Below are 56,843 nucleotides of genomic sequence, written 5' to 3'. Positions count from 1 at the left end.
CCCCTACACCCTTAACATTGCCAAATTCACCTAATGTAGTGGGTCGTAAATTGGCTAGGTCAATAAGTACTGTATCAGGGAAGATAAGATATGGTCGAAGCCCTGCCTCTTCGGCTAAGCGCTTACGATGTTGTCGTAAATGTTCAAATAAACCACCCGACCCAGAACTAGATTTTCCTCGTGCTGTGGTAGACGTAGACCGACTAGTTCGAGATGGTACAGACACATGTTGCCTAATTTCCTCCACCTCTTTATGCCCAGCGAGGACCTCCTCAGCACCAGCCGTCAAGGATAGCACAGGATACTTACCTGAAGAACTACGCAAATAACCAGAAGCTACAAATTGTTGGATGAGCCCTTTAATAGATTTCTCGTCTACATTACTTAGTAAACCAAATACAGGGAGTGCATCGTGGCCTGCCCGCATAATGCGATCAGTTCGCTCACCGCGTACGATAGAGGTAATCATAGAGGCACCATAGCGCTCATCAGTACCCATAATAGCACGGAAGATAGCCTTCGCCTCTTTTGTTACATTGACCTTATCACCGGAGCCTTTACAGGAACTACAATTATCGCAAGTAGTCCAAACGGTGCTTTCACCAAAATAGTTAAGCATATATTTACGTAAACAATTACTACAGAAACAGTAGTCAATCATAGACTGTAATTTACGGAGTTCCACCTCTTGTCGCTCAGGCGTCTCGATGGACTGTTCAATCAAATACTTATGAACCTGTACATCCTGCCCACTGTAGAGCAAGATACATTCTGCAGGAGCCCCATCGCGACCTGCACGCCCGGCCTCTTGATAGTAAGACTCCATGTTGCGCGGCATTTGGTAGTGCAACACATAGCGCACATTACTCTTGTCGATGCCCATCCCAAAGGCATTAGTAGCCACCATGACCTGCAGTTTATCATCTGCATAAGCGTTTTGCATCTCACGGCGTACTTCATCGCTGAGCCCCCCATGATAATGGCCCACCTTAATGCCTGCACGGGTTAGATTTTCATACACTCGATCTACATCCTTACGCGTCGCACAATAGATAATACCATTTTCGTTGACATGTTGGCGCACATAGTGAACCACATAATCCATGCGCTTTGGTGTACGGATGACAGAGAAGGATAAATTAGGACGATCAAAGCCCGTTACATACACATTAGCCTTGTCTAATCCTAATAATTTCTTGATATCATTTTCTACATATTTCGTAGCCGTCGCCGTGAAAGCCCCTACAATAGGTCTTTTAGGCAGTGAGTTGAGCCACTCACCGATAAGGCGATAGGACGGTCTAAAGTCATGGCCCCACTCAGAGATACAATGAGCCTCATCCACAATGACTTGAGCAATAGGCAACGCTCGCAATACATTACAGAAGAAATTAGAACCTAGTCGCTCCGGCGCAATATATAAGAGTTTAATCTTACCACTACGCACTTCGTACATCGTTTTATTAAACTCCGCTTGCGTAAGGGTACTATTGATGAGCGCCGCTGGTATATTCTGCACTAAAAGACCATCCACCTGATCTTTCATCAGAGAAATCAGTGGTGAGAATACAATCGTTAGCCCCGCCTTGCAGAGTGCAGGTATCTGAAAACAGATAGACTTACCAGCCCCCGTCGGCATGATACCGATTACATCTTCATTGCGTAATAAGGATGCAATAGGAGCCTCTTGAGCCGGTCTAAAGGAGGTGTACCCAAAGTAAGTTTCTAACATGCGTAGTGCTTGTTGTTTTGTCACAACTGGTTGTTTTAGATTTTCTTGTTTTCTTGCCCCCTGTTGATCCATGAGTACCTCCTTTCACGTGTCATTTTTCCATTCTATTATTTTATCATATTTCGAGTATTTTCGGTTTATTAGTGTATACGATTTATAGGTTACCCGTCTAATGCACAAGATGAAAGTATATACTTAAAATTCGTATAGAAATCAATACAATCTCATAAAATTTTTACACTCTAAAGTGCTAATATATGATACAATAAGAATTATTTATAATACTATAGAATGAAAATTTAACCTAAAATTTAACCTAAGGAGGTTTTATATAGTCATGACACAAGACAACTTAATGATTATTATCGCCTTTGCCTTATACCTAGGACTCATGATGTATATCGGGGTCTACTACTATCGCAAATCGAACAGCATCGGTGATTACATCCTCGGTGGCCGACAACTAGGTCCATGGATTACAGCGCTTAGCGCGGAGGCCTCTGATATGAGTGGTTGGATGCTTATGGGTGTTCCGGGCCTCGCGTATACAACGGGGATTTCAGGAGTATGGATTGCCGTAGGCCTTACGTTAGGGACTTGGGCAAACTGGAAATTCGTTTCTAGACGCTTGCGTAACCATACAGAGGTAGCTAGCGATAGCCTTACCTTACCGGATTATTTGAAAAATCGTTTCCACGATCAATCCCATTCGGTAGCGGTTATCTCAGCCCTATTCATCTTGATTTTCTTCTTGATTTATACATCATCGGGCTTTGTAGCAGGGGGCAAGTTATTCAACACCATCTTCGGTCTTGATTACACCGTATCCCTCTTCATTACCGCAGGCATCGTCGTATTTTACACCTTCCTCGGTGGTTTCCTCGCTGTATCTTGGACGGACTGTATTCAAGGGGCATTGATGTTCTTCGCCATCTTAGCAGTACCGATTACAGCAGCCATGTTCATGGGCGGCCCCATAGAAACATTCCAGCTCATCCAACAGGAGTTTCCACAAGGTCTTAACTTATTTGGTAATCCATCCGATTGGTTCACTTGGGCTATCAGCTTAATCTCCGCTCTCGGTTGGGGTCTAGGTTACTTTGGTCAACCCCATATTCTCGTAAGATTCATGGCCATCTCCGATGCTAAAGAGTTAAAAAAATCTACAAATATCGCCATGGTATGGGTTATCTTATCCCTTATGGCAGCTATCGCAGTAGGCCTCATCGGTCACGTATACATGTTGCCAGATAAACTGGTAGGTACTGATGCGGAAACAGTGTTCCTCATCATGACAGAACGTCTCTTTACTCCATTTGTAGCAGGTCTCATCTGGTCTGCAGTACTCGCAGCTATCATGAGTACTGCATCTGCACAATTGTTAGTAACAGCTTCCGCTATTGCTAATGACTTCTATGCGAATATCATTCATCCTAAAGCAGGCGATAAGGAGCTGGTACTAGTAAGCCGTATCGTAGTACTACTAGTTGCATTAATAGCCATCTATATGGCAATGGATCCAGATAGCTACATCTTAACAATGGTTGCCTATGCATGGGCAGGCTTTGGTGCTGCCTTTGGTCCAGCCATCTTGTTCTCCTTGTTCTGGAAACGCATGACACGTCATGGCTGTATCGCTGGTATCGTAGTTGGTGGTTTAACAGTACTGATTTGGAAACAATTTGAATTCCTTGGTCTATACGAAATCGTGCCAGGCTTCCTCTTCTCTTCCATCGCGATTTACGTGGTGAGTATCATGGATAAGTTACCGCCTCGTCCAGTACTTAAGGACTATAAAGAAGCAGAGAAAATGCACGTCCTATAAAATGAGTACTACACGTCTTATAAAATGATTACTGTACGTTTACTAAATAAGCGCTGTACTTTCTATAAAACAGAACACATAAAAATAGAGCTAGTTGATTCAACGATCAACTAGCTCTTTTATTATGAATATTGTTGTAAGCCTTCTTTTATAGCTTCCTTCACTTCAGTCACCAAGGATGCTGGTGAAAGTACTTTTACACTTTGCATATATTGGAGAGCCCAATATTTAAAAGCGTGATGATTTACACGTACGCGACATACCACATCATCAGGTGTTACATCACTAAATTCCACATTACCATCGAACCAATCTAAGATTTGATTTACGATAGAACGTTTTGCTTTAAAGCTCACCATAATGGATTCACCACCGAACATATAAATATGCTCTTTTACGTATTGAGACACATTAAAGGTGCGTTGCTGTTGGTATCCCTTTATCTCCCGTAAAGGTTTTCTCCGTTCGCTTAGCACCGTAATGTGTGCAATACGATCGACGCGCAATGTAGACATGTCGTCATAATTTTCGTGGTTCCCAACTAGGTAATAGTGTCCCCGATTCATTACTAGTTGGAATGGATTAAATACATATTTCCGTTCCTTGTTGTCTGGACCAAGATTGATATGTAAACGCTTATCCACGTCAGGTTGGCAATAGGCCAACGAAATTTTTCTCCCCTTTTGTATCGCTTCTTCTATGAGATCAATGTTAAGGAATAAGTCCTGACTTCTATGAAGGTAACCTGTAGCACTTTCAATATCAATACCATGTGGCTTGAAATGAGAGCTGCCCAGTTTAGCAACACGACTAATTAAATCCTTACGTTGAGATGCTGTAATATGGCGAGAAGCCAACACACCATCAATCAATAATCGCAATTCCGAATCTTCAAAAGTATGAATCATGTAGAAATCTGTACGGCGAATAGTGCCATCTGCTCCCACAGCAGACTCTTCACATTGAATACCAAAATCACCAGATTCATATAAATCATTTAAATGACGGCCTAAGGTCTTCCGATCCACGGACACCTCGTACCGCTCAGCTAATATACTGCGGATCTCCTCTTGAGATAAAGTATGATTAGCATCTGTTTCACTTTTCAGGATTTCTAGTATGTATACTAGAACTGCCTTCTTAGATGCCATAAAAGACTCCTTTTACAAATAATACAATTAGTACAACTAATACAATTTATATAATCATCCACAACACACCGGATGATGTTCACAAAAATACCCATACATAGTATACCATACTTTTCATATATGGTTCATTTATTTCTCATTAATTTTATCGATTTACTATACTTTTTTAGCAAGATTAAATAACTAAATGTAATAATTATTAAATAATTCTAAACTTAATTATATAAAACAAAACCCGTTAACACTTTTTACATATAAATGTTATAAGTATAACGGGTTTTAATTTTCACCATGAAGTTAATATGAATAATTTTTTTAAAGCTCAGAATCCTAATACATTGTCAGTCCCTATTAAGAAATACCATCTGTTTTCTTATTTCTAAGGAAACCTAGATCTCCCATGCGCTTTGTCAGCTCATTATAAAAGGCTTCTGCCATCGCATTTTGGTGCTTACCAGTTTGCGATTTATCGGCACTAAAAATGGTATCTTTAATTTTTTTAGTTAAAGTAGACTTAGATTTTGGTTTATTCAACAACTCCATGAACATTAAATCTTCTTCAGAAATATCTCCAATAGCATCATTAAATGAATTCCCACCGTAAATATACTCACCACCACCATCAGCTATGGCTTTCACTAAGTTTGTAAATCGTGCCGGTACATAGGATAGACCTTCCATGTACTCATGCTTTTCTGGGAATGTTTTATAGAAACGAATACCACCGCGTACCATATGCTCTACTACAGCTTTATATAGACTGCATACAGCAGGTTCCAATTCATCAGCAGATGCATTAGCCGCCTCATGAGCCGCTTTTAATATAGCTAATGCTTCAATCATGTTAAAGGTGCCACCATCCTTGATTAGAGCTTGAAATGTATCTTTTACTAAGGTATTTTCAAACATTTCCAAAGCCTCTTCATCAAATAGAATTTGGAAGGTAAAGTTATTTATGGCAGTACGCACAGGAATTGTATTTACTTCAGCAGGATTTGACACAGCATAACTAATATCTTTCGCAGTACTTGCTTTACAGATAATAGACTTACGGAATGTGGTATCAAGCATAAAATCTAAATATTGCTCTTGATCTGCTTGGCTGTTAGGCGCTAGTTGCTCAAGTTTGTCTGCAATGCTTTCATCATAAGTACGAACCATAGATAATGTAAGATCTGCATCACCTACATAAGCTAGATTATGTGTCTTAAGATGGTCGTTAAATTGATAGAGATAACATGGATCATTATGAGGTTCTAAATGGTCATGACCTACATAATAGTCGTCCTTTTGCATAACGGAGCGCAAGGCACCGAGGAATTTACTATTACGTTCTTTGAGATTATCGTAGTTAAGGATTTGGGCACCTACCAAGCTACCCACAGTCTTACCACGCAATACCTTTTCCTTATGCGTAGATTCATCATGGCCACGATTAGCAAATAACATGAGCTGACGAACCTCTTCCATGGTATGCCAGCCTGGATAGGTATTATAAGATACATAAGCAATACCATTATCAGCTAAATGATTGGAAATAATATCAAGCAATTTATCCTTCATTTCATCGCTGATCCAAGAGTAGAAACCGTGCGCAATAATATAGTCAAAGGTTCCCATGGATTCATCAAAATTCAAGATATCCCCTTGTACTAAAGATACATTATAAAGTTTTGCATCCTCGATAATTTTATTTCCCTTCTCTACTTGGTCTTGTGAAAGTTCAATCCCTACAAAGGTCGCTTCAGGATTGTGAGCTGCTTGGGAAATGATATTACCACCATAGGTAGCACCTAATTCAAGGACACGCGCCGTTTTAGCCGTTGGTGGCTTAAGACCTACAAGTGTACCATATGCCTCTAAATAGGCAGGTGTAGTAAAAGGAAATGGATAGGATTTATAGCCTAACTCTTTATATATCGTTTGTTGCATTTCTTCATTTGCCATTTGTGTATTATCCTTAGCCATATATACCTCTATATTTAATATTAGAATTATTCAAATATGTATTACTAACATTATGTATTGCTAGCATTATGCATAGCTACTTATCATTATACCAAATTCCAAATATATTACCTATGTTTCGAGCAGTTAATACGCAAATAATACAACAAAAAGAGGCACCCTCGAAAGGGTGCCTCATATAGTTATCAGTCGTTAAATAACGAATTATTTTACGTCTTCAAAACCTTTTTGTAAGCGAACATAGCTTAAGCGACGTTCTTTAGCGTCTTGTTCAGTTTTAGCGAACAATTCTTCTGCAACGTCTGGAGCTGCTTTAGCCAAGGAAGCGTAACGTACTTCACCTTTAAGGAAGTCTTGGAAGCTTTCAGTTGGTTCTTTGGAATCCAAGGAGAATGGATTTTTACCTTCTTCTTTAAGTTGAGGGTTGTATCTGTAAAGATCCCAGTAACCAGCTGCAACTGCTTTACGTTGTTCTTCTTGAGCTTTACCCATACCAGCTTTAATACCATGGTTGATACATGGGCTGTAAGCAATGATCAAGGATGGACCTGGATATGCTTCAGCTTCTGTAACAGCTTTCATCAATTGGTTTTTGTCTGCACCCATAGCTACTTGTGCTACGTATACATAACCATAAGACATAGCCATCATGCCAAGGTCTTTTTTCTTAGTACGTTTACCAGAAGCTGCGAATTGAGCAACTGCTGCTACGTTAGTGGATTTGGAAGCTTGACCACCAGTGTTGGAGTATACTTCAGTATCGAATACGAAGATGTTGATGTCTTCGCCAGAAGCTAATACATGGTCAACACCACCGAAACCGATATCGTATGCCCAGCCGTCACCACCGAAGATCCAGTGGGAACGTTTGATCAAGAATTGTTTTTTCTCAAGAAGTTCTTTCAACTCAGGAGTTGTAGCACCTTCAGCTTCGATAGCTGCTACTAAACGTTCGGAACGTTGACGAGTAGCCGCACCAAGGTTAGCGAATTCAAGCCATTGTTCTAAAGCTTCTTTCAATTCGCCAGTAGCAGTTTCAGCAGCTTTCGCAGCCACTTCTGCTAATTGTTGACGAACTTTCTTAACACCGATGTACATACCATAACCATACTCAGCATTGTCCTCGAACAAGGAGTTAGCCCAAGAAGGACCTTGACCTTGTTGGTTAGTTGTGTATGGAGATGCAGGCATGGAAGCACCCCAGATGGAGGAACAACCAGTTGCATTGGCAATCATCATGCGGTCGCCGAATAATTGAGTTAACAATTTAGCGTAAGGAGTTTCACCACAACCTGCGCAAGCACCGGAGAACTCGAACAATGGTTGTTCGAATTGAGAACCTTTAAGAGTCTCTTTATTCATAGGGTTTTCTTTTACAGGAAGGTTAACACCGTAATTCCAAGCTTCAGCTTGTTCAATTTCAGTGTCGATGGAAGTCATTACGATAGCTTTGCCTTTTGGAGATGGACAGATATCAACACAGTTACCGCAACCCAAGCAGTCTAATGGGGATACTGCGATACGGAATTGAAGATCTTTAGCGCCCATAGCAGGGATTGTATCGAAATGTTCTGGAGCCGCAGCCACTTCTGCTTCAGTTGCCAAAATTGGACGAATTGTAGCATGTGGACATACGAAGGAACATTGGTTACATTGGATACAGTTTTCTGGTAACCATTTTGGAACGAACAATGCAGGACCGCGTTTTTCGAATTTAGCAGTACCAGCAGGTAATGTACCGTCTTCGTAACCAGCAAATGTGGATACAGGAAGATCGTAACCAGCTTGAGCATTGATTGGTTGTGCAATGTTTTGAACGAAGGATGGGCAAGACTCACAACCAGGTTTTACTGTGTGGTTGCCTTCATCAACAGCGTTTTTCCAGTCAGCAGGAACATCTACTTTTACCAAAGCGCCAACGCCTTGATCGATAGCAGCATTGTTCATGTCAACGATGTTTTGACCTTTTTTACCGTAAGAAGTTACTACGGATTCTTTAAGGTATTTAACAGCATCTTCAACAGGGATGATTTCAGTCAATTTGAAGAATGCAGCTTGAGTTACCATGTTGATACGACCGCCCAAACCGATTTCGGAAGCGATTTTCGCAGCATTGATGATGTAGAAGTTCAATTCTTTTTCTGCGATTTGACGACGTAATTTAGCAGGTAAATGTTCGTTCAATTCTTCAGGAGACCAAGTACAGTTCAACAAGAATGTACCACCTTTTTTGATGCCGCGGATCAAGTCGTATTCATGTACGTAAGATTGACGGTGACATGCTACGAATTGAGGTTCAGTTACCAAGTAAGGTAAGTTGATTGGGTTTTTACCAAAACGAAGGTGAGACATTGTTACGCCACCAGATTTTTTGGAGTCGTAGTCGAAGTATGCTTGAGCATACATGTCAGTGTGGTCACCGATGATTTTGATAGCGGATTTATTCGCACCTACAGTACCGTCAGAACCGAAGCCCCAGAATTTACATTCAGTCAAACCAGGAGTTTCTACTTCTACGCCTTCAGCACGATCTAAGGACAAGAATGTAACATCGTCATTGATACCCAATGTGAAGAATTTCTTGCCATTTTCAGCAGCTAAGTTATCGAATACAGCCACGATGTCTGCAGGGATAACGTCTTTGGAGCTCAAACCATAACGACCAGCGATAACTTTTACGTTACGGCCGCCGTCAACTACAGCTGCTTGTACGTCCAAGAACAATGGTTCAGCCAAAGCGCCTGGTTCTTTAGTACGGTCAAGAACTGCAATGCGTTCTACAGTTTGAGGAAGAGCTTTCAACAAACGATCTGTTGCGAATGGACGGAACAAGTGAACGTTGATAAAGCCTACTTTACGACCCAATTTGTTGAGGTAATCAACAGTGGATTGTACTACTTGAGCGGAAGAACCCATAGTAACGATTACGTCAGTTGCATCAGGAGCACCATAGTAGTTGAACAATTGGTAGTTAGTACCAGCCAATTTGTTAACTTCGTTCATATAATGTTCTACAACGTCTGGAAGTTCCAAGTAGAATTTGTTGGATGCTTCACGATGTTGGAAGTATACGTCAGGGTTTTCTGCAGTACCACGAGTTACAGGAGCATCTGGGTTCAAAGCTTTTTTACGGAAAGCTTTAACAGCGTCCATGTCTACTAATGGTTTCAAATCTTCATAGTCCCAGATTTCGATTTTTTGAATTTCGTGGGATGTACGGAAACCGTCGAAGAAGTTGATGAAAGGTACGCGAGTTTTAATAGCTGTCAAGTGAGCTACTGCGGACAAGTCCATTACTTCTTGTACGGAGGATTCAGCTAGCATAGCGCAACCGGATGCACGAGCAGCCATAACGTCTTGATGGTCACCAAAGATAGACAAAGCATGTGCAGCCAATGCACGAGCAGCTACTTGGAATACACCTGGAAGTAATTCGCCTGCTACTTTGTATAAGTTAGGAAGCATCAATAACAAACCTTGGGAAGATGTGAAAGTTGTTGTTAATGCGCCAGCTTGTAAGGAACCGTGGAATGCAGCAGCAGCGCCTGCTTCAGATTGCATTTCTACAACTTGAACAGTGTTGCCGAAGATGTTTTTACGACCAGCAGCAGACCATTCGTCAATGTGTTCTGGCATTGGGGAAGATGGAGTGATTGGGTAAATCGCAGCAACTTCTGTAAAACCATAAGAAACGTGAGCAGCCGCTTGGTTGCCGTCCATAGTTTTAAATTTACGACTCATGTGATTATTGCCTCCTTAAGCGTTTAGCAAAAATAGAACACTTGCTTAATCTATCATTATGTTTAGGAATAACAACCATTACAAACTTGCGTACATGAAAAAATAATGCAATAATATATATGTTATATATAATACGGCATTATGTGTGAACATACTTTTTTGTAATGGGCACAACCATAATTCCTAATATCATAACTTGATATAGCCCTATAAACTAATTATAACGTGCTGGGCCCTATCAACGCAACACATACAGTGACTGTCGCTTTGCCAATATTGCTATTCATGCTTTACATAAAGTAATAGCTAGTTGCATTCTAGTAATAACTATTCTCATTTAGCCAGGTCACTTCCTATAACCAAGTTTTATTTTTAGGGGGTTAATTATGGATTTTCATCATTTGAAATACTTCGTTGAAGTAGCTGATCAAAAAAGCTTCAGTAAGGCTGCGAGGAATTTACACATCTCCCAATCTGCTATCAGCCGTACTATCAAAGCTTTAGAAGACGAACTTGGTGTTGTTCTCTTCATGCGTAATGCTAAATCTGTAGAACTTACTGATGGGGGTACCATCTTCTTAACCCACGCTAAACGCGTTGTGTTTATGTTTGAACATCTAAAAACTGATTTTGAAAATGAATTTCGTTTGGAGCAAGGTTCCATCCGAATTGGTATTCCACCAATTACAGATGCACCAATCTTTGCCCAATTATTAGGGGAGTTCAAAAAAGTATATCCGCAAATTGAATTAGAGCTATATGAACAAGGTTCTAAAAAGGTTGAAATCAGCGTTCAAGAAGGTTTAATTGATATTGGTATCATCTGTACTAAACCAAACCCTAAAGAATTTGAGTCCTTCTACCTTACTAGTGACCCACTTTCCGTTATCATTCCAAAATCCAGCCCTCTAGCGAAGGAAAAAGAAATTCGTTTAGAAATGTTAGCTGATGAATCCTTTGTATTGCACAAAGACGACTTCAACTTACATGACGAAATCATCAAAGCTTGTAAGCACACCGGTTTCCAACCGCATATCGTGTTTGAAACAAGTCAACGTGATCTTATGTTACAAACGGTTAGTGCAGACCTTGCCATCGCATTGTTACCATCTCGCCTCTGCCCTGAGGTAGGTGAAAACACTGAGGTTGGTTCCAAGGTTGTCGTAAGACCACTAGTGCCTGAAATCATTCATACCCTCTATGTTATTTGGAAAAAAGGTCATTACCTCTCTCACGCTTCTCGCTTGTGGTTAGACTTTGTAAATTCCAAATTACCATTACCTGGATTACAACTCGAGGATCGTCAATAATGAATAGAACATCTGGGCTCGCAGCTAAATTGCGGGCCCTTTTGAAAGCTAAAGAAGCTCCTATGTGGGGCGTGATTATTGTGCTGGTTATTGTTATAATCTTCCAGCAAATACAAATTTCAGAATTACAATGGCGCGTCGATGAAGACCATGATGGCTCCACCATCAATAGCGTAGCAGGTCGCCTATACATCCTAGAAGGGATGGCTAATAAACATAGCGATCAATTAGACGAAGTCTTTAAAAATATTCGCCAACTCCAAAATGATGGTGCTAAGTACGACTGGGAGCTAAAACAACTACAATGGTTACACCCAGAACTCAAAGTACAACCGCCAGAGGCCAATCCACACCAATTCAAATCGACAGATTTAAACCTCGATATGAACCCTGGGAAAGTGCCTGATGTAACAAAATAAAATATGCCAGACACAGTACTTGGACTCAAACGAGTAAAAATACTGTCTCTGGCTTTTTATAATAAAAGAGCTATACCTCATACATTCGCTACCATGTGAATGCATTAGAGATATAGCTCTTTTAATTTTGAAATTTGATTCAGGGCTACTTAGTCATCCTTATGTTCCATAGATTTTGGAAGTGTTAAAATCAATAGACCTGCAAGGAACATACATGCGCCCATTACGTAATAGCCTATTGTAAAGCTACCAGTATGACCATTGATAAAACCAAGCATATAAGGACCTACCCAGCCCCCTACGTTACCGGAAGAATTAATAAGTCCCATTGCACCTGCTGCAGCTGCACCAGATAAGAACGTGGTCGGCATAGTCCACCATACACCCATACCACCGTAAACACCAACAGCAGTTAAACAGATGAATAACAAGCTAATTTCTGGAGATGGACTATGTGGTGTAGCAATAAAACCAAAGGTACCAATAAATAAGGTTGTAGCAATATGCCAACGTTTTTCATTGCGCTTCTCAGAGGAGTGACCACAGTATACTTGAACAAGTAATGCAGCCGTCATTGGGATAGCAATAGACCAAGCTACCACACTTGGGGGCCAGCCAGATAAACTTTTAAGCACTTGAGGCATCCAGAAACTAAAGCCCCAGAAGCCAATAATCCATAAGAAGTAAATTAAAGATAAAAGTAATACTTTAGGATCTCTTAAGGCTTGCCAAGTTGTATATTTCTTAACCTCTTGTTTTTTAGCTTCCTCTTTAGCTAATTCTTCTTTCATGTAAGCTTTCTCTGCATCACTTACCCAAGAAGCTTGTTCTGGTTTTTCTTTCATCCAGAATGCAAAAATGAAAGCAAAGATTACAGCAGGTAATGCCTCTACGATGAAGAGTGTGCGCCATCCATGTAAGCCAAAGAACGTTGTATCAAGTAATACGCCAGCTAACGGACCACCAATAATATTAGAGAATAACAAAGACGTAAGCATTAAGGAAATGGCCTTTGCTCGCTCCTTCGGTAAGAACCAATTAGGAATCAACAAGGAATATACTACGGGATACAATGACGCTTCACATAAACCTAGTAGGAATCGATATAAGTAAAACTCCCATACAGTAGTCATGGTCGTCATTAGGACACACACTATGCCCCAACTAAACATAATGCGTGCAATCCAAAGCATAGCATTGCAACGTGCAGCAATCAAAGACGCAGGCACTTCAAAAAGAACATAGCCAATAAAGAATATACCGGCGCCCATGCCAAAGACCTCTGGCGTCAACCATGGTAAATTCTCCTTCATAGTCAAGCCTGCATAAGCAATGTTAACGCGATCCAGGAAGGCAATAATAGAAACAATAAACAATGGTAAGACTACGTGAAGCATACGACGTTTCGTAAAATCTCTGAAATTGATATCCCCACTTTGAGGCTCTAGTGTAGATGAGTTCATATAATTCCTTTCTACTTATTAAAATATTACATACTTTACCATCTTAAAAGAACAAACGTCCTCTGTCAATGGAATTTTATAGAGTATAGAAATAACAAATAGGAATAGTAAAACCAAAATAATGACATATAAAATAGAAAAGGTATATTCGCTAGAAATGACTGTATAAAATAAAAAAGCACTTTATAGTATGAATATATCTCTATCACAAGAGAAGAAAATACTATAAAGTGCTTTCATATTAATTAGTCTTAACAGGATCATAATCAGCAGGCACTGGAGCAACGATACTCACAAAGACAATATCTTCCGTTCCAGTATTTTTTGCACCATGACATTCACCCTTTTTAGATACTATAACTTGCCCCTTTGTAAAAGGCACCTCTGTATTAGGCGTTGGATAAAATACCCCCTTGCCTTGCAATATAACCCATATATCATCAGAGTTATGATGATAATGTTTTGGTAAGATTTGACCAGGTTTAATAACCCATACTGAACCACCTGTGGAATCAGTTTGATAAAATGGCGTCCTAACAGCGTTCTCCAAACTTTCAACTTTCACAAGTTCCATATCAAAAACACGTTGATCACTCATAATGCTCACACCTTTCATTGATTAACAACTACCGAGTTCCAGATGCGTATTCACCCATATTAATATCTAGAACCTCTCGAACGGGCTGGATTAAAGAATCCTCGTATTGAACCTTCCACTGAATATCCTGATTCATCTCGCCATTTTGTAACCCCGCAATGGTTTCCCCATCACCTATTATATTACCGTGTTCGAAAATATAATTCAACACATTATAAGCATGAAATACTACATGATTAGGATCTACACCGTGAAAGTGATACTGTAAATCAGGTAAAAATAATGTACTCATACCCACAGAATCTACCATCATATCATTGGTACCTTGAATGCTAAAGTAACGCACATTTACGGCATAATAAATAAAACGAGTTACCTCTTTATCTGGATGATTTTCAATGGTTTCACGACTTAAAAACTTACGAGATGGACCAAAGATAACGGCCTTGCAAGATGGATATAACTCCAACAGCGCATCTACATATTTTACGAGCATATCAGCTCGTTCGTTAGGCTCTAACCCTGAAGCTAACATATCGGTAGCAAATACTCTATATTGGCATTCATCTAATAACCCATCTACATTTGGACAATCCCACACCTGACTACGTTCAAAATCATCTAGTACAGGTTTATCGATTTTCTCACAATTCGTCACCATTAAGGTCGGTGGAATATCGGCATCATTATCTTCATAATGAACCTTATAATTTTGAGGTGCGAAACCAGCAGATTCAGCTCCATAACTAAAGCAATCAACAGGGCCTAAATGCTTTGTAAATACCTCTACCATTGTATCGCGACTAGGCATATCACACTGCTTAGGCATTAATAACTCAACGAAAAACAAACCGCCAGGACGAACAGAGTTATCTGTTAGATCTTGTTTAAATACTTGGCTCATATGCTCTCTCCTAATTTTTAACTATTTCTCTGATGAATGTATTAATTTATACCATTTTACAATACCCTCAGGGATTAAAAAGCTATTTTCCTCTATTTTTTCTTTCACCCAACTATAAAGTTGATCGGAAGAAATAATATGGATATTATCTATATGAGTATCCACTACAACCTGGTCCTCAGATGAAAATAAATATACCTCTTTATTCGGATTATCCTTAATTAGATCAATATATTTATTAGTATTTAATTTTTCATCCCCCTTTTTTACTTGAGGATATGCCAATTTACCATTAAGTGGGTTAACTAATACACATTCATATAACTCAGTAGCTATCTTATTAGTAGATGGAATTGCAATATAATTCGCCTTATCATATAAATACAAGCAAACCAAATCCTCACAATCTGATGGAGATAGGCAATTATAAAATAATTGTTTTAAAGATTCATTGGACTCAACATTTACCCCTACAGGTTTTCAATTATAAATAAAAGAAGCATACTCATACATATAAGCTTTTTTTACACGTTGAAGAGTTCTACCTCGAATAAATGCAGTGGCAATAACACCTGGAACTTGACTCTCATCACCAATTGGTTTCCACTCGACATCTTCTATTTGATTTGCTGCATCATGTTCTAGTGCGTCAATACTAGGATTATATACATACCTTAAATTATTTCCAACATAACCTAAGTAATATATACCATTATCACGCATCCAAATATAATCTCCCGGCTTCACTCGTTTTAAAGTCTCTACGGCAACTATCTTCTTGCCAGCTTTAATATTGAATAAATTATATTCTTCAAGGACCTTATAATAAATATCTTCGGATTTAATACTTGCTCTGATAGATTGAATTTTATCAAAAGCTTCTGCATTGTACTTTTTGATTTGATTATCATTAATACTCCACCCAACAGCAGCAATAGATTGTTCTCTACAATAAGTAGATATTTTTTTGCCATCTTTACTATCTGTTCTTGTTTGTAATCTCCATACCTTCCCCATTGTGTTAACCTCCTAATTAAATAATACAAACTTCACACAATAAATACATTACCTTCTAATTTATAGTATACAGGATGATATTCAGTACTACAAATCGCCATCCATCGTTTTACAAACTTCTCAAAATCAATGTTATAATTACAATTTAATAGAATTTGCATAGAGTTTTGTAATAGATATACTCGTTCAATTTCTAATCTATCTATTAAAGAATTGCTTATGAGTTCACCCTTTACAACTTGTTTAAATCTTGCATATAAATAATCAATACACTGATTTTTATATCCAAGTTTATAATTGCTAGCCACAAATAAACTACGATATGATAATTCACTCGGAAGAAAAGATTCCCATTCTAGTATTTCATGTCCATCTTCAACCATTCTAATATACATATCATTAATATCGATATAATCTCGAATCCAACATTCAACCATTAAGTAAATATTTAATTCTTGCTCCATTAAGTCATCTATATAAAAGTCCTTTAATCCATCTATATCAAATTCTACATTAGCCCTATATTGATACATAGATATCCCCCTAATATATAATCACATTCTTTTATATAGATATTATAACTTTATGAATGCCCAAATTTTCACCCATAGCATCATATTTAATATGTAAAAATCTCACATTATCCCCTCCCTATGGCCCTACAATTCATAAAAATACAAAGACCCGCTCCATGGTCCTCAGACTCATGGAGCGGGTCTTTGTATTAACTTACTAGCATGGGATGGTGAGTTGACAGCGAAACCCAAACGGACTCTACCGGACTCCAACCCCTACTCAATTATAGAGGTTTACGAACCACGTCAAGGATAGAACCATCGCGGTATTCTACGATTGCCACGATGTCTTCGTCTTTGTCGGATACAGGGATATCTTGTGGTTTACCTACCAAGTCGAATGCTAATTGTTGTAATTCTTCAATTGTGTAGATAGGCAAGTTGCTATCTTTGAAGCGTTCAATCAAATCAGTACGAGCTGGGTTGATTGCAATACCGTATTCAGTAACAAGTACATCAACGGAGGAGCCTGGTGTAATTACAGTTGCAACTTTGTCACGGATCATTGGCAAACGACCACGGATCAATGGACAAGTAATAACTGTACATTTAGCACCTGCTGCTGTATCGGAGTGACCGCCAGAAGCGCCCATCAATACACCGTTAGAGTCAGTCATTACGTTTACGTTGAAATCAAGGTCGATTTCAGTAGCACCAAGGAATACTACGTCTAGGTAGTTTGTAGTGCAGTCAGTCCATGGGTTAGCATACATGGAAGCGGACATTTCGATGTGTGCAGGGTTTTTATCTAAAGAAGCTGCTGCAGTTGTATCGAATGTTTGAGTATCGTAAATTGCACGAATCAAGCCTTCTTCAAGCATACCAGTCAAGATACCAGTAGCACCACCGATAGCAAAGCCAGCTACTTCACCGCGTTTGCGAAGTTTTTCACCGATGAATTTCGCCACAGTCAATGGAGCACCACCAGCGCCCAATTGGAATACGAAACCGTCTTTAATGATACCAGCTTGGTCAAGGAATTCACCAGCTAATTCAGCAATTTTGATTTGGATAGGGTTTTTAGTGAAACCTACCGCACCAGAAGCGATACCTTCTGGATCACCAATGCTTTCAACCTCAACAACATAATCTACGTCAGTTTGAGGAATTGCATAGTTGTGTACATAGTCAACTAAGTTATCAGTGATGATAACAGTTGTATCTGCATAGTGGGAGTCAACTTTAGCATAGCCAAGTGCGCCACATGCGGATTTTCCTGTACGACCAGTAGCATTACCACGTGGGTCAGCTGTAGGAGCGCCCATGAAAGCCACGTCGATATGAACTTCGCCACATTCGATAGCACGAGCACGGCCACCATGGGAACGAATGATTACAGGGCGTTTCAATACGCCTGGGTTTTGTGTTAAGAATTTACCAAGACGATCGCGCAAGCCAGATGTTTCGATAGCTGTTACAGTACCATCTTGAATCATTTCTACTAAGAACTCATGGCATGGGGATAAGGAGGAAGACGCAATTGTAATGTCTTTAATACCTTTCGCTTGAACGCGTTCCATAACCATTTTCATTACATAGTCGCCATTGCGCAAGTGATGGTGGAAAGACAATGTCATACCATCTTTTACGCCAGCTTTTTCGATTGCTTCGTCGATAGAAGCAAGAACTTTATTAGTACCCACACGACTCATGTGTACAGTTTTACCTGCGCGATGAGCATTTGGTTCGATTGCGAATTCACCTTGGTATACTTCGCGACCTTCTAGTGCTGGGATATTTGTTGGGATATCGCGACCTACTTTATTTAACATCGTATTCTGCTCCTTCCTCTAATTCAACTTTAATACCTGCTGCACGTGCTTTATCAACTACGCGTTGTGCACGAACTACGATAGGACCATCGATCATTTTGCCATCTACAGCGATTACGCCTTTATTGTTGCGCAATGCATCTGCATAGCTGTTCAATACCTTAACGGAATGAGCGATTTCTTTTTCGTCAGGAGTGAATACTTCGTGGATAATTTTAATTTGGCTTGGGTGGATGCAAGATTTGCCATCGTAACCCAAAGCTTTAATGAATTCAACTTCTTCGCGGAAACCTTGAGGATCTTTCACGTCGGAGAATACAGTATCGATTACGCGGATACCTGCTTCGCGTGCGGCATGAAGGATTGTTTGACGAGCGAACAACAATTCAACAGCTGGTTTGCTTTTACCAGTGCGAAGGTCAGCACGATAGTCTTCAGCGCCAAGAGCGATAGCAACTACGCGAGGGCCATGGCAGATTTCACGAACATTGTACAAGCCACGAACGGATTCGATAGCTACGATAATGTTGATGGTACCTTCTTCCCAACCGTTAGCTTTTTCTACTTCTTCAATTTTCTTCGCTACGATTTCAACTTCGGAAACGTCCTCAGTTTTAGGTAAACGAATCAAATCAGGTTTAGCAGGAACGATTACATCAAGATCATCATAACCATAAGGAGTTTGTGTAGGATGGTTGATACGAACCACTGTTTCACCGCGGAACTTACGGGATTTCAAAGCTTCTGCCGTTAAAAGACGAGCAGTATCTTTTTCTGTTACAGCAACGGAATCTTCGATGTCGATCATGATGGAGTCAGCACCGTGAATGTCAGCACTGTTAATCATTTTAGGTGTATTACCAGGCACGAACATCATGGAACGAGACAAGCGTTTTTTAGCAGCCTCTGTTAATGGATTTGTTTTAACTTCTGGGAATGTTTTATCGTTAGCCATTATGCTTTGCTCCCCCTTTCCAATGCACCTAATACGCGAGCTTTAATTGTGTAATCCCAAGCATTTTTATCTTGTACGATTACTTTCACGCCGTCAAAACCAGCTTCTTTTACTGTGTTCAAAACAACGGATTTAATTTGGTCGCCGTATTGGCGGATAACTTTGGATGTTAATTCGATTTCGATACCGCTAGCAATCGGTTCAACCGTTACTAATGCATCATTTTTTTCGTCGAAGCCTGCTTGCGCAGCTTTTACTAATTGTGCCATGTTGCATCCTTTCCTTGTGAAACATTTATAAAGTTCAAGTCTGTACAGGCTCGTCGCGAGAGCCTAGTACAGACATTGAATACTAACAATTAAATTCTAACACTCCATAGTGAAAGTTTCATATTACATGAAACCTGTGATTTTCCACCAAGGAATACCAATTACGTAGTTCAATACTAAACATACTACTGCAATCACTAAACCAACTGTCCACCAGTCTTTTACATTGTTGTAACCAGCGGAGAAGATGATTGGACCAGGAGCAGCACCGTAGTGAGTTACGGAGCCACCATAGGAGTTTGTACCAATCAGGATGAATGCAAGTAATGTAGGATCGATGCCTGCGTTCATACCAACGATTAAGAATACTGGAAGCATCGCGGAGATGTATGCAGTACCAGATGCGAAGAAGTAACGAACAGCAACGGAAATAACAGAGATAAGGATAAGCATCATGAATGGATCTAAACCGAAGTTCATGTGAGCTTCTAAATATTTAGCCAACCATTCGAAGAATTTACCTTTAGACAATGCGGAGGATAAGCCCAAGATGCCACCGAACCAAATCAATGTGTTCCAAGCAGCTTTAGTTTTGAGCAAGTCATCCCAAGTAATAATACCACATACGAATGTAGCAATCATCGCTACTATAGCAACTGCGGTAGCGTCAATTTTGATATCAAATGTTGGAAGAATCCAACCTGTGATCGCAAGAAGCGCTATAGCGATAAGACCTTTTTCAGACGCTTTCATAGGTCCCAATTCAGCTAAGCCATCAGCGGCAATTTTCTTGTTGTCGATTTCTTTTACTGTAGGGCGTTCATACATGTAGCCTATAATTGGAACAAGCATTAACATGATAAAGCCTGGTACGAACATTGCTAATGCCCATTGAGCCCAGTTCAAAGATACGCCTGTCAATTTAGTAATAAAGTCAAGAGCTAAATAGTTTGGCGCCATCGCAGTTGCAAAGAAGAAGGATGTTACCTTTGTAGCAAAGTAACCATTCTGTAAGAGGTAAGCGCCTGCTTTTTTTGCAGATTCGCCAGGATAAGAACCAACCGCTTCAGCGATAGACAAGTTAATTGGATATACAATACCAGCCGCACGAGCTGTGTTGGATGGTGTGGCAGGAGATAAGATCATATCAAGGAATGCCGTAACATAACCAAGACGAAGTGTAGTACTACCAAAAGCGCGAACTAAGTAGTACGCAATGCGGTGACCTAGGCCAGTTTTACCAAATGCAACGGATAAACCGAAGGCTGCGAAGATCAACCATAATGCTGTATTGCTGTAACCAGTCAATACGTCTTTTGTATTGCTTAATAAAATAGAAGATGTAGCAACACCTAATAATACTGTAATAGGAACTGGGAATGGTTTTAATACCAAGCCCACGATAGTAGCTAAATAAATACCGAATAATTTCCATACTTGTGGTTTTAGGCCTTCTGGTGTGCCCCCGAACCACATAAATGCGACGATGGCAGCCATAATGCCAATCCGCCATAATTTGTCTTTCATGTGTGTCTTTCCCTTTCTTGAATAACTTAGGCATACATAAAATCATCTAGTCTTTAACAACGTAACAGCTCGCGACGTCTGTTACATCGATTAAGTCTACACTCATTATAAATGTTTAAAAGAATTATGAATAATAGATTACCTTTATAGGGGTTATAAAAACTTTTATATCTATCAATCATACTTTTTATGCATTTTGAGCATAGTTTTGCAGCTCCAAATGAAAAAAATGCATGTATACGCCCTCAAAGGGGGTATACATGCACTTACATGGTACTGCTTTGCTCTTTCGAGACATCTTTATTATGAGCTATTATATCGAAAAAGTCCAATACTGAAATAGCATGGATAAACAGTTATAAAAGCTCATAGATATGCTCTAATGCAAGGATTCTTATGCTTTATATTCTCTAAAAATACTATTATCTACTACAGTATGTTCTTTGTAATAATTGCGAACATACTCGATAAATGTCTTTACTACTACTAAATTTTCCGCATCCTTTGTGTACACCATATTCGTATCACGTGTGATGCATTCACCGTCTTTATTGCGCAACGGACTTACATAAATATCTTTATCCTTGCAAGATCCAAGGCCCATATAGGTCAAAATTGACCAGCCAAGGCCTGCACGAACAAAGTGACGACAGGTACTCATGGAGTTTACATCCATCGCAACACTCGGTGGCTCTTCAAAATGTTCAGCGCACCATGTTTCGATGATGTTAGCTACAGACACATCTGTTTGGTATTTAATGAATGGCACCTTCTCTAACGACTCAGGTGGTACTAATTCTTTATAAACCAAACAATACGGCTCAGCCAGTAACAATTCAGATTTTCCAGATACATCATAGCCACCACGAGCAAAGGCAACCATACAATCGCCTGTATTGAACATTTTTACTACTTGATGGCTGAAAGCAGTCTTTACTTGAATATAAACATCTGGGTATTGTTCGCGAAAGGCTTTCAATAAGGCAGGTAGCTCATAGTCAGCAAAGTTAATAGATGACGCTATTTTCAAGGTCCCTTGAATCTTACCAGACGCAGAGTTCATAGCATTCTCCAATGCCTCTTGATCTTGCATCATTCTTTTACAGTAATCATAGAAAATTTCGCCTTGTGCCGTGAGGGCAATCCCTTCAGCAGTCCGCAACAACAGAGAATGGCCCAAGGCTTTTTCCATATGACGCAACCGATAGCTTAAAGCCGGTTGCGATAAAAATAATTTTTCTGCAGCCCTTGTAATATTACCTTCATCCACAACGGTCACAAAGGTTTGCCATTCTCTATCGTCCATACTATCTCCTTGTTATCGCTTATTACCAAAGATGCGCAATAAGGATAAGAATAAGTTAATGAAATCTAAGTATAGATTTAACGCACCTGTAATTTCGATGCGGTCTAAGATGCTTTCATCCTCCATCAAAGCTACTTCAGTTACATTGTTTTTAATGCGGTTAACGTCAATAGCTGTAAAAATAGAGAATACAACAACGCCTACATAGCCAAGCACGAGGCTCACTGTATCACTGAAAGCACTAAGTACAGCCACGTTAAAGTAACGAGCCCCTATCATCACAAAAGATACGATGATCATGCCAATTAAGGCAGCCATTACATATGGTGTGAGTGAAGATAAGTTACGTTTCGTAGTAGCCCCTACTATAGCAAAGCCAATGAAGAATGCCAACGTACCTACTAAGGCTGGAATGACTACATCAAACACATTATATCGGAGAGATATCAAGGTCAATGTAAGACCATTCAACGCACTGTAGAGGAAGAACATACCGCGCAAAGTCATTACGTTAGCCGTGTATGCTCGAGCACTAAATAGGACAATAACGCCAATCTCTACTAATAAGATGATATAGAAGTTTTGGTACGCAAAGCGCAACCAGTTTGGATTTGCTAACGCAGCAAAGCCAACACCGATAGTTGTAAGCAAACCTACAACCATCCACAAGAAGGATCCCTTCAAACGTTGGGATACAATACTTTCAACCTGAGCAACTTGAGAGTTGCTAGGTCCTGTTACATTATATGGATTCATAATATCTCTCCTTCTCCCTAACTATCGAGCATTGGCAATGCCTGCAAACACCTTGCCTCGTTCGCCATCGATAGTTACCTCTTGACCTTCAAGAAGTACGTCATGAGCATTTTTAGCACCTAAAATTACAGGAATACCATAGGTAATGCCAGCAATAGCACTGTCAGAGGTATAACCGTCTTCAACAGCGATAATGCCACCTGCACGTTTAGCAATAGCCATTAATTCAGGCTCCATTGTACCCACCACAAGGATGTCGCCGTCTTTGAAGCTTTCATAATTACCCTTATGATTAGCTGCAATGAATACAGTGCCTGTAACGGATTTACGCAAAATACCATTACCTGATAAGAGTACTTGGCCTGCAATATGAACGCGAATCATATTTGTAGTACCTGTAGCGCCAGATGGTACGCCAGCCGTTACCACCACTAAGTCACCAGACTCAATGGCACCTGTGCCAAGAGCACCTGTAATCGCTTGTTTAACCATTTCATCAGAGTTAACAATTTCATGACCTTTAATAGCCTCTACGCCCCAGCATAATTGCATGCGGCGAATTGTTTCTTCATGCGGTGTTACGGCAATAATTTTGCACGCCGGACGATGCCGAGCAGTGCTAATTGCAGTATGACCAGATTCAGTACATGTCAAGATAGCAGCAGCCCCAAGATTTTGAGCGATGCGCACGCTTGCTAAACATACAGCACTGGTAGTCGTCATATCTTCATCTTGACGAGCACGGCTTTTGCTATCGTAAATAGCAGCTTGTTCTGTTACCTCAGCAATGCGTGTCATAGTCGTAACCGCTTCTACTGGGTAAGCGCCATTTGCGGTTTCACCAGACAACATAATTGCATCCGTACCGTCTAAGATGGCATTGGCTACGTCACTTGCTTCCGCCCGTGTAGGACGTGGATTTTGAATCATAGACTCTAGCATTTGGGTTGCCGTAATAACTGGTTTACCCAAGTCATTACATTTTTCAATCATCATTTTTTGAAGTACTGGTACCTCTTCGGCAGGGATTTCTACACCAAGGTCACCGCGAGCCACCATGAGGCCGTCTGCTACTTCCAAAATTTCATCGATGTTTTTAACGCCTTCAGCATTTTCAATTTTTGCGATAATCTTGATATCTTTTTTCTCAGACTCAAGGATGCGGCGGATAGCCACCACATCTTTACCGCGTTGCATGAAGGATGCGGCCACAAAGTCTACACCTTGTTGACAGCCAAAGCGTAAATCTGCTTCGTCCTGTTCAGATACAGGAGGCAAGCTAAGCGCTACACCTGGCACAGCCACCCGCTTACGGTTACCGATTTCACCACTGTTTTGAACAGTAGTAATGATGTTATTTCCTTCGATGGCATCGATGTTAAGCGTTACAAGCCCATCAGCCAAGAGGATTTTATCCCCAACGGACACGTCGCCTACAAGACCTTTGTGGTTCACGGAGCTAAGCTCTTTTGTGCCTTCCACATCATCGGTAGTCAATGTAAACTTTTGACCTTCTTCAAGGAATACTTTGCCCTCTTTAAATAGGCCAAGACGAACCTCAGGACCTTTCGTATCGAGCAATAGCGCGATTGGTTTATTGACAATCATCGCCGCATCGCGCACCATTTGCATGCGTTCTGCTTGCTCTTCGTGAGATCCATGAGAGAAATTGAAACGAGCCACGTTCATGCCTGCTCGCATCATATCTTCCAAGATACCAAATTTATCCGTTCCCGGACCTACAGTACATACGATTTTTGTACGTTTCATCTTTCCTCCTGTGAAAGCAATTTCTATATTGAATCTTTCATTTCTTATTATAGTAGTGCTGGTGAAAGCTATCTGTGCTTCACGCAACATAAGTTATTAAGTAGTAAATATATTTATTCGTGCCTTAATATCTACTTATGCATATATTATTGCACCTCTACGGAGCCATCACCTAATATAGCTTCAATAGCCTTAATAGATTCATCACTAGGGTCAAAGCACATATTCGGTGGCAAATTAATGCGTTTCCGTTGACGGTGTAAGTATAACGACGTCGGCACGGATCCAGATGTATTCACTAACACTCGTTTTAAGGCTTCACTATTTTCTGGCGTGTCATATTGGCTATAAATATGAATGGCCACATGTTTCGCCTGACTATAGTTTACCTTTAACGACATAATGCGGTCTGCAATAATTTGCACACCCTTTTCATCCGCATCAACGCGGCCTTTTACCTTAACAATCATATCCACAGCTAGGAACTGTTGACTTTGACTAAAGACCTTAGGGAATGCCACTACGTTAGCCGCACCAGAATAATCTTCGATGCGAAGAATGGACATAACTTCATTTCGCCTTGTCATGCGGTCCGTCTTATTTTCAATCAAGCCTCCAAAGGTAATGGTTTGACCGTCATATTGCTCTGGATTTTCTACGAGAGCACCCAGTTCAAATAGGCCCTCTAGCTCCTTCGCATAGCCTTGCAATGGATGGCCTGTAATGTAAAAGCCAGTATATTCCTTTTCATCCTTCAATTTATCATCTTCCGATAAATCCTCCACATTAGGTACAGGGATGAAATCTACAGACTCCTCTATATCGCCAAAGAGGCTCATGGTGCCCATAGCGGCATCCTTTTGCTCTTTAGCACCAACGGCTTGAGCGCTTTCATACATATGCAACAATTGGTTTCGGTTTTCTTTGAAACCATCCATGGCACCGCAGCGAATGAGACTTTCAAGAAGTCGTTTATTGACAACCTTATTATCAACACGTTTGCAGAAGTCCACAATATCCGTGTAAAGACCGTGCTCATTACGCTCAGTAATCAAGCGATCGATGGCATTGTCCCCTACGTTCTTGATGCCCCCAAGGCCGAAACGAATGGCATCACCTTGTACGGCAAAGCTGCGTTCGGAATAGTTAATATCTGGGCCTAGTACCTTAACGTTGTGCTTCTTGCAGGCATTGATATAGTACGTCAATTTTTGCATGTTCTGCATGAAGCTAGTCATGGTAGCAGCCATGAATTCAGGGAAATAGTGAGCCTTCAAGTACGCTGTTTGGTACGCAATGTACGCATAGGCCGCACTATGTGATTTATTAAAGCCATATCCCGCGAAGTATACGAGCAAGTCAAATACTTCGTTCGCAATGGACTCTTCTATACCATTATTTATGGAACCTTGAATAAAGGACTCGCGCTGCGCCTTTAGCACAGATTCCTTTTTCTTACCCATGGCGCGGCGCATCAAGTCCGCTTGACCAAGGGAGAAGCCGCCCATGGCGGATGCAATCTGCATAACCTGTTCTTGGTACAAGATTACACCAAAGGTATCTTTCAAAATAGGTTCCAAGATAGGATGTAAATAGGTAACCTCTTTTTTACCATGACGACGGTCGATAAAGTCCGCCACCATGCCAGAGCCCAATGGACCTGGACGGTATAAGGCTACCAATGGAATTAAGTCCTCGAAATGTTCAGGCTTAAGGTCCATAACGAGCTTTGTAATACCTTCCGATTCGAGCTGGAATACACCAGAGGTATCGCCCTTTGTGAGGATATCACAAGCTGCCTTGTCGTCGAGTGGGATTGCATCTAAATCGAGGTCAATACCTCGGTTAGCCTTGATGAGCTTTAAAGCATCCCCCATAACCGTCAAAGTACGGAGACCCAAGAAGTCCATCTTTAAGAGGCCTAATTCCTCGATATTATCCTTATCGTACTGCGTTACAAAGCCTTCATCGTTGGCATTTTGTACCGGTACATGGTCATCTAGAGGGTCCGCAGAAATTACGACGCCCGCCGCATGAGTGGACGAATTGCGCGCGATTCCTTCTAGCTTTTTACCAAAATCAAATAACTCTTTAACATTTGGATCAGCTTCGTATAATGCTTTTAACTCTTTGCCTTGCAACGCCTTATCTAAGGTAATCCCAAGTTCGTTGGGAATCATCTTCGCAATGCGGTTCACTTCCGCCAGTGGTAAGTCTAGCACGCGACCTACGTCACGAATTACGGCGCGCGCTGCCTCAGTACCAAAGGTAATAATCTGAGATACACGCTCCTGTCCGTATTTGCGCGTTACATATTCGATAGCTTGGCCACGCTTTTCATAGCAGAAGTCAATATCGATATCGGGCATGCTTACCCGCTCTGGATTCAAGAAACGTTCAAAGAGTAAATCGTATTTTAATGGATCAAGGCCTGTAATGCCAAGTAGATAAGCTACTACAGAACCGGCTGCAGAACCACGACCAGGACCTACTAAAATATCATGTTCACGGGCATAGCGTACATAGTCCCATACGATGAGGAAGTAGTCCTCAAAGCCCATGGTGCCAATAACATCTAACTCGTAGTCGAGACGTTTTTGTAACTCTTCAGAGGTTTCACCATAGAGTCGTGGAATTTCTCGTTCACAAACCTTACGTAAATAGGTCTTAGACGTTTCCCCTTCTGGCACATCAAAGTGTGGCAAGTGATGTTCGTCAAAATTAAACTCTACATTACAGCGCTCTGCAATTTTTAAGGTGTTTTCCATGGCCCCTGGAATATGTGAGAATAGCTGCGCCATCTCATCCCCAGATTTTAGATAGAACTCATCATTTGGGAATTTTAAACGATCTACCTCAGCACGACGACGGCCTGTAGAAATACATACCTTAATATCTTGTGCGTCCGCATCCTCTTTTAAGACATAGTGGAAGTCATTGGACGCTACAATGCCAAGACCGTATTCCTTGCTGAGCTTAATGAGCTCCTCTTGGGCCTTAGCCTCCTCTGGCAAGCCATGATTTTGGATTTCTAAGAAGAAATTGTCCTTGCCGTAGGTCTCGATATACCACTCAATAGAGCGTCTAGCAGCGTCCATATTATCTTGCAAAATATACTGGGGCACTTCCCCTTGAATACAGGCACTGAGGGCAATTATACCCTTGCTGTATTGGCGCAATAAATCACGGTCTGCACGGGGACGATACAACATGCCTTCCGTAGATGCTTTCGACACGATTTTAACGAGATTACGATACCCTTCCATGGTCTCAGCCAAAAGAATAAGATGTTTTAGTCTTTCACGGCTACGACCTTCAGGGCGATCAAATCGGCTGTTTTCCGTTACATATACTTCACAACCGATGATAGGCTTAACGCCTTGGGCTATACACTCTTTATAAAAATAAATGGCTGCGTACATATTGCCGTGGTCTGTAATGGCAAGGGCTGGCTGATTTAACTCCTTCGCACGACGTACCATGTCAGGCAAACGACTGATGCCGTCCAGCAAACTAAACTCTGTATGACTATGTAAATGTACAAATGGCTGCATGGTACACCTCCTTTAAGGGCGATGTGCAAAATACACGTTCAATGACTTCTTGCGAGCCTTCCAATCTGGCAAAAACTGTGCCACTAAATTGTGAAAGTTCTTGGAATGGTCTAAATATTTAAAGTGAGCAAACTCATGAACCATAACGTACTCAATATACGCCTGTGGCCCCTCTAATAAGCGGGTGTTCATCTTGATGAGCTGCTTAGATGGCGTACAAGAGCCCCAACGACTCTTCATTCGCTGCTGTTTTATGGTTGGCATAGGTACATCAATACCTTGCTTGTGAAAGCGTTGATACACGACCTTTGCCCAATGGACAAAGACCTTCTCCCCTAAATTACGCCAATAACTTTGCATTAATTTATGCTTCGCTTCAAAGGTCGTACCTCGAGGTACCACCATAGTAAGGATGGCTTTACCATCAAAGCCAATGTGAGGCTTTCCATCCTGCTCAACTAGACGCAACGTAACAGGAATACTGAGGATGGATAAGCTTTCACCATTCACATACTGCAACGCCTCAACGCGCTTGGCATTCAATGCATCAATCTTGTAACGGGCCCGCTCAATGAAGGGCATATTCTCGATGACAAACTTGTCCACTCTATAATCCGGCACATAGGCATTCGCCGACACATGGATCACACCATCCTTTGTAATACGCATGTTCATGTTCTTCACACGCTTGATGGTTAACTCATATTCAATTGTGTCGCCATTATAGGTAATAGACCTAGTTGTTGAAGTATTCATACCTTTTATTTTATCATAAAACACTCATAAAATCGTAAAATTCTGGTAATTTTAATAGGAATTATTCGATATAGATAAAATAATAAAAAGGAGCCGTATAAAACAGCTCCTTAGTACAACAGTTTTCACTAGTTGTTATAAATAATTTAATTATTATTATTCTATATTCAACCACAAAAGAACATATTAGAACGAAAGCAATTAATTATAAATGCAATATTTCTAACCAATTATTACGTGCTAAAACTACATTATATCCATCATTTTTTGGATTCTTTGTTACGTAAACTCTATATAATTGATTTTCATATACAAACCAATTTTTATTTTGCTCAACAAGCTCCCAGTTTCCACTTAAGGGTTTTATGTATTTTATATCCATATGTTGTGAATCTTGCTTTATATTAATTGATCGACCTATAGATAAAAGATTTCTTCTATTAAAATCATAAGGCTCTCCATCAATTATATAGTGTTCTCGCGGAAAAGCTGTATTTAAAGCTTGTGTCAGTTCTACTCTAGATTGCTCAACTTTATCATTAAACAAAAACCTATAGCCTAATCCACAAATTAGCCATACGAAAAAACATCCTATAAATGTGTACCAAACAACAGAATAAATTGTTTTAAATTTCATCCCTCAAAGTCCTTTATATTGCCTATATACTAGATCTATCGACAGAGTAGCTAGAGAATTAAAGATATTCCCAGTTATCACTTTCAATTAAACGACGATATCTTATAGGTACATTCTCATAACCATCTATTACCTTTATTCTTCCAATAAAATCATCATATTGTTTTTCATCCATATTAAATTTAAGATTTACAAATATATAGTGATCTAAATATCCATCATAAATAATATATTTTTGTTGCATATGATCCACTTGACCAATGAAAATTTGATGGTTATTAATTGATTTGTATATATGATAATTATCTGATTCTAATGAGTCTATCACTTTATATGACTTTATATCAGATGCTATTCTAATCATTTGTCTATAATCATACAAAACACCTTCATTATTTAACTGAACTAAATAATCAGGCTTTATACCGACCACACTGCCTAATTCAGCATGAAAAAACCAGGAATTCAATAGAAAATAGATTCCAATTAAAAACAGAGAAAAAATATTTCCTAATAGGCTAAGTATTAATAATCGTTTTTTCCACATCGGCTAATCAACCTCTACTTTCATTCATTCCAAATAGTTTTCTAAGCCCATTTTATGTTCTGGTTTTAATCTCATACTCTCTCGTGCAGTAACTAACTTAACAAACAATTCTTCTATAACATCCTTATTATCTTTACTAAATTGACTGTAATGATCTAAGACGATAATATTATCTTTTAACTGTTTATCCTGATTTCGTTCTTTTATTAGTTCATTAACGCTATACTCTTTAGATTTACTAGAAATCGTCTCATTAAGAAAATTATAACTTAATAAGTTATTAGAATAGTACTTCCATACAGTACCTGTTTCTAAATCTATCTTTGTAATACTACCAAAATCAACATTATAAAATATATTATTAGAAATTTTATACGTATCAATTTTCGATAATTTAGATCCTGTAGCTAAATTATAAATCCCCCGTGTTTCACTAGAGAAAAAGAATGGAAATCTAATTATATTGCCTTCCTCTATAGGAATTCTTTCCCTAAAGTCAGCATAAAATTTACTTTTCCAAACTTCCTGTTCCGAATCAGAGAAACGACTAAATTCTGGATATACATTAGTAATGTCATCTATTCTGATTTCATTAGGTGGCTCTTTATGTAATATAAATACATGATCGTTACTTAATTCATTATATACACCAATACCATTTGTAGTTATATAATATATTTTCCCTCGTACTTCATCGAAACCAAGAACATCCGCTGCAATTATATTAGTCGGTTCTTTGTAATATATAATGCCATTCATACCCACTATCGGTCCCGAATACTTAATGAATGGGTGTATAAAATATGTAGTAAAAAAAAGCCAACTAAAAAAAACTATACCTTCTATTATTAGAAAAATAAGTACACCTTGTTCAAGCCGTTTCTTTAATTTTTTTCCTATCTTCATAAAGGTCTATTTCCTTATTTCATCTATCTTTTTCTAATTTAACGATGATAGCCTTTGTGTTTATATCATGAGTAATATCAACCCAAATATTATCATCTAAATCATATCCTATAAGGTGACTCTTATTTACTTCACGCCAGTTTATCTTTTCTTCTGAAAGTATATTCTTCACTGATTCCAGAGTAACATGTTCATAGGTATTTTTAAAAACATATATCTGCCAGTTTCTACCTGTAGCATAATGTTCTTCACTTACTTTATGCATCGATATAGCTGCTAACTTTTGCTCATATACTTGTAGTTGTTGAATTTGTTTTGGTCTATTAATAATAGCTGCTACTGTCATCAAAGAAATAATAATCGTACATATAAGTACAAATCCCAAAATTATCTTCAAAGATATAGGAAGCTTATTAAAGTAATAGAATATCTTTTTCAAAGCTAATAACTCCATCAAATCTACTTGTTAAAGTACACAGAAATGCTACATAACATTATGAATATAATACATTTCTATTTTTTACTAACATAGTTATCTCTTAATCGTAATAAAATAGTTCGTTCTGATTCACTGATTTCATCAATATTATTTAGAATGGTTAGATGATCTCCGTAAGTATATTTCATCATAGTAACTAAAGAATCTCTAACCTTTTTACCAGCAATACTTTCATCAAAGTATACTTGTATATTATTTGTTTCTTTATCGATGATAATAAAACCACTCACATTAAATATTAGGATTTTCTTAGGAGAATCTTTTATTCCTCTTGTATCGTTAGTAATTATTAAATGCTTATCTAAATCAAGTAATGTTGCTTCATAGCCTGAATGATACCACCGTTTATTATAGTATTTAGCACCACGGTCTGGGTTCATTAGCATTTTTTCGAAGTTATCTAAATCCTCATTCGAAAAATCTTCTAGCTTAGTTTTCTTATTAACAATCATCTTTGATCGTGGATAAGTAATTTTATCTGCCCTTGATTCATCACCAGAGATTTCAAATTCTAGGACATCTAACACATGATTTTTAATATCGTATCGACCAATCCCATCATAGCCTAAATAATAATAGTAAGGCTCATCAAGATATACGGCTAAAATACGTTTAGAAATTGATTCATTAATTGACGTATCCACCAATTCATGGGACTCATCCATGATCACTATATTATTTGGCGAGCCATCATGATAATAATTCTGATAAATAGCGGTACTAATAATTGCTATAACAAGCAGTATTAAACACCAGATTTTTTTCATATCAAACTACCTAAGATATAGCCTCACATCTATATCTATCTATTAATAATATATTTATGATAAGAAACTTAATATGTTTACCAATAATACAGTCCAAACAGCACCAACATAATACTCTGACAGATAAATACAATAATATGTCGGATACCAAGAATACCTAGTCCATAATGCTTTCCTTCTACTTGCATAAAATATCTATTTAAATCTCCTTTTAATATAAACATTTCACCTAAAAACAATCCAGCGAGCATAAACATAAAAATCGATGTACTATGGATAAATGTTCCACTAAAACTAAACAGTAATACGATTATAAGCATCTGAGATAATTGTGCTGCTAAAAGCATAGGGCTACGCTTAATCTTTATACCTGCAATACTAATCATATTATTGCGAATAATATATATCGAATATATAAAAAATAAAATAAATACTAAAACTAGTCCGCTGTTCATAAAGACTCCCATAAACTAATATCTCTATATAAAACGCTAATATCTTTTAACAACATTAAATATCATATTTTATAAATATTTAGACTACTTCTATACTTCAATTATATATTAAACCTACTTATATCACCAACGGATATTTTAATATTGTTATCTTTTATTTATTTTTATAGTTAGCCTTAACAAATAATACCAAAGTGTTAGTACAGGCATTTATACTATAATAATACAAAAGCACCATCTACCTAGGTCCGACTTATGTGTCGTTTCCTATTAAGATAGATGGTGCTTTTTATTAAGTTAATTAAGTTGTTCTAACAAACATGACCTACTCAATCTACAAAGTAGCATAGCACTACTTTATATTTCGTCGTGCCGCTAAGCTACCAGCACTACTAGCTAGGCCCGCTCGATTGATATGTGGGTTCCCATGTTTGTACGTTTTTGGCTTACTACTTTTATCTTCTACCTTTGATTTCTCAAATTTAGTAAATAGATTATCTAGCTCGCGCAAGAGCGCACGTTTTTGTGAGTCTTTCAACTCGAATACTTCACCTTTATAAGCAATGTATTTATTTTTGAGTACAGGACTGAGATCATAGATGGGCTCGTGTTGTTCTCCATTTACATCTAGCAGCTCATCCAAGGTCAATCCATAATAGCGAGACAGGGCACAGAGTGTATCTAAATCTGGTTCGCGATACCCTGTTTCGTAATTTGAAAGCGCCGCATTACTGATACCTACGGCCTTTGCTACTTCGATTTGGCTTTTGCCCATGCGCACGCGAGCACGCTTTAAGTTCTTATAAAACTGCATGTTCATCACCTACATCGATACATAAACAACTACAAACTATATATTTTATAATAATGTATCACTGATTTTTATAGTAGAGTATCACTAATCTTTATAATAGTGTATCACTAATTTTTTTGAAAGCTTCATCAGCAACGGCTAATGTGCGTTCGATTTCACTGCTCTTGTGGCAGATAGATACAAAGTTACTTTCATAAGGGCTTGGCGCATAGTAAATACCATGGCTCAAGTTATGATGGAAGAACATTTTAAATTGTTCTTCGTTGCACGCTGCTGCATCATCAAAGTTCTTAACTGGTTTATCAGTGAAGAAGATGGTGAACATGGAGCCTACCCGTTGCACTACAACAGGCACATTGTATTGTGCTGCCAAACGTTCAAAGCCTTCACAAAGGGCGATGGTTGCATCTTCTACTTGTTTAAAGATAGTTGGATCTCGTTGCAAAATAGAAAGCGTTGCAAGACCAGAGGTAACGGCAATAGGGTTACCGCTTAATGTACCGGCTTGGTAAATAGGACCAGCTGGTGCGATTTGGTTCATAATCTCACGAGAGCCACCGAATACAGCGAGTGGCATGCCACCACCAACGATTTTACCAAGGCATGTAAGGTCAGGTTTAATATTGTAACGTTTTTGTGCACCCCCACTGCTAGCGCGGAAACCACACATAACTTCGTCAAAGATCAACACTGCGCCATAAGCCTTAGTCACTTCTCGCAAGGTTTCAAGGAAGCCTGGTTCTGGAGGTACACAGCCCATGTTGCCTGCTACAGGTTCTACGATAATCGCCGCAATAGTATCGCCGATCTCGTCGAATAATTTGCGAACCGCATCAGAGTCATTGTACGGCAAAGTAATTGTATTTTCTGCTACACCTTGAGGAACGCCAGGGCTATCTGGCACGCCGAAGGTAGCAAGGCCAGAGCCAGCTTTTACCAAGAGTGCATCGCTGTGACCATGGTAACAGCCAACGAATTTCACAATCCGATCGCGACCAGTATAGCCACGAGCTACGCGCAAGGCACTCATAGTTGCTTCTGTACCAGAGTTAACGAGGCGAATAACCTCCATAGATGGCATGAATGCTTGTACCTTTTTAGCCAATTCTGTTTCTAGTAGTGTAGGCGCACCATAACTAGTGCCGCGAGGAATCGCCTCTTGCAAGCTTGCGATAACTTCAGGGTTCGCATGGCCCAAAATCATAGGGCCCCAGCTCAACACATAGTCGATGTATTCGTTATTATCGATATCATAAATACGGCTGCCACTAGCGCTGCTGATAAACGGAGGGTTAGAACCTACACTGCGGTAGGAACGAACAGGACTGTTTACGCCACCTGGCATATAACGTTTAGCCTCTTCAAAGGCCTTTTCAGATTTACCGAGTTGGAACATAGTTCCTCCTTATTGTTGTAACCATTTAGCAATATCTAAGGCATGGTACGTAATGATGATTTTAGCACCAGCGCGCTTCATGGAAAGCATTGTTTCCATAACAAGGCGTTCTTCGTCGATGAGACCAGCCGCAGCAGCAGATTTAACCATCGCATATTCGCCAGACACATTGTATACCGCTACAGGTAATTCATAGCGGTCACGAGTTTCACGAACGATGTCCAAATAGGACAAGGCCGGTTTAATCATGATAATATCTGCACCTTCAGCGATGTCGAGTTCGATTTCTCTGAAAGCTTCTAAGCGATTAGCTGGATCCATTTGATAGGACTTGCGGTCCCCAAATTTTGGAGAAGAGTTTACAGCACCACGGAACGGACCATAGTACGCAGATGCGTATTTTGCTGCATAGCTCATGATGGATACATTTGTATAGCCAGCCGCATCAAGGGCTTCACGGATAGCACCTACACGGCCATCCATCATATCAGATGGAGCCACCATATGGGCACCTGCTTCCGCTTGGCTTACCGCTACTTTGCAAAGTAATGGTAATGTTTCATCGTTCAAGATTTCATGGTCATCAATCATGCCACAGTGACCTGTAGAGGTATATTGGCACAAGCATACGTCAGAAATAACCAAGAGATTTGGCACTGCTGCGCGAATAGCTTTAATAGCTTGTTGTACAGGTTGGGACATATCCCATGCAGAGGAACCTTGTTCGTCCTTATATGTAGGAATACCAAAGATTTCTACCCCAAGAATACCAAGATCATATACCTCTTGAGCCATTTTTACAGCTTCATCAACGGATAAGTGGTATTGGTCTGGCAACGTATCGATTTCTTTTTTGATACCTTCACCAGGAACGATAAATAATGGATAAATTAAATCAGTTACGTCGAGTGTCGTTTCCCGTACCAAATCACGCATTTCTGGATTGATACGCAAGCGGCGAGGACGGTATGTTAAATCGTACATGTAATCCTCCTAAATGTCCTTTACAATAGCATTTACCAAGCCATCAGTTGTATATACATCGCTGATGACAGCCGGTTTAAGACCTGCACTCATAGCTGTCGCAGCTGTGATAGGTCCGATGCAAGCAATCTTAGTATTGCCTAATAGTTTCAATGCATCGTCTCCCAATAATTGAATTGTATTGGTTACTGTAGAGGAACTTGTAAACGTAATATAGTCTACAGTACCTTCTGTTAAGGCATTTACTAATGCCTCTTGTTGAGATGTATCTTGTGTCGTTTCATATAAACGCAAAATATCTACATCTATATCGTGATGACGCAAAGAGCGTGGAATTACGTCGCGCGCTACTTTTGGTTGGATGAGCAATACGGAGTCGCCTGCTTTGAGTTCTTCTTCAAGAGCCTCTACAGCAGATTCAGCCTTGTAGTCTACAGGAATGATATCCGGTACGATACCGTATTTTTGAAGCTCTCGAGCCGTAGCACATCCGATAGCCGCCACTTTAGAATTACCTAATGCACGAGTGTCCTTGCCCTCTTTATAAAGAGCATCGAAGAAGTAACGTACCCCTTCACCAGATGTGAATACTATGCATTGGTATTGTTTTGTATTGTTAATGATGCGTTTATCTTCATCAAACAACTCCAATGGAGATGTTTTAATCGCTGCCGCTTCTACTACATTAGCACCTTGAGCTGCTAATTTTTCGCGGAATGCACTAGCTTGAGAGCGAGCGCGTGTAACTACAATAGTTTTGCCGAATAACGGTTTATTATCGAACCATTGTAATTTTTCACGAAGGTTAACTACATCGCCTACTACGATGATAGCTGGCGCTTTTAGTTGTGCCTTTTCTACGTCTTCTACTACATGTTCAAGGGTAGATACGAGAACCTCTTGAACCGTTTTTGTACCCCAACGAACAAGCGCTACTGGTGTAGAAGCTGGGCGTCCATGAGCTATCAATTTTTCTGCAATGGTAGGCAAGTTGCCAACGCCCATTACAAAGCAAAGTGTATCTACTGCTGTAGCAAGGCCTTCCCAATGAATGCCAGATACTTCTTTAGTTGGATCTTCATGACCTGTTACAACCGCAAAGGATGTAGCCATAGCGCGTTGTGTTACAGGAATACCTGCATAAGCAGGGGCTGCAATTGGAGATGTTACGCCTGGTACGAATTCAAATGGTACCCCAGCTTCGCCAAGGGCCATCGCCTCTTCACCACCGCGACCGAACACGAGTGGGTCGCCACCCTTTAAGCGTGCAACGATTTTACCTTCTTTACCTTTTTGAACTAATAACTCGTTGATTTCCCATTGGTGCATTGTGTGATCTTTACATTGTTTACCAGCATAAATCAACTCTGCATCTGGGCGAGCCCATTCTAACAAATGAGCATCTGCTAAATAGTCATATACAATTACATCTGCTTTTTCAATACATTCGCGACCTTTTACAGTAATGAGTTTAACATCGCCAGGGCCTGCACCGATTAGATATACCATACCTGTCATTTTATGATTCCTTCCTCTATGAGAGCATCCACAATATGTTTGCCACCTTCTTCATATAAGGCTTTTGCAAGGTTTTTACCAAGAATTTCAGCTTTTTTTGCTGGGCCAGAAATCTCTCCTTCGTATACCGTTTTACCGTCGAGGGAGGCAATCATGGCCTTTAAGGTCAATTGACCTTTATCGATAGTACCATGTACCCCCATCGGCACTTGGCAACCACCGTTTAGTTGACGCAAGAAGCTGCGTTCCCCTTCAACGGCATAGCGTGTAGCTTCGTCGTTAATAAGAGCTAGCATTTCAAGCATTTCCGTATCGTCAGCACGACACTCGATAGCAAGTGCCCCTTGACCAACAGCAGGAATCATTTCATCCGCTTTAAATACTTGGGTAATTTGATCATCTAAGCCCAACCGTTTAAGACCAGCTTGTGCCAAGATAACGCCATCTAAATTTTCTGTTTCAATCTTGCTCAAACGAGTTTGTACATTACCGCGGATAACCTCGACCTTAAGGTCAGGGCGGACATGTAATAATTGCGCTTGACGACGCAAGCTACTTGTACCGACACGAGCACCTTGAGGCAATTTATCTAATGTTTTATACACGGGGCTCACAAGCGCATCGTAAGGCACTTCACGAGCAGAGATAGCACCAAGAGTTAGCCCTTCTGGCAACTCTGTAGGCATATCTTTCAAGCTATGTACGGCGATATCAATGTCGCCTTTGTGCATAGCTTCTTCTAATTCAGCTGTAAACAAACCTTTACCACCAACTTGAGCCAGTGGTTTTTCCAAGATACGGTCCCCTTTTGTATTAAAATGAACTAGCTCGACCGTAATATTTGGGTACAGACGTTGTAACTCTGCACTAATATGTTCAGCCTGCCATAGGGCAAGGGCACTTTTTCGCGTGCCGATTCGAATATGGTCTCTCATGGCCTTAGCCTTCTTTCTCAAGATTAAACATATCTTTGAATAAATCCCAGTACAAACCTTCTTCCTCTGTACCAGCAATTTCGTTGAAGTGAATCATCGGTTCACGCAACATTTTGCGAATGATCATGCGACTCATAGAGTCCATAATGCGGCGCTCCTTATCAGAAATATCAGGCAATTTCGCTAATGCACGATGTAACTCACGACGGCGAATGCGCTCTGCTTTTTCTGTGAGCAATGCCATCATAGGACGTACCGTCAAATAGCTCAATTTATCTAATAATTCTTCAATAGCATCGTGAATGATAGGCTCTGCACGACGAGCTTCCTCTTCGCGCTGTGCCTTATTCTCTTCTACTACGCTTTCAAGAGAGTCGATATTAAACAGATAAATGCCATCCATATCTGCTACAGCAGGATCGATATCGCGTGGTACCGCAATATCAATCATAACGATTGGTTCGCCCTTACGAAGAGATGTAATTTTCTTAGCTTCTCGTTCCGTAATAATATAGTGCGGCGCCCCTGTAGATGTGATGAGGATATCCGCATCTTTAGCGTAATCTACAAAGTTATCGAGCTTAACAGCTTTACCATTAAATCGCTCTGCTAGAGCCTCTGCCTTGGTAAAGGTTCTATTGGATACAAAAATCGTTTTTACGCCCTTTGCTTGTAAGTGTGTTGCGGTCAACTCACTCATGGTACCAGCACCTAAGATGAGTACCGTCGCTTCAGATAAAGGTTTATCTAGGCTGTCCTCAGCAAGGTTAACAGCAGTGTAGCTAACAGATACAGGCGTATTAGCAATACCTGTGTTCGTCCGTACCTTTTTACCAACACTAATAGCACGTTGGAATAAGATATTAAAAATTGTGCCCGTACAGCCTGCGCTATAAGCCTGAATATAAGCCCCTTTTAATTGGCTCAAAATTTGACCTTCCCCCAACACAAGGGAATCAAGGCTCGCAGATACGCGGAACAGATGTTCAATGCAATCGCGCTCTTCGTAGAAGAAGAAAGCATCTTCATCGATGTGGTCGGCACCTTTTAAATCCTTTAACACAGCCAGCATATATTCTTTAGGGAATTCTACACCTTCTAAGGCCGCATAGATTTCCGTTCTATTACAGGTAGATAATATAACGCATTCTGCTACACAGTCAAATTCATAGAGGCGGTTCAGTGCAGTAACTACCTCGTCTTTATCAAACGAGAAACGTTCACGCACCTCTACAGCGGCACTTCTATGATTTAGACCTAATACCACTAATTTCATGGTCAAGTTTCTCCTCTATAGTCATCCACTCTCCCTTGAGAATGGCTTCAAAAGTTTCTACGGTCAGATGATCTCGCCAAAATTTCTGTCGAGCCTCTGGGGTAGGAAGTAGTAACTTTACTTCTTCTCTAAATATTTTAAGTCTAGGCATAGCCTTTTGCAACTGCCCATAACGATTCATCATATCTTGCCTTACGAGGCGATTGATACGAGGTCCTACGTTATTAGCGCTAATAGCGATGTGAAGATCGCCTAGTTCAAGTGATGAAGGCACAGTAAATCTGCATGCACTAGGGGCATCACTGCGATTAGTCCAGACGCGGTGTTTTTTCCCCATATCATATAACGTATCGTTTAATTCGCCATTATCTGTGCAGATAAAGAACAAACTGCTCGTTATAATGTGGTGTTCATCGTCCATTGTAAAAGCACGGTCGTACCAAGTGATACGATTATCCTTTGCCCATTGGCAAATCCTATCTGTTACAGTGGGAGCGATTACCACAATATTGCACGGCTCATCAATAAAGAGCTGCATCCGTCGCTCTGCGACCTCCCCGCCGCCAACGAATAGGATTGTATCTTCTGTTGTAGGTTGAAATGTTATGGATACCATGGCTGTCCTACTATATATAAAAAAATCGGCTTGATGGTCAAGCCGATTTTCAATTGCCTACATGAATCGTTTCAGATATACGCCGATACGCCCCTTACGAGATGTACCTGTAATGGCTTCTACCTTCATTCGGCCACGACCACGCATAGAAATAACATCCCCTTCTTTAACTTCTTGGGATGCACCCTTAGCTGGTTGCCAGTTTACTTGCAATAATCCTGCATTAATAGCGCTTACCAATTTAGTACGAGACACGCTAAAACCAGAACTTGCCACCGCATCTAAGCGCAAAGAAGCAACTGTAGTGCGGACTTCTTTAATTTTTTCTTCTTTTGGTGCAATATCTGATAGCTCAATAGCCTCTACAGATACGGAAACCATAGCAATTTTTGTAAAGTTTTGAATCACGAAGTCTGCTACACTTTCATCCACCATAATTTGAGCGCCCCCTTGCTGAACGATAACGTCCCCAAATTTGGAGCGATCAATGCCAAGGCCCATCAAGGAGCCTAGCACATCGCGATGGGTAAGCAATCGGAACCGTGGGTCCCAATTTACCTTAAGGGCGCGAATGCCCATGTCCACAGTACCGTTAAAGTCGCTATATACAAAGGCGATACGGATCCGTTCCGCCCCTTCATAGCCACCATCTGTCTTAACGATAAGCTGTGGGTAGTTAGCCTTGATGGCGTCTGCAATGACAAGGCCTGCAGGGCTCGTAAAGTCCGCCACGCGATAAGGGCGACCTTTTACAACCTGCTCAGCCAAGTCTAGCATGCGGCGAGCTTCCTCACCGCTACCACTGGCTTCAAAATATCGAATTAATTTACTAGTATCTGCCAAAATTATTTCCCCAATTCATTCGACCGAGCAAGACATGCTACTACGCCGTCTTGGAGAGCACTGCGAAGTCCACCTTTTTCCATGGCACCAATACCGGCAATGGTCGTGCCACCTGGACTTGTTACTTGATCTCGTAGTACTGCTGGATGATTGCCACTTTCAAGAGCCATCTTACCAGCACCATACATTGTTTGAGCCGCTGCCTTGATTGCCAAGTGACGAGGCAATCCGATGCGAACGCCCGCATCAGCTAAAGCATCAAGAATGACGAACATATATCCAGGACCTGCACCAGATAGTGCACCTAAGCGATCTAAATCGGCTTCACTTACCACAGCCACTTCGCCGACAGCCTCAAATAAGGCTTGTACAGCGCGACCAAGGTCAGTATGTACATCATCCCCGGCAAGAGCCGTCATGCCTGCACCGATAGAAGCCGGTGTATTTGGCATAGCTCTAAACCAGTTAGCTTGCGGAATCGCTGCATCTAGAGTATCTAAGGTAATACCTGCAGCAACTGAAATCATAACAGTCCCATAAGGTACTTCTTTTAACGTCTCTAATACAGATGGTAACACTTGTGGTTTTACGGCCAACAGAATGGTATTGTACTCGTTTACATCAGGCAATGTAGTAAAACCTACTACACCGAGCTCCTCAGTTAGAGCCTTACATTGTTCTTCGCGACGCACGAGAATGTGTGTATCACTTGCTTTCAACACGCCATGCTGTAATGCACCGCGCAATAGAGCGCCACCCATTGAGCCAACGCCTATACATAGGGTTTTACCTAACATCGTTGTCACCACCATTTATAGAGAAATTATTTATTGTCCCAAGCGTATTCGTTTTGCTCAGTTTTATTGCTGTCATTATCAGAATAATCAATGGAAATGTTTACAGGTACGCACATGAAAATGTCTTTACCTACTTTTTCCAATTTGCCATCCAATGCAAAAGTCGCACCAGATACGAAGTCCACAATACGAGCTGCTTCATGAGGATCTGTATTTTCAAAGTTGATCAATACAGGACGCATGTCGCGCAATTGATGTGTAATATTTTCAGAGTCTTCAAATACTTTTGGTTCAATTACAACTACTTTCATAGCTGTTGGACGTTGTGTCATCGTAGATTGGCCTCCTACCTTGCGTGGATGAAATTCAGATGCGCCGGATACTGGAGCTACTGGAGCTACTGGTGTAGGTTCCGCTTCATATTCCTCTTCATCTTCATAGTCATAATCATCATATTCATAGTCATCATCATTTTTGCCTAAGAATAAGTTTTTTGCTTTGTCTAAATAATCTCCCAATGCCATTTGGATTTCCTCCTAATACTTAACGCTATCGATTATCAGGCAACCCAAGCCTTAATCATACACACGTTCCCCAAAAATTGCTGTGCCTACACGAACGATGTTAGCCCCTTCTTCTAAAGCGACTTCAAAGTCGTGAGTCATCCCCATAGATAAATATTGAATCTGCCCCTCTTCAAAGTAGCCTTTCATATCCTCATACAAGGCGTTTGCTACCCGGAAGATTGGACGTGCTTCCTCTGGATCGTCGAAAAATGGCGCCATACACATCAAGCCCCGTACACGTACATGAGGCAATGTCTTTGCATAGTCTCGAATCTCTGGAAACTCCTCTACGGACATGCCCGTTTTGGAGGCTTCTCGAGCTACATTGACTTGCAACAATACGTCTTGCACCTTGTCGTGCTTTGTAGCGACCTTTTCGATTTCATCTAATAGTTTACGGCTGTCTACAGAATGAATTAAATCAAACATAGGCACCGCTTGACGCACCTTGTTGACCTGTAAATGGCCAATCAAGTGCCATGTTAATTGTGGCCCCTTATAGGTGAGCTGTTTTTCCTTGGCCTCTTGTACTCGGTTTTCCCCTACATGAGTCACACCGAGACTAGCCGCCTCCTCTACAGCTGACACAGGGTGGTTCTTTGTAACCGCCACTAACAATGCTGTATCTACGCGACCAACGCGCGCCATAGCATCTGCCATGCGCTGCTGTATTGCGTGTAGGGATTCTTCAATCACGTGAATGCCCCCTTCAATCTATATATAGTAATCATCAAATATATTTGTATAGACTATTCTATTATATAGTATTTAGCCTTGAATGTACATGATTTAGAGCTTATAAGCACCATAAATCATTGCATGGATATGCTAACAATCATCTGCTTGATTCTAATTATTGTGAAAGCTAATTGTTAGCGGTCTTGTAACATTCCAAAGAGTGCCATACGGCCTGTTGTTCCTGCTTCACGGCGATAGGAATAGCAGTCGCTTTCAGTTACACTATCGGTACCACCGATAGCAATATGTTCTCTAGGTACACCATTAACTATGAGTCCTTCGGCGATAAAGTTCCATAAATTGATATAGGCCTTATCTAATTTATCACCAGGATAGTTAACCACGTCAGCTGCGTTTCGCTCTGTCATAGCTCGCCAAGCTAATTCAAAGCGTTTCCCTAGCTCTACGTCGACTTCAAAGGACTCAGGCCCAATACTAGGCCCAAGATATACATAACAGTCTTTAAACTCAGTGCCGTAAGTTTCTTTCATAGCCTCAATAGTGAGCACTGGCAAATGACCAATGGCACCACGCCAGCCTGCATGTACTGTAGCGATAGCATGATGTTTAGCATCGTAAATACCAACGCCTACGCAGTCTGCTGTAAACAAGAATAATGGCACATTAGGTAATCTTGTAAATACCGCATCACAGTCAGCAATAGCCGTATCCTCCCCGAGAGCACCAGCACCAATGAGGTTTTCCGTAATTTCTATAGCCTTAAGACCATGTACTTGATTACCGCAGGAAATACGCTTCGGATCAACACCTAAATGATCCGCCACAACAGCTCGATTAGCTCGTACATTCTGAGCCTCATCCCCTACGTGAAAGGCTAAGTTTAACGATTCATAAGGGGCCTTCGATACGCCACCATGACGATAGGTATCCCCCATAACGATAGGAAATTGTTCAGCCCATTTGGGTGCTTCATAGGACCAAGTACCATGAGGTCCTTTTACATCTATACGTTTTTCAGATTCATTCATGCGTATCTCCTATTTACACACACCACAACGTTTACAGCCTTGTACACATGGCGGTGTATACGCTTCATCAATGGAGCGCTTCCATTCCATTTCAAGATAACCTTCGTCCATCCCCATATCTAAGTGACTCCATGGTAAGAATTCATCAAAGCTACGTTCACGATAGTTCATTTCGTCCATATCTAGGCCTGCGCCCTTCAATTCAGCCTTGAAGGACTTGCTACCACGATCTGCGGCACATGCCGCAAGAACAGCGCCAAGACGGCGGTCACCACGAGCGAGAACGCCTTGAATATACGCCTCTTTTGGAGACTCTACGAGCACCTCGATGCGACGATTCTTTTGCAATGCCTTCTTAATATATTGCAGTTTTTTCTCTACCGTTTTTTGATTATCCATGGCCATCCATTGGAACGGTGTAAAAGGCTTTGGAATAAATGGATTAATACTGAGCGTTAACCGCCCTTTACATCCCACCTCTGCCATATGAGCTTGCGTCCGTTCTGCAAGGCCTACGATAGCTTCGATATCTTCGTCAGTTTCCGTAGGCAACCCAATCATAATATAGAGTCGCATATGTTGAATGCCAGACTTTGCAGATAAGGTAGCTGCATTTTGTAAATGTTCTTCGCTAATGCCCTTATTGATGACGCGGCGCAGCCGGTCACTGCCCGTTTCGGGAGCAATAGTAATCGTCTTTTGACCACTATCTGCCAAGCCATCAACTACGGCTTGCGTTAAGGAGTCCGCCCGCAAGGACGCACAAGAGTAGCGCATATCTTTAGAGCGAATGTAATTAACTAACTCATCGACCTCTGGATAATCAGAAATAGCGGCGCCCATGAGGCCTACTTTTTTGCCTAACTGCTCTGCTCTATCTACACCTTCTTTTAAAATGTCGAGAGGACGCACACGAGGCACACGGAAGCAGTATCCAGCCATACAGAATCGACAATGACGGCCACAACCACGTGCTACCTCGATGATGTACATAGCGCCAAATTCTGTATAGTTTGTTGCTACTACGGTTTCGCCGCCGCTAGTGAGCATTTCAAAGTGGCGTTTAATCGTTTTTGGTGCGCCTTCTGCAATATCATAACCTTTAAATTCGCCGTTGTCGCTGTAAATTGGCACGTACAATGATGGTACATACACGCCAGATATATTCGCTAATTGACGCAAAATAGCATGTCGATCTAGACCCTCCATTTTGCCATCGCGAATAATATCTAGAACGCGACTGACGATGCCTTCCCCTTCACCAATGATGAAAGCATCAATAAAATCCGCAAAGGGCTCTGGATTGAAGGTAGCACAAGGGCCCCCGGCAATGACGATAGGATCAAATTCAGTGCGGTCTTTCCCCATAATAGGTACGCGTCCATGACGTAACATCAGCGGAATATGGAAATAGTCCATTTCAAAGGTCACGTCAAAGGCCACCACATCAAATTGATGCATAGGCCGCTGTGTTTCAACGCTCATTAACGGTGTCTTAGTCTTATCATATGCTTCTAATTCCTTTTTCTCAGGTAAGAAGATACGTTCACATACGCTATCATGGCGTAAGTTGATTTCCTCATAAATGATGTGAAGACCAAGATTACTCATGCCTACAAAATATGTATTGGGATAGACGATAGCTACCTTTTGCCCTGCATGAGGATTTACAGTAACTCGACTAGCCTCGTCTTTATATAATGCTTGTAATCGATCAATTAAATCTTTACGATTCACTAGTTTCCTTTCTCTGTTTAAAATTTAGAACGTTTTTTACGTTCATATGGGTAAATAACAACCTTGCCCCCATTGTATTCCGCAATATATACGTCCTTAATAGAATACCCTTGAGCTTGTACCTCTTGTTCAAGCCACTCTCTATCTTTTTCAATTACATCAAGAGTAAATTGATTGATTTGACCATCATCAATGAGGTCAAAACGAATATTATCTTCCCCAAATTGAACTATATTGAGTTGACCGTTTTGTTCTAACACAGCGCGTTTAACATCTGTTACATATTGAACACCTGCTACTCGAAGCTTCAACTTAAGCTCCGCCGCTTGAATGCCATAACGCATACATTCATCTGTTAGAATATGCCCTTTTTCAATTACGATAACTGGATGTCCATCTAGAATTGTTTTAAAGAAACGAAGGTTCCCTTTTAAAAACTTAAGCGTCATTACGAGAATAGTCCACAAAATGAGGACTAACATAAACTGTAAAATACCAATTTGGTCATTATAAATGATGGCACCGATAATACCACCAAGTACATAGTTTTGTAATTGGTCTAAAGCAGAGGTCGGCGCTAAGTTGCCCTTCCCCATTAAGTTGATTTGTAAAATAATCGCCAAGAGACCGATGGCGAGTTTTGCAAAGACCATCCCATAGACGGCCATAGCTTCTGTCATATGTGGTCCTCCTTATGGTAATACATCCGCTTTATCATGGATTCGATCTGTGGGACTAACCTTATACACCCGTGTAATCGTGTACGTTGAAAATTCTGGGTTAAATTGAATCTCATAATAAGTATCACTTACTTTTAAAATCATGCCATTGCGAATTTTCAAGGAGTTAACTGCTAATTGCTCACTTGGTACAGATCGCTCTGTACTAAAAGAATGTAAAAATTGAGCCATACGAGAAGAATCTTCAGAGTATGTTTTCATACGGTTATATTCTTGATATTCAAGGCCCAAGAAAAACACCACAATCAACGACAAGATAACCATTAAATCCCGATAACGACTCGTCAAGCCATTTCGTAGAACTTGTACGCCCAAAACGAGCAATGCTAATAAAACGGTTACTAAGATAATAAAGCCCCATGTTTGGCCCGCTACAGCTTGACTTTCAACATAGGCTAATGTGTAGAAATCCATATCGTTCTCCTTTCATAGATTATTCTTTATTATACCATATCTTGTGCCAATATTTTCGATATAACAATGTATGTCAACATAAAACATCCTATAAAACGATAAAAAAGCGACCCCCTAAGGAGTCGCTTTTTTATGCTTTATCTTACAAGAGATTATAAATTAATACTCTTATTTCAACCAGCTCATCAAGTTGCGAAGCTCTGCACCAACTGGTTCGATTGGATGAACAGCTGCTGCTTCACGATGTTCTTTAAGGAATTTTTGACCATTTTTGGAATCAGCCAAGAATTCGTCAGCGAATTTACCGGATTGGATATCAGCCAAGATTTGTTCCATCGCTTTTTTAGTATCTGCAGTGATTACGCGAGGACCTGCATGGTAGTCGCCGTATTCAGCAGTGTTGGAGATGGAGTGGCGCATTTTTTGGAAGCCACCTTCGTAGATAAGGTCTACGATCAATTTCATTTCGTGTAAGCACTCGAAGTAAGCGTTTACAGGTTCATAACCAGCTTCAGTTAATACTTCGAAACCAGTTTTGATCAATTCAGTAACGCCGCCGCACAATACAGCTTGTTCACCGAAGAGGTCAGTTTCAGTTTCGGATTTGAAGTTAGTTTCCAAGATACCGGAACGGCCACCGCCTACACCGGAAGCCCATGCTAATGCAACTTCTTCAGTATCGCCAGATGGATCTTTTTCTACAGCGTACAAGCAAGGAACGCCGGAGCCTTCTTGGTATGTACGACGAACTAAATGACCAGGGCCTTTAGGAGCTACCATGAATACGTTTACGTCTTCACGAGGAACGATTTTGCCGAAGTGAATGTTGAAGCCATGAGCGAATGCCAAGTATGCGCCTTGTTTCAAGTTTGGCTCAATATCGTTTGCGTAAACGTCAGCTTGTAATTCGTCTGGAATCAATACCATAACGATGTCAGCACCTTTAACTGCTTCTGCAGTTTCTTTTACTGTAAGGCCTGCTTCTTCTGCAGCTTTCCAGCTAGAAGAACCACCACGAAGACCAATTGTTACGTCCATACCATTTTCTTTTAAGTTCAATGCATGCGCATGACCTTGAGAACCGTAACCTAAAACTGTAATTTTTTTGCCTTCTAATTTGCCCAAATTACAATCTGCATCATAATAAACTGTAGTACCTAAAATTTTACCTGCCATATTAGACAACCTCCAAACATATTCAATAGAATATAGACTAATATATACTGTACACAATCCAACAAATTTTTGCAAGATGTGGCGTACATTAATTTAGTATCAGTAAGCTAAATTTCAAGTTACTGATAAAGAAATTTGATTACTACCGAACAATCACCCATGGGCGATCATCTTTCCACACAACTTGTACGGGAATGCCAAACACATCAGACAGATTTTCATCTGTTAATACAGCGTGTTTCGGTCCCGCATGTATCATCTTGCCCTCTCGCAAGATGGCTACATGTGTAATCGCTGGTAGTATCTCTTCAATTTGATGTGACACATAGATAATCGGTGTCTGTTGCTCCGCAACCAAGTTAGCTACTGTACGCAAGAATTGTTCTCGCGCCGGTAAGTCTAAGCCAGAGCAAGGCTCATCCAAAATCAGTAAATCTGGATTTGCCATGATGGACCGTGCCAATAATACACGTCGCTGTTCCCCAGCGGACAAAGTATGAAAACGATGTCCTTCTAAGTGGCTTACCCCAAACTCAGCTAATAATTGCATACCACGCTCACGCACATCTGGTGCAACCTCTTGGTATATACCGATGCTATTGAAAGCACCAGAAATGATGACATCCTCTACAACTTGCTTATCTAAGGTAGACTGAAACTGTCCCAGAGCAGAGCTAACAAAGCCTAATCTCGATTTAATTTTAGGCCATGCATATTTCCCAAATTCATGACCAAAGACACGCAAGGTGCCTGTCGTTGGAATTTGGTAGGCCGGTATCATGCTGAGAAGCGTCGATTTACCAGCCCCATTGAGCCCTAAGAGGGCCCAATGTTCACCTTCCTCTATATGCCAATTTACATTATCTAGGATATGTCTGCCATCGCGACGAAAGCAGACATTTTCATAATGGAGTAATTCATTCCCCACTCTATCATCTCCTACATTTTTTCTCCACGGCTCATCGCTGTAATACCAGTTTTTGCAATTTCAAGGATACCATACGTTTCCATAATTTGGATGAAACCGCGCAACTTTTCAACACTGCCGATGACTTCAATAATCATGGACGTAGGAGAAATATCGAGTACATTACCGCGATATACATCGGCAATTTGTACAATTTGAGAACGTGTTGTAGCCGTCGCTTTTACCTTGATAAGCATCAATTCACGACATACTACATCATGATCTTCAAAGACTTTAACCTTTACAACGTCAATAAGCTTGTAAATTTGCTTTTGAACTTGATCTAAGATGCGGTCATCCGCCTCAACAGTGAGGGTAATACGCGCATAACCTGGCTTATTAGTAATGCCAGAGGTCATTTTTGTAACGTTAAAACCACGACGATTAAAGAGTGCCAAAATACGTGTACCAATACCTGGTGTATTTTTTGCAATTACTAAGACTTGATGTTCTTTAGCCATTATAGCACCCCTTTCTTACCCATCATGCCGCTTACAGTGCCGCCTGCTGGAATCATTGGCAATACATTGTCTTCACGCTCAACGCGACAATCTAGGACGATGCTTTCATCAGACGTAATGTAAGATTTGAAATCTTTATTGAAAGTTTCCACATTATCGAGACGAGCCGCCTTTAAATCAAAGGCATCAGCCAATTTCAAGAAGTCTGGGCTCATTTCCAAATCTACATAGGAGTAGCGACGATCGTTAAAGATTTGTTGCCATTGACGAACCATGCCAAGGTAACCATTGTTGATGATTACAATTTTGATTGGCAAGTTATATTGACGAACCATCATGAGCTCTTCGCAAGTCATTTGGAAGCCACCATCACCTACAACAAGAACTACTTGTTTCTTTGGAGCACCTACTTGTGCACCAATAGCGGCCGGTAAACCATAACCCATTGTACCAGCACCACCAGATGTAACGATGGTATGAGGTTTTTTATGTGTTAAGAATTGAGCCGCCCACATTTGATGCTGACCTACATCAGAAACGATGATGGCATCATCTTTCACAATTTTATTAAGTTCAGATAATACATATTGTGGATGTAATTCACCATCAGTAGATTCTGGAACAACAATAGGATACTCCTCTTGCCACTGACGAATTTGATCAAGCCAGGCTTCATGTTTTGCGGGCTCCACAAGTGCGTTAAGCTCTGTTAATACCCGTTTCAAGTCGCCTACGATAGGCACATCGATTGTGACGTTCTTGTCGATTTCAGCTGGGTCGATATCGATGTGAATGATCTTAGCTTTTTTACAGAAGAAATCTGGATGGCCTGTAATGCGGTCGTGGAAGCGAATACCTGCTGCGATAACAAGGTCTGCCTCGTCTGTACTATTATTAGCCGCCACAGAGCCGTGCATACCTACCATGCCTAGGGCTAATTCGTGGTCCCCAGGGAAGCCGCCAAGGCCTACTAAAGTATTCGTTACAGGAATATGAGCTGTTTCAGCCAATGATTTAAGCTCATCCACAGCACCGGATTTCAATACGCCCGCACCAGCTATGATAAGAGGGCGCTTAGCATTTTTAATGAGCGTAGCAGCCTTCTTAATCTGACCTTGATGACCTTTATAAGTTGGATCATAGCCTTCAAGTTGAATCGGTACTTCATATAATTTATTGTATTCTGTCATGGATATTTTTTCTGTTTGAATATCCTTTGGAATATCGATAAGTACTGGACCTGGACGGCCTGTACCAGCAATAAAGTACGCTTCTTTAATGATGCGAGGTAAATCATGAATATCTTGTACAAGATAGTTATGCTTTGTAATCGGCATTGTAATACCTTGAATATCCGCCTCTTGGAAGGAATCCTTACCGATGAAAGGACGACCTACCTGACCAGTAATGGCTACCATTGGTACGGAATCCATGTACGCAGTCATAATGCCTGTTACAAGATTTGTCGCACCAGGACCAGACGTAGCAAGACATACACCTACGCGACCAGATACGCGAGCATAACCGTCTGCTGCATGTGCTGCACCTTGTTCATGACGAACGAAATAATGTTTAATTTCAGGGAAGCTATAAATTTCATCGTAAATTGGAATTACCGCGCCACCTGGGTATCCGAACATATCGGTTACGCCTAGGCGATGCAATGTTTCAAGGACAATGCGTGCCCCATTGATTGTTTCTGTGCTCATAGGAACCCTTTCAACCAGCTATTCAGACAAGGTCTCGCTGGAATTTAAACGTTTAATAATGTAACCATTATTTTTGAAAGTATCAATAATCTGTTGGATGTGTTCTTCACCATTTGTCTCTACTGTTACTTGTAATTCCACTTCGTGGAAGCGGTCAAGGTTTTTAAACTGATTGTGATCGAGTTTAATTACGTTTGCATCCGCATCTGCCAGCATTTGAGAAACAGCTACCAACTGACCTGGTTTATCAGGCAAGTTAACAGAGAAGGTAAAGATACGACCACGTACGACAAGACCTTTATTGATCATAGAGGAAATGGTAAGTACGTCGATATTGCCACCGCTGACGATGGCTACAACCTTTTTACCAGTGCAGTTTAATTTTCTAAGGCCTGCCAATGGTAAAATACCAGAGTTTTCTGCTACTAATTTATGTTTTTCTACGAGTAACAAGAATGCTTCCATCAACTCGTAGTCAGAAACAGTAATAATTTCATCTACATATTGTTTGATATATTCTAATGTAGTTTCACCAATTTGACGCACAGCTGTACCATCTGCGATGGTTGCCACTTCATTAAGTGGCACAGGGTGATCAGCCTTTAGTGCAGCAATTGCACTAGCGGCACCTTCTGGTTCTACACCGATAATCTTAATACTAGGATTTTTTAATTTAGCAGCCGCTGCGATACCAGAAACAATACCGCCACCACCAACTGGGACTAGCAATACATCAGCATCAGGCAATTCCTCTAAAACCTCTAATGCAATTGTACCTTGCCCTTCAATTACATCTTCATCATCAAAAGGATGAACAAACACATAGCCGTGTTCTTGTTGGAGCTCCATCGCCTTTTGGTAAGCTTCATCATAAATCTCGCCGTGTAGTACAACCTCTGCGCCGTATTGTTTCGTTGCATTGACCTTAATGAGAGGTGTATGTTTTGGCATTACGATTGTCGCTTTAATGCCGAGGCGTTTTGCGGCAAGTGCCACACCTTGTGCGTGGTTGCCGGCAGACGCGGCGATAACACCGCGCGCCTTTTCCTCTTCCGTCAATTTTGCAATTTTATTATAAGCTCCACGGACCTTAAAGGAGCCTGTTATTTGTAAGTTTTCTGGCTTGATATATACATCATTGCCACACTCGTCAGAGAACACATCACTATGAAGCAATTTTGTTTTCACCGTGATTGTGCTTAATCGCTCACGAGCCTCCATAAAATCATACAACTTATGCATGTACTCTATCTCCTCTAGTTAGTATTAATGAAAATCTACTATTAGTCTTCAAATACTTCGATAGCACCTTGTGCTGCAGAGGATACATGAAGAGCATATTTTTTAAGGTAACCAGTTACATTGGATTTGAATGGTTTCAATGCGGCTTTACGACGAGCGATTTCCTCATCGGATACTGCTAATTCTAATTTACCGTTTGGAATGTCGATGTTGATGATATCACCATCTTCAACAACGGCAATTGTGCCACCTGCCGCAGCTTCTGGAGATACGTGACCAATGGATGCACCACGAGTAGCACCAGAGAAACGACCGTCAGTCAACAAGGCTACGTCTTTATCAAGACCCATACCTGCGATCATAGATGTTGGTGTCAACATTTCACGCATGCCAGGACCACCTTTAGGGCCTTCGTAGCGGATAACTACCACGTCGCCTTTTACGATTTTACCGCCTGTAATAGCTTCAACAGCTTCTTCTTCGCTGTTGAATACTTTTGCTGGGCCAGAATGAACGAGCATATCCGCATCTACAGCACCCGCTTTTACAACAGAACCGTCTTCAGCAAGGTTGCCTTTAAGTACAGCAATACCACCAGTTTCGTGAACTGGATTATCCCAAGGATGAATTACGTCTTCATCAGCTACACAAGCAGCCTCAGCGATTTCACCTTGTGTTTTAAGAGCTACTGTTTGGCACTCCGTATGGAGACGACCATTTTCTGCTAACCGTTTTAATACTGCAGATACGCCACCTGCTGCATACAAGTCTTCGATGAAGTATACGCCAGATGGGGATAATTTAGATAATTGAGGTGTAATTTGAGCAATGCGATCGAAATCGTCTAAGGATAATGGTACACCTGCTTCGTGAGCAATGGCTGGCAAGTGAAGTGCTGTATTAGAGGAACCACCTAATGCCATATCGAGTGCTACTGCATTTTCAAAGGCTTCACGAGTCATAACATCTTTTGGACGAAGATTTGCTTTTAATACTTCTACTGCTTGCATACCTGCTAATTTAGCAAGACGTAAACGTTCAGAGTATACAGCAGGGATTGTACCGTTACCAGGAAGGCCCATACCAAGAGCCTCTGTTAAGCAGTTCATTGTGTTTGCTGTGTACATACCAGAGCAAGAGCCACAAGTAGGACATGCATTATCTTCAATGCTTGCCAATTCTTCGTCGCCCATTTCGCCAGTTTGGTGTTTACCTACTGCTTCAAACACGTCGGACAAACCAATTTTTTTACCTTTATGTACACCAGCAAGCATTGCGCCACCAGATACGAATACAGATGGAATGTTAAGGCGAGCCGCCGCAATCAACATACCTGGTACTACTTTGTCGCAGTTTGGAATGAATACCATCGCATCGAATGGTGTTGCCATTGCAGTTGCCTCGATGGAGTCAGCAATGATATTGCGTGTAACCAAGGAGTATTTCATGCCGATATGGTTCATTGCGAGGCCATCGCAAATACCGATTGTATTGAACTCGATTGGCACACCACCTGCGTTGCGGATGCCGTCTTTTACGGCTTGTACAATATTTTTCAGGCCCACGTGACCAGGGATAATCTCGTTGAAAGAGTTCGCAATACCAATGACTGGTCTGCCCATTTCTTCGTCAACGAAACCTAGAGCTTTTAGCAAAGATCTGTGTGGTGCACGTGCTACGCCTGTTTTTAAATTGTCACTTCTACAACTCATGTTAATCTCCTCACTTTTGAAAGCATCCACTTGGACGGCTTTCACAACGCATAAAAAAAGACGATTCCTATGAATCGTCTTAAAAGTTTACAAATGATATTCCTTTTGTTTACAGAATTCCTATATACATAAATAGACCTATGTACCCCTTGGAAAATATACACATAAGAAACAAACTATATAGCCAAAATCTTATTGATTGTATATTAACCCATTCGCGGAACTTCTAAGACAAAAACGTGTTAAGTTGTTGTTCATAATTCGAATGTCATTAATAATCACGACTAGCGCAATAATCAATAAGCTAATGACTAAACCTAACATGTTTCCTCCTAAAATAATCTGTAATATTAATCACGGAATAATAATAACACGTTACATTATCCTGTGCAAGATAATTCGCTATAAATTCTATAGATTCACTATAGTTTTTTCATGAAGTTCACCATATAAAAAAGCTATAGCAAAGCTAGTTAGGTATAAAAAATGTACATATAACACGAAAAAATCCCCCACCGTAGTGAGGGATTTTTATATTATAGGATACCAAAGATCCACATACCAAGGGCACCGCCCCAGAAATGGATGAGGAAGCTTACTACGGAAATGGCAAGCCCAACGCGCCACCACGTACCTTGCGGCACATAACCAGCGCCAAAAAAGATTGGCGTTACACCAGAGCTATAGTGAGTTAATGTACAACCAGGGCTATTCATCAAACCAAAGAGCAAGATGGTAAACGGAATTGGTGCGCCCATAGCCACGAGAATGGCCGCAAAGGCAGAGAACAAAGCTGTAATACGCGCCGTACCACTAGCGAAGAAATATTGGGAGTATACAAAGGTTGCAGAGATAATAAAGGATGCCCAGAACCAGTCAATACCAGCAAGATGTTGGCTAACAAAGTCTGCAAAGACAGCTACTACACCGAGTTTACCGAGTAAGCCTGCCATGCCAACGAGAGTACCCATCCAAATGAGGATATCCCAACCAGTGCGCTCACCTAAGATATCATCCCACGTAAGAGAGCCTGTTACTACACATGCAAGAACACCCATCATAGCCACTACGGTTGGATGAAGCTTAGTCCAAATCGCCGTAGCCCAAAGCAAGATACAAAGCACAAAGATAATAGCTACAGAAATTTCGGCTTTTGTAATAGGCCCAAGAGCATCTAACTCTTTTTGAGCCATCGCCGCTGCTTGTGGGGTTTCTTTAATTTCTGGAGGATAGATCTTATAAATGAACCAAGGCATCAAAATCATACAAATCACACCAGGAATCACACCCGCTTGAAACCATTCCCACCAAGAAATATCATAGCCGAATAATTTCGCACCTAGGGACGTAATGAGCAAGTTACCACTACATGCAGTCAAGAAGATCGTTACAGTAATAGTGTTGATGGTATGAGCCGTCGTCATCAAGTACGCCCCAATGCGACGAGCTGTCTTCCCATATGGTTCAGAATCAAAAGCTAACGAAATATTTTGCACGATTGGGAATACGATACCGCCCCCACGAGCCGTATTAGATGGCGTCGCTGGAGAGATAATCAAATCCGTACAAGCTAATGCATAGGCAAGCTTTAAAGAACTTGTGCCGAAAGAACGAATCAAAGTATAGGCAATGCGCTTACCAAGGCCAGAATTAATAATACCTCTAGAAAAGAATACGGCCGCTACGATAAGCCACACATTTGCCTCTGCATAACCACCTAATGCTTGCACCATTGTAATAGACTTTGTGGCTACCGCCGCAACGATACCAAAGAGCGCCATAATGCCCGTTGGCCAAGGACGCAGAATAAAGCCTACAATGGTAGCCGTAAAGATAGCTAATAAATGCCACCCTTCAGGCTTAATTGCCTCCGTGTGAGGCAAGAACCAGATTACTACGCCCACCAAAACGGTAAGGGCCGCACGTGTAAAAGTATTCATAGAACCTCCCTATCAAACTACTCAAATCAACTATTACAGTTACAGTTACAGTTACAGTTACAGTTACAGTTACAGTTACAGTTACAGTTACAGT

At 40.7% G+C, this 56,843-nt stretch carries 50 protein-coding genes; 3 read left to right on the top strand and 47 right to left on the bottom strand.

Going from position 1 to position 56,843, the window contains the following annotated elements; translation table 11 throughout:
* A partial coding sequence (gene recQ, locus RYM16_RS03520; protein WP_314982337.1) for a DNA helicase RecQ occupies positions 1–1,804 on the bottom strand: 1,804 nt, incomplete at its 3' end.
* Between the two features lie 265 nt (positions 1,805–2,069).
* Between recQ and putP the strand changes: the two genes are divergently transcribed.
* Entirely contained in the window at positions 2,070–3,557 is a 1,488-nt protein-coding gene (gene putP / locus RYM16_RS03515; RefSeq protein ID WP_314982335.1) for a sodium/proline symporter PutP, read from the top strand.
* A 122-nt stretch (positions 3,558–3,679) separates the two neighbouring features.
* Here putP and RYM16_RS03510 read toward each other — a convergent pair whose 3' ends face one another.
* From RYM16_RS03510 to nifJ, 3 genes are all read right to left on the bottom strand, one after another.
* Positions 3,680–4,708, bottom strand: coding sequence for a YafY family protein (locus tag RYM16_RS03510; RefSeq protein WP_265137685.1), 1,029 nt, complete (start codon positions 4,706–4,708; stop codon positions 3,680–3,682).
* Between the two features lie 351 nt (positions 4,709–5,059).
* The gene (locus RYM16_RS03505; protein ID WP_314982332.1) at positions 5,060–6,676 is read right to left on the bottom strand and encodes a methyltransferase regulatory domain-containing protein; all 1,617 of its coding nucleotides are present in this window, start codon (positions 6,674–6,676) and stop codon (positions 5,060–5,062) included.
* 204 nt (positions 6,677–6,880) lie between these two features.
* The gene (gene nifJ / locus RYM16_RS03500) at positions 6,881–10,417 is read right to left on the bottom strand and encodes a pyruvate:ferredoxin (flavodoxin) oxidoreductase (protein ID WP_274204091.1); all 3,537 of its coding nucleotides are present in this window, start codon (positions 10,415–10,417) and stop codon (positions 6,881–6,883) included.
* 386 nt (positions 10,418–10,803) lie between these two features.
* On the opposite strand from nifJ, the gene RYM16_RS03495 reads away from it, so the two are divergent.
* Both RYM16_RS03495 and RYM16_RS03490 read left to right on the top strand, forming a co-directional pair.
* On the top strand, positions 10,804–11,727 hold the full coding sequence (locus tag RYM16_RS03495; RefSeq protein WP_009351004.1) for a LysR family transcriptional regulator: 924 nt from the start codon (positions 10,804–10,806) through the stop codon (positions 11,725–11,727).
* Positions 11,727–12,146, top strand: a complete 420-nt coding sequence (locus tag RYM16_RS03490; protein WP_314982330.1) for a hypothetical protein — start codon at positions 11,727–11,729, stop codon at positions 12,144–12,146. Before RYM16_RS03495 ends, RYM16_RS03490 begins: the two co-directional genes overlap by 1 nt.
* Positions 12,147–12,295: 149 nt before the next feature.
* Here RYM16_RS03490 and RYM16_RS03485 read toward each other — a convergent pair whose 3' ends face one another.
* The 43 genes from RYM16_RS03485 to RYM16_RS03275 all read right to left on the bottom strand — a co-directional run bounded on the left by RYM16_RS03485 (position 12,296) and on the right by RYM16_RS03275 (position 56,749).
* Positions 12,296–13,609: an MFS transporter gene (locus RYM16_RS03485; protein ID WP_314727239.1), complete on the bottom strand. Its 1,314-nt coding sequence runs from the start codon at positions 13,607–13,609 to the stop codon at positions 12,296–12,298.
* Between the two features lie 241 nt (positions 13,610–13,850).
* Positions 13,851–14,207, bottom strand: a complete 357-nt coding sequence (locus tag RYM16_RS03480) for a cupin domain-containing protein (RefSeq protein ID WP_314982328.1) — start codon at positions 14,205–14,207, stop codon at positions 13,851–13,853.
* Between the two features lie 28 nt (positions 14,208–14,235).
* Entirely contained in the window at positions 14,236–15,111 is an 876-nt protein-coding gene (locus RYM16_RS03475) for a DUF4261 domain-containing protein (protein WP_314982326.1), read from the bottom strand.
* Between the two features lie 21 nt (positions 15,112–15,132).
* Positions 15,133–15,498 carry a hypothetical protein gene (locus RYM16_RS03470; protein WP_314982325.1) on the bottom strand — a complete coding sequence of 122 codons (366 nt, stop codon included), beginning with the start codon at positions 15,496–15,498 and terminating at the stop codon, positions 15,133–15,135.
* 93 nt (positions 15,499–15,591) lie between these two features.
* Complete coding sequence (locus tag RYM16_RS03465) at positions 15,592–16,128, bottom strand: hypothetical protein (RefSeq protein WP_314982323.1); 537 nt, start codon at positions 16,126–16,128, stop codon at positions 15,592–15,594.
* Between the two features lie 32 nt (positions 16,129–16,160).
* Positions 16,161–16,661: a hypothetical protein gene (locus RYM16_RS03460; protein ID WP_060924526.1), complete on the bottom strand. Its 501-nt coding sequence runs from the start codon at positions 16,659–16,661 to the stop codon at positions 16,161–16,163.
* 266 nt (positions 16,662–16,927) lie between these two features.
* The gene (gene citF, locus RYM16_RS03455; RefSeq protein WP_314982321.1) at positions 16,928–18,475 is read right to left on the bottom strand and encodes a citrate lyase subunit alpha; all 1,548 of its coding nucleotides are present in this window, start codon (positions 18,473–18,475) and stop codon (positions 16,928–16,930) included.
* Positions 18,465–19,430, bottom strand: coding sequence for a CoA ester lyase (locus tag RYM16_RS03450; RefSeq protein WP_105097358.1), 966 nt, complete (start codon positions 19,428–19,430; stop codon positions 18,465–18,467). Before RYM16_RS03450 ends, citF begins: the two co-directional genes overlap by 11 nt.
* Positions 19,430–19,699, bottom strand: a complete 270-nt coding sequence (gene citD, locus RYM16_RS03445; RefSeq protein ID WP_009351290.1) for a citrate lyase acyl carrier protein — start codon at positions 19,697–19,699, stop codon at positions 19,430–19,432. Before citD ends, RYM16_RS03450 begins: the two co-directional genes overlap by 1 nt.
* Before the next feature lie 123 nt (positions 19,700–19,822).
* Positions 19,823–21,226, bottom strand: coding sequence for a DASS family sodium-coupled anion symporter (locus RYM16_RS03440; RefSeq protein ID WP_009351213.1), 1,404 nt, complete (start codon positions 21,224–21,226; stop codon positions 19,823–19,825).
* Positions 21,227–21,620: 394 nt separating this feature from the next.
* A complete protein-coding gene (locus RYM16_RS03435; RefSeq protein ID WP_314982319.1) occupies positions 21,621–22,532 on the bottom strand; it encodes a LysR family transcriptional regulator in 912 nt (303 codons plus the stop codon).
* 12 nt (positions 22,533–22,544) lie between these two features.
* The gene (locus RYM16_RS03430) at positions 22,545–23,288 is read right to left on the bottom strand and encodes a Bax inhibitor-1/YccA family protein (protein WP_105097361.1); all 744 of its coding nucleotides are present in this window, start codon (positions 23,286–23,288) and stop codon (positions 22,545–22,547) included.
* Between the two features lie 21 nt (positions 23,289–23,309).
* On the bottom strand, positions 23,310–25,058 hold the full coding sequence (gene pyk, locus RYM16_RS03425; protein ID WP_314358369.1) for a pyruvate kinase: 1,749 nt from the start codon (positions 25,056–25,058) through the stop codon (positions 23,310–23,312).
* A 146-nt stretch (positions 25,059–25,204) separates the two neighbouring features.
* Positions 25,205–28,612 carry a DNA polymerase III subunit alpha gene (locus tag RYM16_RS03420; protein ID WP_314982317.1) on the bottom strand — a complete coding sequence of 1,136 codons (3,408 nt, stop codon included), beginning with the start codon at positions 28,610–28,612 and terminating at the stop codon, positions 25,205–25,207.
* 12 nt (positions 28,613–28,624) lie between these two features.
* Positions 28,625–29,392 (bottom strand): YgjP-like metallopeptidase domain-containing protein, encoded by a 768-nt coding sequence (locus RYM16_RS03415; RefSeq protein ID WP_314982316.1) that lies wholly within the window; start codon positions 29,390–29,392, stop codon positions 28,625–28,627.
* A gap of 181 nt (positions 29,393–29,573) precedes the next feature.
* Positions 29,574–30,005: a hypothetical protein gene (locus tag RYM16_RS03410; RefSeq protein ID WP_314982314.1), complete on the bottom strand. Its 432-nt coding sequence runs from the start codon at positions 30,003–30,005 to the stop codon at positions 29,574–29,576.
* Positions 30,006–30,063: 58 nt separating this feature from the next.
* Positions 30,064–30,552, bottom strand: coding sequence for a hypothetical protein (locus RYM16_RS03405; RefSeq protein WP_314727245.1), 489 nt, complete (start codon positions 30,550–30,552; stop codon positions 30,064–30,066).
* 24 nt (positions 30,553–30,576) lie between these two features.
* The gene (locus RYM16_RS03400) at positions 30,577–31,458 is read right to left on the bottom strand and encodes a hypothetical protein (RefSeq protein WP_314727246.1); all 882 of its coding nucleotides are present in this window, start codon (positions 31,456–31,458) and stop codon (positions 30,577–30,579) included.
* Positions 31,459–31,477: 19 nt separating this feature from the next.
* Positions 31,478–31,912 (bottom strand): hypothetical protein, encoded by a 435-nt coding sequence (locus RYM16_RS03395; RefSeq protein WP_314727247.1) that lies wholly within the window; start codon positions 31,910–31,912, stop codon positions 31,478–31,480.
* A gap of 59 nt (positions 31,913–31,971) precedes the next feature.
* Positions 31,972–32,724: a hypothetical protein gene (locus tag RYM16_RS03390; protein WP_314727248.1), complete on the bottom strand. Its 753-nt coding sequence runs from the start codon at positions 32,722–32,724 to the stop codon at positions 31,972–31,974.
* Between the two features lie 77 nt (positions 32,725–32,801).
* A complete protein-coding gene (locus RYM16_RS03385) occupies positions 32,802–33,179 on the bottom strand; it encodes a hypothetical protein (RefSeq protein WP_314727249.1) in 378 nt (125 codons plus the stop codon).
* A 352-nt stretch (positions 33,180–33,531) separates the two neighbouring features.
* Positions 33,532–33,993: a helix-turn-helix domain-containing protein gene (locus tag RYM16_RS03380; RefSeq protein ID WP_005385599.1), complete on the bottom strand. Its 462-nt coding sequence runs from the start codon at positions 33,991–33,993 to the stop codon at positions 33,532–33,534.
* Positions 33,994–34,084: 91 nt separating this feature from the next.
* The gene (gene hemL, locus RYM16_RS03375; RefSeq protein WP_314982313.1) at positions 34,085–35,389 is read right to left on the bottom strand and encodes a glutamate-1-semialdehyde 2,1-aminomutase; all 1,305 of its coding nucleotides are present in this window, start codon (positions 35,387–35,389) and stop codon (positions 34,085–34,087) included.
* A gap of 9 nt (positions 35,390–35,398) precedes the next feature.
* Complete coding sequence (gene hemB, locus RYM16_RS03370; protein WP_314982311.1) at positions 35,399–36,373, bottom strand: porphobilinogen synthase; 975 nt, start codon at positions 36,371–36,373, stop codon at positions 35,399–35,401.
* Positions 36,374–36,382: 9 nt separating this feature from the next.
* Positions 36,383–37,891: a uroporphyrinogen-III C-methyltransferase gene (cobA, locus tag RYM16_RS03365; protein ID WP_314982309.1), complete on the bottom strand. Its 1,509-nt coding sequence runs from the start codon at positions 37,889–37,891 to the stop codon at positions 36,383–36,385.
* Positions 37,888–38,826 (bottom strand): hydroxymethylbilane synthase, encoded by a 939-nt coding sequence (gene hemC / locus RYM16_RS03360; protein ID WP_314982307.1) that lies wholly within the window; start codon positions 38,824–38,826, stop codon positions 37,888–37,890. The genes cobA and hemC overlap by 4 nt, the downstream gene beginning before the upstream one ends.
* A gap of 4 nt (positions 38,827–38,830) precedes the next feature.
* On the bottom strand, positions 38,831–40,102 hold the full coding sequence (hemA, locus tag RYM16_RS03355) for a glutamyl-tRNA reductase (protein ID WP_273299302.1): 1,272 nt from the start codon (positions 40,100–40,102) through the stop codon (positions 38,831–38,833).
* On the bottom strand, positions 40,071–40,718 hold the full coding sequence (locus tag RYM16_RS03350) for a bifunctional precorrin-2 dehydrogenase/sirohydrochlorin ferrochelatase (RefSeq protein WP_314982306.1): 648 nt from the start codon (positions 40,716–40,718) through the stop codon (positions 40,071–40,073). The genes hemA and RYM16_RS03350 overlap by 32 nt, the downstream gene beginning before the upstream one ends.
* Before the next feature lie 57 nt (positions 40,719–40,775).
* Positions 40,776–41,561, bottom strand: a complete 786-nt coding sequence (locus tag RYM16_RS03345) for a YlmH/Sll1252 family protein (RefSeq protein ID WP_314982304.1) — start codon at positions 41,559–41,561, stop codon at positions 40,776–40,778.
* Positions 41,562–41,563: 2 nt separating this feature from the next.
* Positions 41,564–42,358 (bottom strand): pyrroline-5-carboxylate reductase, encoded by a 795-nt coding sequence (proC, locus tag RYM16_RS03340; protein ID WP_287292804.1) that lies wholly within the window; start codon positions 42,356–42,358, stop codon positions 41,564–41,566.
* A gap of 26 nt (positions 42,359–42,384) precedes the next feature.
* Positions 42,385–42,882: a cell division protein SepF gene (locus tag RYM16_RS03335; RefSeq protein WP_009351152.1), complete on the bottom strand. Its 498-nt coding sequence runs from the start codon at positions 42,880–42,882 to the stop codon at positions 42,385–42,387.
* 51 nt (positions 42,883–42,933) lie between these two features.
* Positions 42,934–43,620, bottom strand: coding sequence for a YggS family pyridoxal phosphate-dependent enzyme (locus RYM16_RS03330; protein ID WP_227283220.1), 687 nt, complete (start codon positions 43,618–43,620; stop codon positions 42,934–42,936).
* 176 nt (positions 43,621–43,796) lie between these two features.
* A complete protein-coding gene (locus RYM16_RS03325; protein ID WP_314982302.1) occupies positions 43,797–44,651 on the bottom strand; it encodes a polyphenol oxidase family protein in 855 nt (284 codons plus the stop codon).
* Positions 44,652–44,660: 9 nt separating this feature from the next.
* On the bottom strand, positions 44,661–46,388 hold the full coding sequence (locus tag RYM16_RS03320) for a radical SAM protein (RefSeq protein WP_314982300.1): 1,728 nt from the start codon (positions 46,386–46,388) through the stop codon (positions 44,661–44,663).
* 17 nt (positions 46,389–46,405) lie between these two features.
* Positions 46,406–47,068 carry a DUF421 domain-containing protein gene (locus RYM16_RS03315; RefSeq protein ID WP_265137721.1) on the bottom strand — a complete coding sequence of 221 codons (663 nt, stop codon included), beginning with the start codon at positions 47,066–47,068 and terminating at the stop codon, positions 46,406–46,408.
* A 12-nt stretch (positions 47,069–47,080) separates the two neighbouring features.
* Positions 47,081–47,542, bottom strand: coding sequence for a DUF3290 family protein (locus RYM16_RS03310; RefSeq protein WP_314982298.1), 462 nt, complete (start codon positions 47,540–47,542; stop codon positions 47,081–47,083).
* Positions 47,543–47,710: 168 nt separating this feature from the next.
* Complete coding sequence (ilvC, locus tag RYM16_RS03305; RefSeq protein ID WP_054747920.1) at positions 47,711–48,718, bottom strand: ketol-acid reductoisomerase; 1,008 nt, start codon at positions 48,716–48,718, stop codon at positions 47,711–47,713.
* Positions 48,719–48,860: 142 nt separating this feature from the next.
* On the bottom strand, positions 48,861–49,646 hold the full coding sequence (locus RYM16_RS03300; protein WP_105097381.1) for an ABC transporter ATP-binding protein: 786 nt from the start codon (positions 49,644–49,646) through the stop codon (positions 48,861–48,863).
* 11 nt (positions 49,647–49,657) lie between these two features.
* Positions 49,658–50,146, bottom strand: coding sequence for an acetolactate synthase small subunit (gene ilvN, locus RYM16_RS03295; protein ID WP_009351165.1), 489 nt, complete (start codon positions 50,144–50,146; stop codon positions 49,658–49,660).
* Positions 50,146–51,855 (bottom strand): biosynthetic-type acetolactate synthase large subunit, encoded by a 1,710-nt coding sequence (gene ilvB, locus RYM16_RS03290; RefSeq protein ID WP_314982296.1) that lies wholly within the window; start codon positions 51,853–51,855, stop codon positions 50,146–50,148. The genes ilvN and ilvB overlap by 1 nt, the downstream gene beginning before the upstream one ends.
* 18 nt (positions 51,856–51,873) lie before the next feature.
* Positions 51,874–53,097 (bottom strand): threonine ammonia-lyase, encoded by a 1,224-nt coding sequence (gene ilvA / locus RYM16_RS03285; RefSeq protein WP_314982294.1) that lies wholly within the window; start codon positions 53,095–53,097, stop codon positions 51,874–51,876.
* Between the two features lie 41 nt (positions 53,098–53,138).
* Positions 53,139–54,809: a dihydroxy-acid dehydratase gene (gene ilvD / locus RYM16_RS03280; protein ID WP_314982292.1), complete on the bottom strand. Its 1,671-nt coding sequence runs from the start codon at positions 54,807–54,809 to the stop codon at positions 53,139–53,141.
* A gap of 536 nt (positions 54,810–55,345) precedes the next feature.
* Entirely contained in the window at positions 55,346–56,749 is a 1,404-nt protein-coding gene (locus RYM16_RS03275) for a DASS family sodium-coupled anion symporter (RefSeq protein WP_314982290.1), read from the bottom strand.
* Positions 56,750–56,843 lie beyond the last annotated feature (94 nt).

Source organism: uncultured Veillonella sp. (assembly GCF_963524655.1).
Classification (GTDB): Bacteria; Bacillota; Negativicutes; order Veillonellales; family Veillonellaceae; genus Veillonella.
The sequence above is the reverse complement of the archived record's forward strand: the minus strand, read 5'-3'. Positions and strand labels throughout refer to the sequence as shown.

Bases quoted from the DNA above. Each gene is read 5' to 3' on its own strand.
- putP (WP_314982335.1), top strand. From the start codon at position 2,070: ATGACACAAGACAACTTAATGATTATTATCGCCTTTGCCTTATACCTA.
- RYM16_RS03510 (WP_265137685.1), bottom strand. From the start codon at position 4,708: ATGGCATCTAAGAAGGCAGTTCTAGTATACATACTAGAAATCCTGAAA.
- RYM16_RS03505 (WP_314982332.1), bottom strand. From the start codon at position 6,676: ATGGCTAAGGATAATACACAAATGGCAAATGAAGAAATGCAACAAACG.
- nifJ (WP_274204091.1), bottom strand. From the start codon at position 10,417: ATGAGTCGTAAATTTAAAACTATGGACGGCAACCAAGCGGCTGCTCAC.
- RYM16_RS03495 (WP_009351004.1), top strand. From the start codon at position 10,804: ATGGATTTTCATCATTTGAAATACTTCGTTGAAGTAGCTGATCAAAAA.
- RYM16_RS03490 (WP_314982330.1), top strand. From the start codon at position 11,727: ATGAATAGAACATCTGGGCTCGCAGCTAAATTGCGGGCCCTTTTGAAA.
- RYM16_RS03485 (WP_314727239.1), bottom strand. From the start codon at position 13,609: ATGAACTCATCTACACTAGAGCCTCAAAGTGGGGATATCAATTTCAGA.
- RYM16_RS03480 (WP_314982328.1), bottom strand. From the start codon at position 14,207: ATGAGTGATCAACGTGTTTTTGATATGGAACTTGTGAAAGTTGAAAGT.
- RYM16_RS03475 (WP_314982326.1), bottom strand. From the start codon at position 15,111: ATGAGCCAAGTATTTAAACAAGATCTAACAGATAACTCTGTTCGTCCT.
- RYM16_RS03465 (WP_314982323.1), bottom strand. From the start codon at position 16,128: ATGGGGAAGGTATGGAGATTACAAACAAGAACAGATAGTAAAGATGGC.
- RYM16_RS03460 (WP_060924526.1), bottom strand. From the start codon at position 16,661: ATGTATCAATATAGGGCTAATGTAGAATTTGATATAGATGGATTAAAG.
- citF (WP_314982321.1), bottom strand. From the start codon at position 18,475: ATGTTAAATAAAGTAGGTCGCGATATCCCAACAAATATCCCAGCACTA.
- RYM16_RS03450 (WP_105097358.1), bottom strand. From the start codon at position 19,430: ATGGCTAACGATAAAACATTCCCAGAAGTTAAAACAAATCCATTAACA.
- citD (WP_009351290.1), bottom strand. From the start codon at position 19,699: ATGGCACAATTAGTAAAAGCTGCGCAAGCAGGCTTCGACGAAAAAAAT.
- RYM16_RS03440 (WP_009351213.1), bottom strand. From the start codon at position 21,226: ATGAAAGACAAATTATGGCGGATTGGCATTATGGCTGCCATCGTCGCA.
- RYM16_RS03435 (WP_314982319.1), bottom strand. From the start codon at position 22,532: ATGGACGATAGAGAATGGCAAACCTTTGTGACCGTTGTGGATGAAGGT.
- RYM16_RS03430 (WP_105097361.1), bottom strand. From the start codon at position 23,288: ATGAATCCATATAATGTAACAGGACCTAGCAACTCTCAAGTTGCTCAG.
- pyk (WP_314358369.1), bottom strand. From the start codon at position 25,058: ATGAAACGTACAAAAATCGTATGTACTGTAGGTCCGGGAACGGATAAA.
- RYM16_RS03420 (WP_314982317.1), bottom strand. From the start codon at position 28,612: ATGCAGCCATTTGTACATTTACATAGTCATACAGAGTTTAGTTTGCTG.
- RYM16_RS03410 (WP_314982314.1), bottom strand. From the start codon at position 30,005: ATGAAATTTAAAACAATTTATTCTGTTGTTTGGTACACATTTATAGGA.
- RYM16_RS03405 (WP_314727245.1), bottom strand. From the start codon at position 30,552: ATGTGGAAAAAACGATTATTAATACTTAGCCTATTAGGAAATATTTTT.
- RYM16_RS03400 (WP_314727246.1), bottom strand. From the start codon at position 31,458: ATGAAGATAGGAAAAAAATTAAAGAAACGGCTTGAACAAGGTGTACTT.
- RYM16_RS03395 (WP_314727247.1), bottom strand. From the start codon at position 31,912: ATGGAGTTATTAGCTTTGAAAAAGATATTCTATTACTTTAATAAGCTT.
- RYM16_RS03390 (WP_314727248.1), bottom strand. From the start codon at position 32,724: ATGAAAAAAATCTGGTGTTTAATACTGCTTGTTATAGCAATTATTAGT.
- RYM16_RS03385 (WP_314727249.1), bottom strand. From the start codon at position 33,179: ATGAACAGCGGACTAGTTTTAGTATTTATTTTATTTTTTATATATTCG.
- RYM16_RS03380 (WP_005385599.1), bottom strand. From the start codon at position 33,993: ATGCAGTTTTATAAGAACTTAAAGCGTGCTCGCGTGCGCATGGGCAAA.
- hemL (WP_314982313.1), bottom strand. From the start codon at position 35,389: ATGTTCCAACTCGGTAAATCTGAAAAGGCCTTTGAAGAGGCTAAACGT.
- hemB (WP_314982311.1), bottom strand. From the start codon at position 36,373: ATGTACGATTTAACATACCGTCCTCGCCGCTTGCGTATCAATCCAGAA.
- cobA (WP_314982309.1), bottom strand. From the start codon at position 37,891: ATGACAGGTATGGTATATCTAATCGGTGCAGGCCCTGGCGATGTTAAA.
- hemC (WP_314982307.1), bottom strand. From the start codon at position 38,826: ATGAGAGACCATATTCGAATCGGCACGCGAAAAAGTGCCCTTGCCCTA.
- hemA (WP_273299302.1), bottom strand. From the start codon at position 40,102: ATGAAATTAGTGGTATTAGGTCTAAATCATAGAAGTGCCGCTGTAGAG.
- RYM16_RS03350 (WP_314982306.1), bottom strand. From the start codon at position 40,718: ATGGTATCCATAACATTTCAACCTACAACAGAAGATACAATCCTATTC.
- proC (WP_287292804.1), bottom strand. From the start codon at position 42,358: ATGTTAGGTAAAACCCTATGTATAGGCGTTGGCTCAATGGGTGGCGCT.
- RYM16_RS03335 (WP_009351152.1), bottom strand. From the start codon at position 42,882: ATGGCATTGGGAGATTATTTAGACAAAGCAAAAAACTTATTCTTAGGC.
- RYM16_RS03325 (WP_314982302.1), bottom strand. From the start codon at position 44,651: ATGAATGAATCTGAAAAACGTATAGATGTAAAAGGACCTCATGGTACT.
- RYM16_RS03315 (WP_265137721.1), bottom strand. From the start codon at position 47,068: ATGACAGAAGCTATGGCCGTCTATGGGATGGTCTTTGCAAAACTCGCC.
- RYM16_RS03310 (WP_314982298.1), bottom strand. From the start codon at position 47,542: ATGGATTTCTACACATTAGCCTATGTTGAAAGTCAAGCTGTAGCGGGC.
- ilvC (WP_054747920.1), bottom strand. From the start codon at position 48,718: ATGGCAGGTAAAATTTTAGGTACTACAGTTTATTATGATGCAGATTGT.
- ilvN (WP_009351165.1), bottom strand. From the start codon at position 50,146: ATGGCTAAAGAACATCAAGTCTTAGTAATTGCAAAAAATACACCAGGT.
- ilvB (WP_314982296.1), bottom strand. From the start codon at position 51,855: ATGAGCACAGAAACAATCAATGGGGCACGCATTGTCCTTGAAACATTG.
- ilvA (WP_314982294.1), bottom strand. From the start codon at position 53,097: ATGCATAAGTTGTATGATTTTATGGAGGCTCGTGAGCGATTAAGCACA.
- ilvD (WP_314982292.1), bottom strand. From the start codon at position 54,809: ATGAGTTGTAGAAGTGACAATTTAAAAACAGGCGTAGCACGTGCACCA.
- RYM16_RS03275 (WP_314982290.1), bottom strand. From the start codon at position 56,749: ATGAATACTTTTACACGTGCGGCCCTTACCGTTTTGGTGGGCGTAGTA.